Source organism: Candidatus Pelagibacter communis, assembly GCF_001180105.1.
In the GTDB taxonomy this organism is placed as follows: Bacteria; Pseudomonadota; Alphaproteobacteria; order Pelagibacterales; family Pelagibacteraceae; genus Pelagibacter; species Pelagibacter ubique_K.
In genome coordinates this window covers 1-48620 of the sequence record NZ_CVSO01000034.1, presented here as the reverse complement: position 1 = coordinate 48620, position 48620 = coordinate 1, and the positions used below count along the sequence as shown (strand labels likewise).

General features: G+C 28.9%; 50 protein-coding genes. 23 read left to right on the top strand and 27 right to left on the bottom strand.

Translation table 11 applies throughout. From position 1 onward, the window contains the following. Positions 1–28: 28 nt before the first annotated feature. The 8 genes from AMN84_RS02115 to metX form a co-directional block, all read right to left on the bottom strand. Positions 29–574: an aldehyde dehydrogenase family protein gene (locus tag AMN84_RS02115; protein ID WP_075482963.1), complete on the bottom strand. Its 546-nt coding sequence runs from the start codon at positions 572–574 to the stop codon at positions 29–31. Beyond that, a complete protein-coding gene (proB, locus tag AMN84_RS02110) occupies positions 571–1683 on the bottom strand; it encodes a glutamate 5-kinase (protein WP_075482961.1) in 1113 nt (370 codons plus the stop codon). The genes AMN84_RS02115 and proB overlap by 4 nt, the downstream gene beginning before the upstream one ends. Then, positions 1673–2656: an Obg family GTPase CgtA gene (cgtA, locus tag AMN84_RS02105; protein ID WP_075482960.1), complete on the bottom strand. Its 984-nt coding sequence runs from the start codon at positions 2654–2656 to the stop codon at positions 1673–1675. Before cgtA ends, proB begins: the two co-directional genes overlap by 11 nt. Positions 2657–2683: 27 nt before the next feature. Then, complete coding sequence (rpmA, locus tag AMN84_RS02100) at positions 2684–2938, bottom strand: 50S ribosomal protein L27 (protein WP_075482959.1); 255 nt, start codon at positions 2936–2938, stop codon at positions 2684–2686. After that, on the bottom strand, positions 2938–3342 hold the full coding sequence (gene rplU / locus AMN84_RS02095) for a 50S ribosomal protein L21 (RefSeq protein WP_075482958.1): 405 nt from the start codon (positions 3340–3342) through the stop codon (positions 2938–2940). Before rplU ends, rpmA begins: the two co-directional genes overlap by 1 nt. A 62-nt stretch (positions 3343–3404) precedes the next feature. After that, on the bottom strand, positions 3405–4124 hold the full coding sequence (gene gloB, locus AMN84_RS02090) for a hydroxyacylglutathione hydrolase (RefSeq protein ID WP_075482956.1): 720 nt from the start codon (positions 4122–4124) through the stop codon (positions 3405–3407). A gap of 1 nt (position 4125) precedes the next feature. After that, positions 4126–4680, bottom strand: coding sequence for a methionine biosynthesis protein MetW (gene metW, locus AMN84_RS02085; protein WP_075482955.1), 555 nt, complete (start codon positions 4678–4680; stop codon positions 4126–4128). Continuing rightward, the gene (metX, locus tag AMN84_RS02080) at positions 4680–5798 is read right to left on the bottom strand and encodes a homoserine O-acetyltransferase MetX (RefSeq protein WP_075482954.1); all 1119 of its coding nucleotides are present in this window, start codon (positions 5796–5798) and stop codon (positions 4680–4682) included. Before metX ends, metW begins: the two co-directional genes overlap by 1 nt. A 174-nt stretch (positions 5799–5972) precedes the next feature. On the opposite strand from metX, the gene hisC reads away from it, so the two are divergent. Further along, on the top strand, positions 5973–7052 hold the full coding sequence (hisC, locus tag AMN84_RS02075) for a histidinol-phosphate transaminase (RefSeq protein ID WP_075482953.1): 1080 nt from the start codon (positions 5973–5975) through the stop codon (positions 7050–7052). Next, positions 7049–7945, top strand: coding sequence for a prephenate dehydrogenase (locus AMN84_RS02070; RefSeq protein WP_075482952.1), 897 nt, complete (start codon positions 7049–7051; stop codon positions 7943–7945). Before hisC ends, AMN84_RS02070 begins: the two co-directional genes overlap by 4 nt. Before the next feature lie 2 nt (positions 7946–7947). On the opposite strand, the gene AMN84_RS02065 is transcribed toward AMN84_RS02070, so the two are convergent. Genes AMN84_RS02065 through AMN84_RS02050 form a run of 4 tightly spaced genes read right to left on the bottom strand, consistent with a single transcriptional unit; the run spans position 7948 to position 13093 of the window. Beyond that, on the bottom strand, positions 7948–9468 hold the full coding sequence (locus tag AMN84_RS02065) for a tetratricopeptide repeat-containing sulfotransferase family protein (protein WP_075482951.1): 1521 nt from the start codon (positions 9466–9468) through the stop codon (positions 7948–7950). Then, complete coding sequence (locus AMN84_RS02060; protein WP_075482949.1) at positions 9465–10181, bottom strand: NlpC/P60 family protein; 717 nt, start codon at positions 10179–10181, stop codon at positions 9465–9467. Before AMN84_RS02060 ends, AMN84_RS02065 begins: the two co-directional genes overlap by 4 nt. Next, complete coding sequence (locus tag AMN84_RS02055) at positions 10178–11647, bottom strand: AmpG family muropeptide MFS transporter (protein ID WP_425304107.1); 1470 nt, start codon at positions 11645–11647, stop codon at positions 10178–10180. The genes AMN84_RS02060 and AMN84_RS02055 overlap by 4 nt, the downstream gene beginning before the upstream one ends. Continuing rightward, positions 11648–13093: a TrkH family potassium uptake protein gene (locus AMN84_RS02050; protein ID WP_075482945.1), complete on the bottom strand. Its 1446-nt coding sequence runs from the start codon at positions 13091–13093 to the stop codon at positions 11648–11650. It abuts the gene before it with no gap. 87 nt (positions 13094–13180) lie between these two features. Between AMN84_RS02050 and AMN84_RS02045 the strand changes: the two genes are divergently transcribed. Genes AMN84_RS02045 through AMN84_RS02030 form a run of 4 tightly spaced genes read left to right on the top strand, consistent with a single transcriptional unit; the run spans position 13181 to position 16672 of the window. Next, the gene (locus AMN84_RS02045; protein WP_075482943.1) at positions 13181–14749 is read left to right on the top strand and encodes a lysine--tRNA ligase; all 1569 of its coding nucleotides are present in this window, start codon (positions 13181–13183) and stop codon (positions 14747–14749) included. Next, positions 14749–15786, top strand: a complete 1038-nt coding sequence (locus AMN84_RS02040) for a quinone-dependent dihydroorotate dehydrogenase (RefSeq protein ID WP_075482941.1) — start codon at positions 14749–14751, stop codon at positions 15784–15786. Before AMN84_RS02045 ends, AMN84_RS02040 begins: the two co-directional genes overlap by 1 nt. 50 nt (positions 15787–15836) lie before the next feature. Continuing rightward, on the top strand, positions 15837–16118 hold the full coding sequence (gene rpmB / locus AMN84_RS02035) for a 50S ribosomal protein L28 (RefSeq protein ID WP_075482939.1): 282 nt from the start codon (positions 15837–15839) through the stop codon (positions 16116–16118). Continuing rightward, on the top strand, positions 16118–16672 hold the full coding sequence (locus tag AMN84_RS02030) for a queuosine precursor transporter (RefSeq protein WP_075482937.1): 555 nt from the start codon (positions 16118–16120) through the stop codon (positions 16670–16672). The genes rpmB and AMN84_RS02030 overlap by 1 nt, the downstream gene beginning before the upstream one ends. On the opposite strand, the gene speB is transcribed toward AMN84_RS02030, so the two are convergent. From speB to AMN84_RS02015, 3 genes are read right to left on the bottom strand one after another with little or no spacing between them, the layout of a single operon-like run. Next, the gene (gene speB / locus AMN84_RS02025) at positions 16669–17544 is read right to left on the bottom strand and encodes an agmatinase (RefSeq protein ID WP_075482935.1); all 876 of its coding nucleotides are present in this window, start codon (positions 17542–17544) and stop codon (positions 16669–16671) included. The two genes, AMN84_RS02030 and speB, sit on opposite strands and share 4 nt — an antisense overlap. A 17-nt stretch (positions 17545–17561) precedes the next feature. Further along, positions 17562–18605, bottom strand: a complete 1044-nt coding sequence (locus AMN84_RS02020) for a 1,9-bis(guanidino)-5-aza-nonane synthase (RefSeq protein ID WP_075482933.1) — start codon at positions 18603–18605, stop codon at positions 17562–17564. After that, positions 18606–19784: a type III PLP-dependent enzyme gene (locus AMN84_RS02015; protein WP_075482931.1), complete on the bottom strand. Its 1179-nt coding sequence runs from the start codon at positions 19782–19784 to the stop codon at positions 18606–18608. Between the two features lie 173 nt (positions 19785–19957). Here AMN84_RS02015 and AMN84_RS02010 point away from each other — a divergent pair, with 173 nt between their 5' ends. After that, positions 19958–20518 (top strand): ActR/PrrA/RegA family redox response regulator transcription factor, encoded by a 561-nt coding sequence (locus AMN84_RS02010; protein WP_075482929.1) that lies wholly within the window; start codon positions 19958–19960, stop codon positions 20516–20518. Here the strand turns inward: AMN84_RS02010 and AMN84_RS02005 are convergent. Both AMN84_RS02005 and AMN84_RS02000 read right to left on the bottom strand, forming a co-directional pair. After that, positions 20511–21062 carry a biotin transporter BioY gene (locus AMN84_RS02005; RefSeq protein ID WP_075482927.1) on the bottom strand — a complete coding sequence of 184 codons (552 nt, stop codon included), beginning with the start codon at positions 21060–21062 and terminating at the stop codon, positions 20511–20513. The two genes, AMN84_RS02010 and AMN84_RS02005, sit on opposite strands and share 8 nt — an antisense overlap. 32 nt (positions 21063–21094) lie before the next feature. Continuing rightward, the gene (locus tag AMN84_RS02000; protein WP_075482925.1) at positions 21095–22012 is read right to left on the bottom strand and encodes an ABC transporter ATP-binding protein; all 918 of its coding nucleotides are present in this window, start codon (positions 22010–22012) and stop codon (positions 21095–21097) included. 50 nt (positions 22013–22062) lie between these two features. Here AMN84_RS02000 and polA point away from each other — a divergent pair, with 50 nt between their 5' ends. Genes polA through AMN84_RS01965 form a run of 7 tightly spaced genes read left to right on the top strand, consistent with a single transcriptional unit; the run spans position 22063 to position 30523 of the window. Then, positions 22063–24834 carry a DNA polymerase I gene (gene polA / locus AMN84_RS01995; RefSeq protein ID WP_075482923.1) on the top strand — a complete coding sequence of 924 codons (2772 nt, stop codon included), beginning with the start codon at positions 22063–22065 and terminating at the stop codon, positions 24832–24834. Positions 24835–24885: 51 nt separating this feature from the next. Beyond that, on the top strand, positions 24886–25584 hold the full coding sequence (locus AMN84_RS01990; RefSeq protein ID WP_075482921.1) for a response regulator transcription factor: 699 nt from the start codon (positions 24886–24888) through the stop codon (positions 25582–25584). Continuing rightward, the gene (locus AMN84_RS01985; protein WP_075482919.1) at positions 25584–27122 is read left to right on the top strand and encodes a sensor histidine kinase; all 1539 of its coding nucleotides are present in this window, start codon (positions 25584–25586) and stop codon (positions 27120–27122) included. The genes AMN84_RS01990 and AMN84_RS01985 overlap by 1 nt, the downstream gene beginning before the upstream one ends. Positions 27123–27164: 42 nt before the next feature. Continuing rightward, complete coding sequence (ahcY, locus tag AMN84_RS01980; RefSeq protein WP_075482917.1) at positions 27165–28451, top strand: adenosylhomocysteinase; 1287 nt, start codon at positions 27165–27167, stop codon at positions 28449–28451. Then, positions 28435–28890, top strand: coding sequence for a tRNA (adenosine(37)-N6)-threonylcarbamoyltransferase complex ATPase subunit type 1 TsaE (tsaE, locus tag AMN84_RS01975; RefSeq protein WP_082254955.1), 456 nt, complete (start codon positions 28435–28437; stop codon positions 28888–28890). Before ahcY ends, tsaE begins: the two co-directional genes overlap by 17 nt. Then, positions 28887–29816, top strand: coding sequence for an aminoglycoside phosphotransferase family protein (locus AMN84_RS01970; protein WP_075482915.1), 930 nt, complete (start codon positions 28887–28889; stop codon positions 29814–29816). The genes tsaE and AMN84_RS01970 overlap by 4 nt, the downstream gene beginning before the upstream one ends. An 11-nt stretch (positions 29817–29827) precedes the next feature. Then, positions 29828–30523 (top strand): sugar phosphate nucleotidyltransferase, encoded by a 696-nt coding sequence (locus tag AMN84_RS01965; protein WP_075482914.1) that lies wholly within the window; start codon positions 29828–29830, stop codon positions 30521–30523. Here the strand turns inward: AMN84_RS01965 and AMN84_RS01960 are convergent. Next, positions 30509–31228: a 2,3-bisphosphoglycerate-dependent phosphoglycerate mutase gene (locus tag AMN84_RS01960; protein ID WP_075482912.1), complete on the bottom strand. Its 720-nt coding sequence runs from the start codon at positions 31226–31228 to the stop codon at positions 30509–30511. The genes AMN84_RS01965 and AMN84_RS01960 overlap by 15 nt on opposite strands. Positions 31229–31634: 406 nt before the next feature. Here AMN84_RS01960 and AMN84_RS01950 point away from each other — a divergent pair, with 406 nt between their 5' ends. Both AMN84_RS01950 and AMN84_RS01945 read left to right on the top strand, forming a co-directional pair. Further along, entirely contained in the window at positions 31635–32159 is a 525-nt protein-coding gene (locus AMN84_RS01950; protein WP_082254954.1) for a thermonuclease family protein, read from the top strand. Positions 32160–32173: 14 nt separating this feature from the next. Beyond that, on the top strand, positions 32174–32773 hold the full coding sequence (locus tag AMN84_RS01945; RefSeq protein WP_075482908.1) for a transglycosylase SLT domain-containing protein: 600 nt from the start codon (positions 32174–32176) through the stop codon (positions 32771–32773). Here the strand turns inward: AMN84_RS01945 and AMN84_RS01940 are convergent. The 4 genes from AMN84_RS01940 to msrA are packed head-to-tail and all read right to left on the bottom strand — an operon-like array spanning position 32767 to position 37997. After that, positions 32767–35862 carry an efflux RND transporter permease subunit gene (locus AMN84_RS01940; RefSeq protein ID WP_075482906.1) on the bottom strand — a complete coding sequence of 1032 codons (3096 nt, stop codon included), beginning with the start codon at positions 35860–35862 and terminating at the stop codon, positions 32767–32769. The genes AMN84_RS01945 and AMN84_RS01940 overlap by 7 nt on opposite strands. A gap of 3 nt (positions 35863–35865) precedes the next feature. Beyond that, a complete protein-coding gene (locus AMN84_RS01935; protein WP_075482904.1) occupies positions 35866–36729 on the bottom strand; it encodes an efflux RND transporter periplasmic adaptor subunit in 864 nt (287 codons plus the stop codon). Next, positions 36726–37550: a rhodanese-like domain-containing protein gene (locus AMN84_RS01930; RefSeq protein ID WP_075482902.1), complete on the bottom strand. Its 825-nt coding sequence runs from the start codon at positions 37548–37550 to the stop codon at positions 36726–36728. Before AMN84_RS01930 ends, AMN84_RS01935 begins: the two co-directional genes overlap by 4 nt. Continuing rightward, positions 37551–37997: a peptide-methionine (S)-S-oxide reductase MsrA gene (gene msrA / locus AMN84_RS01925; protein ID WP_075482900.1), complete on the bottom strand. Its 447-nt coding sequence runs from the start codon at positions 37995–37997 to the stop codon at positions 37551–37553. It abuts the gene before it with no gap. A gap of 33 nt (positions 37998–38030) precedes the next feature. Between msrA and AMN84_RS01920 the strand changes: the two genes are divergently transcribed. Together AMN84_RS01920 and AMN84_RS01915 are read left to right on the top strand one after the other, a co-directional pair. Then, positions 38031–38912 (top strand): DMT family transporter, encoded by an 882-nt coding sequence (locus AMN84_RS01920; protein ID WP_075482898.1) that lies wholly within the window; start codon positions 38031–38033, stop codon positions 38910–38912. Continuing rightward, the gene (locus AMN84_RS01915) at positions 38905–39531 is read left to right on the top strand and encodes a DNA-3-methyladenine glycosylase family protein (RefSeq protein ID WP_075482896.1); all 627 of its coding nucleotides are present in this window, start codon (positions 38905–38907) and stop codon (positions 39529–39531) included. Before AMN84_RS01920 ends, AMN84_RS01915 begins: the two co-directional genes overlap by 8 nt. A 1-nt stretch (position 39532) precedes the next feature. Here AMN84_RS01915 and AMN84_RS01910 read toward each other — a convergent pair whose 3' ends face one another. After that, entirely contained in the window at positions 39533–40426 is an 894-nt protein-coding gene (locus AMN84_RS01910) for a glycosyltransferase family 17 protein (RefSeq protein ID WP_075482894.1), read from the bottom strand. Between the two features lie 59 nt (positions 40427–40485). Between AMN84_RS01910 and AMN84_RS01905 the strand changes: the two genes are divergently transcribed. After that, entirely contained in the window at positions 40486–41025 is a 540-nt protein-coding gene (locus AMN84_RS01905) for a phosphoribosyltransferase (protein ID WP_075482892.1), read from the top strand. 36 nt (positions 41026–41061) lie between these two features. Here the strand turns inward: AMN84_RS01905 and AMN84_RS01900 are convergent, their stop codons facing one another. After that, positions 41062–42372, bottom strand: a complete 1311-nt coding sequence (locus AMN84_RS01900) for an NCS2 family permease (protein ID WP_075482890.1) — start codon at positions 42370–42372, stop codon at positions 41062–41064. A 123-nt stretch (positions 42373–42495) separates the two neighbouring features. On the opposite strand from AMN84_RS01900, the gene AMN84_RS01895 reads away from it, so the two are divergent. Then, positions 42496–42801 (top strand): hypothetical protein, encoded by a 306-nt coding sequence (locus AMN84_RS01895; RefSeq protein WP_075482888.1) that lies wholly within the window; start codon positions 42496–42498, stop codon positions 42799–42801. Between the two features lie 34 nt (positions 42802–42835). On the opposite strand, the gene AMN84_RS01890 is transcribed toward AMN84_RS01895, so the two are convergent. Both AMN84_RS01890 and AMN84_RS01885 read right to left on the bottom strand, forming a co-directional pair. Beyond that, positions 42836–43282, bottom strand: a complete 447-nt coding sequence (locus AMN84_RS01890) for an Hsp20 family protein (RefSeq protein WP_075482886.1) — start codon at positions 43280–43282, stop codon at positions 42836–42838. 95 nt (positions 43283–43377) lie between these two features. Further along, positions 43378–45453, bottom strand: coding sequence for a S9 family peptidase (locus tag AMN84_RS01885; RefSeq protein WP_075482884.1), 2076 nt, complete (start codon positions 45451–45453; stop codon positions 43378–43380). A 13-nt stretch (positions 45454–45466) separates the two neighbouring features. Between AMN84_RS01885 and AMN84_RS01880 the strand changes: the two genes are divergently transcribed. Further along, positions 45467–45973 carry a DnaJ domain-containing protein gene (locus AMN84_RS01880; RefSeq protein ID WP_075482882.1) on the top strand — a complete coding sequence of 169 codons (507 nt, stop codon included), beginning with the start codon at positions 45467–45469 and terminating at the stop codon, positions 45971–45973. On the opposite strand, the gene AMN84_RS01875 is transcribed toward AMN84_RS01880, so the two are convergent. After that, positions 45959–46927 carry a glycosyltransferase family 9 protein gene (locus AMN84_RS01875; protein WP_075482880.1) on the bottom strand — a complete coding sequence of 323 codons (969 nt, stop codon included), beginning with the start codon at positions 46925–46927 and terminating at the stop codon, positions 45959–45961. The two genes, AMN84_RS01880 and AMN84_RS01875, sit on opposite strands and share 15 nt — an antisense overlap. Positions 46928–46975: 48 nt before the next feature. On the opposite strand from AMN84_RS01875, the gene AMN84_RS01870 reads away from it, so the two are divergent. Beyond that, complete coding sequence (locus AMN84_RS01870) at positions 46976–47863, top strand: dihydrodipicolinate synthase family protein (RefSeq protein ID WP_075482878.1); 888 nt, start codon at positions 46976–46978, stop codon at positions 47861–47863. Position 47864: 1 nt separating this feature from the next. Continuing rightward, positions 47865–48620: SAM-dependent methyltransferase (locus AMN84_RS01865; RefSeq protein WP_143755535.1), on the top strand; the 756-nt coding region annotated here is incomplete at its 3' end.

Genomic DNA, 48620 nt, shown 5'->3' with positions numbered 1-48620 from the left:
ATTTTAAAAGATTATGTTAGCTTATTAACTAAATATAATGACAAAATTTTAAAACAAAATTTACATCTACCTTATTTTTCTTAAGAGCTTTTCTGAATAAGTTTGAGATAATCTTATTAGAATTAAAAGCCTCTGAACCTCCTTTTAATATTACACTATTTCCAGATTTAAAACATAAGGAAGAGACGTCTGAAGTTACGTTTGGTCTACTTTCATAAATAACTCCAATTACCCCAATAGGAATAGTAACTTTTTTAACCTTCAATTTGTTAGGTCGACTCCATTTAGAAACTACTCTATTTACTGGGTCTTTGAGTTTAATTATTTCTAATACAGATTTCCTGATACCTCCAATTTTTTTATCATTAAGCTCTAATCTATTTATTAAATTAATATCAAGTTTTTTTTGTCTAGCTATCTTCAGGTCCTTTAAATTTTCTTTTAAAATTTTGTCATTATATTTAGTTAATAAGCTAACATAATCTTTTAAAATTTTATTTTTTTTTTCTTTATTAATAATTTTTAATCCTGCCTTAACTGCGTTTGTTCCAATTCTATTTAAATAATTTTTCATTTACTAAATCCCACCATATCATCTTTATGAACTACTTCAGACTTAGTTTTATACCCTAATATTTTATTAATCTTGTCAGAATGTTGCCCTTTAATCTTGCTTATCTCTTCAGATGAGAAAGAGCTTAAACCTCTACCTAATTCAAAATTTTTCTCATCTACAATTTTTATATGATCCCCTTTATCAAAGTTACCTTTTATATTTTTAATTCCAGCTGCAAGAAGACTTTTTCCTTTTTTAAGAGCTATAATAGCTCCATTGTCTATCATCAACTCACCTTTTGGTGAGACAGAGCTTGCTATCCACTTCTTCCTTGCATCTAATTTTGAAATTTCTGGCAAAAACCATGTGCACACTTTGGATAAATTAATATGTTTTAATGGGTTTAATATTAAACCACTTGAGATCACCATTTTACATCCTGCTAAACCACATATTTTTGCTGCTTCAATTTTAGTTAACATACCTCCTGATCCGTATTCACCAGTTGTTTTATTTGCGATTTTAAATACATTCTCATCAATTTTTTTCACCTCTTTAATTAATTTTGCATCTTTATGAACTTTAGGATTTTTATTATAAAGCCCCCCAACATCTGAAAGTAGAATAAGACAATCAGCGTTAGATATTTGGGCAACCCTTGAAGCAAGTCTGTCATTATCACCATATTTTATTTCTGATGTAGCGATACTATCATTTTCGTTTACCACCGGTATAAAACCAATATCAAAAAGATTGTCTAATGTTCTTCTTGCATTTATGGCTCTTCTTCTTACTTCAGTGTCCTCAAGAGTAATTAATATTTGAGATATATCCATTTTCTTTTTAGAGAAGTTTTTTTTCAATAGATTCATTAATTCTATTTGACCTATTGATGCGACGGCTTGGCTCTTATCAATTTTAAGATTTTTTTTATCAAGATTAAGTTTTTTACATCCTAAAGCTATCGCTCCTGAACTTACAATTATAATTCTTTTACCTGCTTTTTTGAAACCCTGGATATCCTTTACAAAACTATCTAGCCATTTACTTCTAATCTTTTTTTTCTCATCAATTATTAATGATGATCCAATTTTAATAACTATTGTGTTTAATTTATCAAAATACATATTCTAAAAGTTTCGATTTAATCTTCGAAATTTTTGATTTATCTAAGGTAGATAAATCATAAATTTTTTTCTTGATTCTGCCACTTAAAATTTTCTTTTTTGAATCTAAATTTTTTTTATCAATAAGATCAATTTTATTAAGCACAATTATCTCGTTTTTTTTTAAAAGAGATTTACTATATTTACCTAACTCAGCTCTTATTTGTTTATACGATCTGATTAAATCTTTTTCTGTTACATCAATTAAATGAAGTAAGGTTTTACACCTTTCAATATGTTTTAAAAATTTTGTTCCTAAACCCACACCTTTGTGAGCGCCTTCTATTAATCCAGGGATATCTGCTAAAGTAATTTCTTTATCGTCATATACTGCAACACCCAAATTAGGGTTAAGGGTTGTAAATTTATAATTTGCGATTTTTGGGTTTGCGCTTGTTATTGATGCTAATAAACTTGATTTACCTGCATTAGGTAATCCTATAATTCCTATGTCTGCAATAGTTTTTAATTGTAACCATATCCAAAAATTTTCCCCCTTAAGCCCTTTAGTAAATTTACGTGGCGCTCTATTTGTTGAAGATTTAAATCTCGTATTCCCGAAACCACCCTTTCCACCTATTGCGGCTGTATATTCATCTTTTTCTTTTTTAAAATCGAAAATTAAAGTTTTATTATCCTCTTCGAATACCTGTGTTCCTATCGGAACTTTTAAGTATAAATTATCTCCACCTTTTCCAGTTTGATTTTTTCCTTTTCCATCACCACCTCTCTCAGCTTTGAAATGTTGTTGATATCTATAATCTATCAAAGTATTTAAGTTTCTCTCAGAGACAAGTACTACTGATCCACCTTTTCCACCGTCGCCTCCATCAGGGCCACCAAATTCTATAAATTTTTCTCTCCTAAAACTTGGAGATCCAGATCCACCGTCGCCAGCTTTAATATATATCTTTACTTGATCTAAAAATTTCATAAAACAACAGGGTAAGTTGTTTGTATATTAATTGGGTTTAACTGAAACGTAAGTCCTATCAGACTTTGATTTTTTGAAAATTACTTTCCCTTTTATCACCGAAAAGATTGAATGATCTTTCCCCATACCAACATTTTGTCCAGGGAAAATTTTTGTTCCCCTTTGTCTAACAATAATATTTCCAGGCACTACAAACTGACCCCCATATTTTTTGACTCCTAGACGTCTGCCCGCACTATCTCTTCCGTTCCTTGACGATCCACCTGCTTTTTTTGTTGCCATTATTTAACTTTAGTTGTTGTTTTTTTCTCTTCTTTTTTTTTGCTTACTTTAGTAATTTTCTCTGCCTCAGACAAGATCTTTCCGTCTTTTGACATAATTCTGTTTACTCTAATTAATGAGAATTGTTGCCTGTGACCGTTTTTTCTTCTTGAATTTTTACGTCTACGTTTTTTAAATATTAAAACAGTTCTATTTTTAGAATTCTTTAATAGTTCAGCCTCAACTTTTGCACCAGAAACAACAGGGTTACCTAATTCAATATTTTTATCATCTCCGTAAGCCAAAATCTCCTTGAATTCTATTTTACTGTTTGGCTTACCATCTGAAAATTTTTCAATTTTCAAAATTTCTCCAGCCTTGACTTTGTACTGTTTTCCACCCGTTTGTATGACTGCAAATGACATAAAATATTTTCTAAATTATGCTGCAATATAGTTCTAAGGTATTTATAGTCAAGTTATATCGATTAAAAATTATCCTTTAAATCACGTAATTTTGAAAATTCTTCCTGATTTTTTGCCCTTAAAAAAATGTTACAATTCAATTCATCTTTTATTGTAGATGGCACAGAAGGAAAGCCACTATCCAACTTTTTTTTTATATTAAGAATCTTTTTATTAAGTTCAGAATTATTTTGATCAAACCTTTGACAAAAAATTGCATTATTTAATGTATATTCGTGTCCAAAGTATACGTTTGTTTCAGGAGGTAAAACTTTTAATCTTAATAATGAATTAAACATGTCTTCGTAGCTACCCTCAAAAATTTTTCCACACCCCAAAGAAAATAATGTATCTCCAGTAAAAACTGTTTTTTCGTTAAAAAAATGAAAGCATATATGTCCAGAAGTGTGCCCAGGTACATGAATTACTTTAAATTCAAATATATCATCCTTCCAAATCTGATTATCTTTTAAGGGAATATCAATCATAGGAATTCTATCTTTATCATCTTCAAAGGCCAGGATTTTTGCGTCAAACTTACTTTTGAGGATATTGTTTCCATTAATATGATCACCATGATGATGAGTATTTAGAATATATTTTAAATTTAAACTATTTTTATTGATATACTCTAATACTGGTTTTGCCTCACCAGGATCTACCACACAAGCATCTTGATTTTTTTCATTGATTAACAAATAAGAAAAATTGTCGGTAAGACATTTTATTATTTCAATTTTCATTTTATTTTTCTAGTATAAAAATTCCTAATTCAGAAAACAAATTTTGAAATTTTAAATTTTTTAAGTTAATCTTAATATTTCTTTGCTTGCAATAATTTTCAAAATCTTTAATTGTACACATGTGCAAGTTTGGAGTATTATACCATTCATTAGGTAAATTTTCTGTAACTGGCATTGTACCCTTTAAAAGTAAATGAAGTCTTACTTTCCAGTGTCCAAAATTTGGGATTGATACAATTGCTTTTTTGCCAATTCTTAGTAATTCATTCAATACATTTTCTGGATCTAAGAAAGCTTGTAAAGTTTGACTAAGAATTACAAAATCAAAAGAGTTATCTGGAAATTGCTTCAAATCTTTTTCTGCGTCACCCTCAATAACGGTTAAACCTTTTTCAACACATTTTTGAACATTGGATTTTGACAATTCAATTCCTCTTATATCTTTACTGATGTTTTCATTAATATATTTCATTAATTCACCATTCCCACATCCCACATCTAAAATCTTAGCGTTTGTTGTGACTAATTTTGCGATATTATAAAATTCTTTCTTCATTAAATTTTTTCATAAGATTTGTTTAAAAAATTCCTTACAGTATTTAGGAAGTCTGGAACATCAAGTAAAAATGAGTCATGACCCTTGTCAGATGTAATTTCAACAAATCCAACATTTTTACCAATTGCATTAAGTGCTATTACTATTTCCCTGTTTTCAGATGTTGGATAAAGCCAGTCTGATGTAAAAGATATGATAAAAAATTTTGTATCACTTTTCTCAAAAGCTTTTGATAAATTGCCTCCAAACTTCTCTGTTAAGTCAAAATAATCCATCGCTCTTGTAATATATAAATAGCTATTTGCATCAAACCTATCTACAAAAACTGAGCCTTGATATCTCAGATAACTTTCTATTTGAAAGTCAGCATCGAAACTAAATTTTAAATCATCCCTTTCTTGTAACTTTCTACCAAACTTTTCTTGAAGACCCGCTTTAGACAAATAAGTTATATGTGCTGCCATTCTTGCAACAGCAAGCCCCTTATCTGGCTGTTTATTTTGCTTCTCATAAAAGCCATCATGCCAGTTGCTATCCGCCATTATTGATTGTCTACCAAGTTCATTAAGAGCAATATTTTGAGCTGAATGACTTGCTGTACATGCTATTGGAATAGCGGTGTGAGCCTTATTTGGAAAATTAGATACAAACTGAAGGACTTGCATCCCCCCCATTGATCCACCAACAACACTGAATAATTTTTCAATTTTAAAATATTCTAAGAGGTTATACTGTGCATTAACCATATCGTTTATTGTGATTACAGGAAAATTAGTTCCATAAGGTTTTTTTGTTTCCGGATTTATATTACTTGGTCCGAAAGAACCCATGCAACCGCCTATAACGTTAGCTGCAATTACAAAGTATTTATCAGTATCAATAGCTTTACCAGGTCCAAGGGCATAGTTCCACCAACCGTCTTTCTTTGTAATTGGATTTGTTCCTGAAGCAAACTGATCTCCAGTAAGGGCATGAAAAACTAATATAGCATTATCTTTTTTATTATTTAATTTTCCATATGTTTCATAAGCCAATGGAAAATCACTAATTGTCTGACCACAATCTAGTTTTAACGGTTTTTTAACAAATAATGTTTTTATTTTATCTTTTTCACTCATAATTTTTTGTGAATTGTGAGAAAAAAAAACTTATTTAGCGGTTTTTTTATAGCGCTCGCAATTCAGTTAAATCAGCGCAAAATTCTTTTATAACATGTTACTATTTATGTCAATTATATCCCGCAGAGGGTTAATTTTATTTAAATAACCAGTATATTATTTATATATATCATTATGCAAAAATTAAACTTCAGAAAAATAAATGTGCAAAGTTATGTGCCAGGTAAGTCAAATATTTTAAGAAAAAAAAATATTATTAAACTATCTGCAAATGAATCTGCACTTGGCCAATCACCTAAATCCAGAAAGATAATTTCAAGCATTAAAAAGCTGGATAAATATCCAGATAGCAAAACAAGAACTTTAAGGAGGGAAATCTCACAAAAATTCAAATGCAATTTTGATCAAATTATTTGTGGGTCAGGATCCGACGAAGTCATACAATTATTGTGTCAATTATTTTTACAAAAAAAAGATGAAGTTATTGTTCCTCAGTACAGTTTTTTAATGTATAGGATTTACAGCAGCATAATTGGCTCAAAAGTAATTTTTTCGAAGGAAAATAAATTTAAAGTTTCAGTCAAGGGAATTTTGGATAAAGTTTCGAATAAAACAAAAATTGTTTTTTTAGCTAATCCTAATAATCCAACAGGGACTTATTTAACAAAAAAAGAGATTCTTGAATTAAGAAAAAAACTTAGACAAAATATTCTTTTAGTAATTGATGATGCTTACTATGAATATATGGTAAATATAGATTATAAATCTGGGTTAGAATTATTTAAGAATAAAAAAAATGTATTTATTTTAAGAACATTTTCAAAAATATATGGCTTAGCTTCATTAAGAATAGGATGGGGTTATGGCTCTAAAGAAATTGTAAAGGAACTTCTTAAAATCAAACCACCATTTAACATAAACAAAATTGCAGAAATGGCAGCTGTTGAAGCTTTAAAGGACAAGTCTTTTGTTTCAAAATCTGTCAAACATAATTTAAGATGGGCTATTAAAATTAAAAAAACTTTAGAAAATTATAAAATTAAAACCAATAAAGTTTCAGCAAATTTTCTTTTATTGGATTTTGATTATTGCAAATACTCTGCTATTAGATTAAAAAAATTACTTGAAAAAAAAGGAATACTTTTAAGAAGTTTAGAGGCATATAGGCTAAAAAATAAATTAAGGTTAACTATTGGAAATACCAGAGAAAATACTCTTCTTCTTAAAACTCTAGAAAAAATATTTAAAAAATGATTAATAAGTTATTAATTGTCGGCTGTGGTTTAATAGGTTCATCGATATTAAAAAAGGTTTGTAAAAAAAAAATTGCAAAAAAAATATTAGTTTTTGAAAAGTCAAAAAAAAATCAAAGAGCCTTAAAGAGATTTAAGCTCAAATTTGAATTAATTAGAAGTATGGATAAAAAAATATCTGAATGTGATTTAATTATAATCTGTGCTCCACTAAGCGAATATGAAAAAATTTTTCTAGCATTTAATAAATATTCAAAAAAAAATATTTTGATTACTGATGTTGGATCTGCAAAGAAAGACACAATTACAAAAGTGAACAGAATAAAAAGAAAAGATATTAACTGGATTTCAAGTCATCCAATAGCAGGTTCTGAGGTATCAGGACCATTAAACGGTAGTGAAAACCTATTTGTTAATAAATGGTCAGTAATAATAAAACAAAAAAACTCTAAAACCAAAGAAATGAAGAAAATACTGAAATTTTGGAAGTTGCTAGGCTCAAAAACCGTAACCATGGATGCAGATCAACATGACAAGATATTTGCGATAACAAGTCATTTGCCACATTTGATCGCTTATAATTTAATTTTGACAGCAACAAATTTTAGAATTTCAAACAAAAATAATATTCTTAGATTTAGTGCTGGAGGATTAAGAGATTTTTCTAGAATTGCTGCCTCGAATGAAATCATGTGGAGAGATATCTTTTTTAATAATAAAAAAAATATGCTTAAAGTTATTGATCTTTTTATAAAAAATTTAAAAATATTTAAACAAGACATTAAATCAAATAGAAAAAATTTAGAGGTTAAATTAAAAAATTTAAAAAAAGTAAGACAAAAGATTATTCTCTTGAAACAAGATACTTCAAAACCAGATTTTGGAAGAATATAAATTTAAAACTCTTTTATTAAATCTCCAATCATGCTCTTGTAATTTTTGATAGTGTTAGAAACTTTCTTGCTTATAGGTTTATTTGCTTGATCAAAACTTAATGTTCTTATTATACGTGAATTTTTATGGTGGCTCATGACATTTTCGTCCCATTCCAAATTACAAAAATTTAAAATTTTCTTAATTTGATCTTTTGGATTTTCCACCAATGTCTCGTAGTTAATATTGAAAATATTCTTAGGGAATTCCTTTTGCCAAAAAGCCATAGTGTTTAGATAAAGTTTATAAAATTTGGTGATATCTTTGAAATCATTTACAAACTGTGTTTTAATTGGAAAGTAATTTTTATAAATTGACCAACAGTTATCTATAGGGTCTCTGGTGCAGTTTATTATTTTGGCTTTTGGGAACAAACTTAAGATCAAACCTATATTAAAAAAATTTAATAGTTCTTTATCTGTAAAAACTGGATCAGAGTCATTCAATTCCGCTATTAAATCAAGATAATCATTTTTATAAATATCGATCAAAGAAGCATCAATTCTTTTTTCATTAATCATTTTGATAGCGATTTTTTGAATATATGGTATTTCACCGCCACCAAATACTTTTTTATGAGATGCAAGTATTTGTTCAATCAATGAAGAACCTGAACGTGGCATACCCACAATGAATATTAAATCTCTATGAACCCCAGAAGTTTTAATACTTTTTATTTTCTTATATAAATTTATGTAACTTTTAATTTTTTTTTCATCTTGTTTAAAATTATATTTTGTCTCTTTCTTCAACAATTCATTCCCTTTTTTTAAAAATTTAAAAGCATTTTTGTAATCCTGAATATCTTCATAAGCTTTATGAACACCATAATAAAGATGGATTTTTTCTAAATTATTTAAATCATCATCACTTATTTTTTTTAACATTTCATTTAAGTGAGGGTCGTTTTCTGTATACTTATGCACAAGAGAATATTGACGATCTGCATCTGTTAATTTTTTATTTAACTCTAATATTTTTTTACAATAAAGTTTTGAATTTTCTTTCTGGTTTGTAATTCTATAAATACCAACCAGGTTGAATAGCGCTGGAACTGCATCTTTTTGTATGTTTAAAACTTTTTTATAATACTCTATTGACTCCTCAATCTTATAAGTTTCCCTTTTTATATTTCCCAAATTATTCAAAATATGAAGATGTTGATTGTCTATTTCCAGACCTTTTTTAAAATATTTTTCTGCTTCTGAGTATTTATGTAGCATATAGAAACATGTACCAATATTATTTAAAAAATTTGGATGATTTGGATTCAAAACCAATGCTTCTCTCATAACATCGATTGATTTTTCAATTTCTCCATTTTTTTGGTAAGCAACACTCAATAAATTAAAAAATAATTGATGTTTTCTTTTTTTTATTATTTTATTGCATCCTTTAATAACTTCTGAGAAGTTGCCTTTAACGAATTTTTTGTAAAGTTTGTCGTATTCTTTTTTTAATATTTCATCAGATATTGTATTCATTTAATTCCAATAACTTCAAGTCTAGCAGTTTTTTTAATTAAATTTATTGTTTTTTTAATATCCATAATAATCACTTTTTTCTTAGGGCCGTATGCATGTATCAGTCTTCTCTTTGACAAACATATAGCAACATGTCCTTTCCAAAAAATGATGGCATTTTTTTTAATTGATTTAAGTTTTTTGAAATATTTAAACTGAGGCCCTGTATCCCTCGGACAATAAAGATTGTTAAATTTAAAAAATATTTGAACCAATCCAGAACAATCAATCCCATCGAATTTTTTACCTCCCCATTTATATTTAACGTTCTTAAAAATTTTTATTCTAGAAAAAATTTCTTCTTTGTAATTTATAGGCACAACATCAGATTTTTTTATCCAATAACTTTCAAAATTAAAAAAATCTTTATTTTTTGATTTTACTTGAAGTAAGGAGGCGAAACTTAATTTCATCCTAATGCGAGAATTATTATCTGGTTTTGAAAAAACATTTGCTTTTAAAGAGGACACTTTATGAGTAGGTTTATGAATTGATTTTCTAAATTTTCTCTTTTTTATAAAACCCACATATTTGTCATAGTTTGTTTTAATTTTGTAACAATCTTTATATTTTTTAATAATTGTAAATTTCTCTCCATAAAGAATTTGAGAAGAAAGTTTTGAATTTTTCTTTCTATTTTCATATATATTTATACAGGAATAATTATTAATCATTTATCTTTTATTGGTGCAATGATACCTATCCAATATATCAAGAATAATACTGGCATTCCCAACAAAGCGGTAAGTATGAAATAATTATTATATCCCATTACATCAACCCATGCACCAGAATATCCAGCTATAAGTTTTGGTAAAAATAACATAATTGAACTAAACAAAGCATATTGCGTAGCTGTAAACTTAATTGAGGTTAATCCAGATAAATAAATCACAAAAGCTGCACCAGCAAAGCCACTTGATACATTATCTGCTGTAATTACCATTATTAAATAATTAATATTTGCATCAACCGTCGCTAGCCAAGCAAATAGAAGGTTACTCAAAGATGCAATTAAGGCGCCTAAAAATAGAGCTGCCATTGTGCCTTTTTTTGAAGCAAAATACCCTCCTAATAATCCCCCAACGATAGTAGCAAAAACTCCAAAAAATTTTGAGTAAGTTGCAATATCTTTTATTGAGTAACCTTTCTCTAAATAAAATATGTTAGCCATTACTCCCATGACTACATCTGCAATTCTATATAGAGAAATGAGGGCTAGAATAACTAAAGCGAATCTTCCGTACTTTCTTATAAAATTTGTTATCGGGGCAATATAACTTTCGGCTACCATTTTTTTTTCAACTATTTTAAGTTTTGTCATCAATACCAATAAAATACCTGAAACCAAAAAACAAAAAAATAACTTTAAACAAGTTATTATAAAAACTAAAAGATTATTTTCTTTTACAGAAAAATTTATGTTTGAGTATAAATATATAAAAATTGCGATAGTGAATAATATAGACAAAAAGAAAATCAAATGGCTATTTGTTCTCTTGAAAATATTTTTTTTTACTTTTGGTTCATTTGATGTAAGATTTGCGAATATACCAACCGCCATAAATAAGGCCATTATACAATAAACTTTTTGCCATACGATTTGATCGTAGCTTTCAGATCCAAAATAAGATGCCAACCATAAACTTCCAGCTCCACTTACTAGCATCCCAACCCTGTATCCCGCTATATACATCGAAGATAAATATCCCTGTTTATTTTGGGAAACTGACTCAATCCTAAAGGCGTCAATTATAATATCTTGAGATGCGCTAAAAAAAGCCAAAAGAACAATAAAAAATGCTGTTGCATATATATTCTTTTGTGGATCTGTAAATGAAGTCATTATCAAAGATAAAATTATTAAAAGCTGAACTAATAAAAGCCAGCTTCGCCTATGTCCAAATTTTTTAAATATTGGTAAATTGAATTTATCTACTATCGGAGACCATAGATACTTAAAGGCATATGCGAAGCCTGCCCAACTAAATAGAGTTATTGTACTTCTTTCTATACCAGCTTTAGATAACCAAACTGATAAAGTCGAAAACACTAATAATATTGGTAAGCCAGAGGAAAAACCAAATAAAAGCATCTTTAACGACTTTTCTTCTAAGAAGTAATTAAAATTATTAGTCAATTAGTTCCTCCAAAATGATGGTAAGAAAATTACTAAAATTGCAAAAATTTCTAAACGACCTAAAATCATTGCAGCAGACAAAATCCATTTTGATGAAGCGGGTAAATTTGCATAATTGCTATTTGGCCCGATTTCACTCCCAAGGCCTGGTCCCACATTGGAAATTGATGACGCTGCACCAGATATTGCAGTAATAAAGTTTAAACCTGTCAAAGTTAAAAGGGCAGATATTAAAAAGAATAAGATTATATATAAAAAAATAAAAGATATAATTGAGGCAATTAACTTTTCCTGAACGACTTCATCGTTATACTTTAGGTTTAAGACTGCTCTAGGATAAATTATTTTTAAGAGTTGGTTTCTAAAAAAATAAAATAGCATATGAACTCGGAATACCTTAATACCACAAGTCGTTGAACCAGCACATCCACCAATAAACATTAATAATAAAAAAAATATTAGAGGAAAGTTTCCCCATTGATCAAACTCCTTAGTAACATACCCAGTACCTGTTAAAATTGAAATAACATTAAAAATAATTGATCTCAATTGGACTTCAAAAATATTTTTATTAGATATTGAGAGATAAATAAATAAAACTAAGACTGAAAAAAAGATTAGTTTAAAAAAAAGTTTAATCTGAGCATCTTTAAATATGAGTTTTTTATCACTAGATAAAAATTTAATATAAGCTATGAAAGGCAAGCTACCTAAAATGATAAATATTATTGAAACATATTCAATTTTAGCATTGTTAAAATATCCGATTGATTGATTGTAATTAGAGAATCCGCCAGTAGCAATTGTTGTCATAGAATGTGTTAGGCTATCAAAAATATTCATCCCACATATTTTATAAAAAAAAGCACAAATCAATGTCAAAGTTAGGTAAATTAAAGTTAATCTAAGTGAAATTTGTTTCGATTTAGGAAGAATTTTTTCTGCAGCATCCCCACTTGAAATTTTTAAAAGTTGCATTCCCCCAATGTTCATTATTGGCATCAAGGTGATAGCCATAACAATGATACCAATTCCACCCAACCATTGAAGCATGGCTCTCCAACTTAAAATACCCTTGGGTGTAGCAGATAAATTTTCAATTATAGTTGCTCCAGTTGTGGTAATACCAGACATACTTTCAAAAATAGAGTCGGTAATTGAAAGATTTAATTCTGAAAAAAAAAAGGGTATTGAACCAAAGATAGCTACTCCCATCCAAGATAAAGCAGTCAGTAAAAATGCTTGTTGAGTACTTATACTTCGATTGTGATCGATATTAGATAGGTAAAAAAGCACTCCAAAAGTAATAGTAATTATAGAAGAGATAATAAAAGTTGAATTAAGTTCATTATAAAAAAATTGAACACCAACTGGCACCAACATCGCAATACCCAATACAATCAATAGTACTCCTAATGTGAAAAAAACTGTTTTATAATTGGACATTTAATTTAAACATTATTTTATGGAAAATAAATTTCAACATTATATGAATTTAAATATAAGCTAATTATACAATAAATTCGTTTTTTGATGAAAGAAATTAACAAACAAGACATTGAAAAATCAAACTCATGGCCAATCGTTGAGGCAAAAAAAATCTTGAAAGAAAGAAAGCCTTTCATTGAAAAAAAAGGAAAGATAGTTCTTCAAACTGGCTATGGTCCATCTGGATTACCTCATATAGGAACGTTTGGTGAGGTGGCACGTACATCAATGGTAGTAAACGCATTAAATTTATTAACAGACTTGCCTAAAGAAATTATTACGTTTTCTGATGATATGGACGGTCTCAGAAAGGTACCAGATAATGTACCCAATAAAAAAATTTTAACTGACAATCTACACAAACCACTAACTGTTGTTCCAGATCCTTTTCAAAAGTTTAATAGTTTCGGAGAGCATAATAATGAAATGTTAAAAAAGTTTTTAGATCAATTTAATTTTAATTATAATTTTTTAAGCTCAACAAAGTTATATAAAAGCGGTTTCTTTAATGAGTCACTTAAAAAAATTTTAGAAAATTATGATGAGATAATGAACATTATTATTCCAACTCTTGGTAAAGAGAGACAAAAAACTTACAGTCCTTTTTTACCGATTTGTCCAAAAACTGGTCGGGTTTTGGAAATTCCAGTTTTGGAAATAGATAAATCAAAATCTTGTATTACCTTCGATAATAAAGGAGAGAAGATTAACGTTAGTATTCTTGATGGTAAATGTAAACTTCAATGGAAAGTAGATTGGGCAATGCGTTGGTATGCTTTAGATGTTGATTTTGAGATGTATGGAAAAGACCTAATTGAAAGTGCAATCCTATCAACAAAAATTGTGAAACTTTTAGGTAAAAAAAGTCCATCTGGTTTTGCTTATGAATTATTTTTAGATGAAAAGGGAGAAAAAATTTCAAAGTCAAAAGGTAATGGTGTTACAATTCAAGAATGGCTAAAATATGCTTCTCCAGAAAGTTTATCTCTGTTTATGTTCCAGAATCCAAAAAGAGCAAAAAAACTTTATAAAGAAATCGTGCCGAAAGCAGTCGATGAATATTTAGATTGTATCGAAAAAAGTAAAAATCAATCAAATAAGGAAATTTTACTAAATCCAGTATGGCATGTCCACAACGGGAATATTCCTGAAGAAAAAAAAATTATGAGCTATTCAATGTTATTAAATTTGGTTGAAACAAGTAATGCTAATTCAAAAGATGTTTTATGGAAATTTGTTGAAAAATATGCAAAAGACTTAAATAAAAAAGATTATCCAATATTTGATAGATTAATTGAATACGCAATAACATATTTTAACGATATTGCAAAAAGCAACAAAAATTACAAAATTCCAAATAATGAGGAGAAAAAAGCACTACTTAATCTAATTAAGATGTTAGAGAATTCTCCAGATAAACTGGAGCCAGAGGATATTCAAACAAATATTTATACTGTTGGAAAAGAAAATGGTTATAAAGAAAATTTAAGGAATTGGTTCAAATTAATATATGAAGTAGTGTTTGGAGTTGAGAATGGACCTAGGTTAGGTTTTTTTATAAGTTTCTTTGGTGTAAAAAACACTATTAAATTAATAAAAGAAAAAATTAATTAATGTTTTCAAAAATTAGACCCTTTATTTTTAAATTAGATCCTGAGTTAGCACATGATCTTGCAATTAAAGCACTAAAAACAAATTTAATTGTTCATGATAAAAAAAAGAAAGAATTAGCTTTTAGGACTCAATTATTTGGAAAAGAAATTCCAAATCCAATTGGAATAGCTGCTGGATTCGATAAAAATGCAGAAGTTTACAATCCCTTATTTAAACTTGGTTTTGGTTTTGTAGAAGTTGGAACTGTTACTCCTTTAAGTCAGTATGGTAATCCAAAACCTCGAGTTTTTAGACTAGAGGAAGATAATGCTCTAATAAATCGACTAGGCTTTAACAATAATGGGGCTGATGATGCAAGATCAAGAATAACTAAAAAAAAACCTTTAGGGATGCTTGGAGTAAATATAGGACCCAATTGGAACTCAGAAAATAAAATTGAAGATTATTTAAATTGTTTAAGGAAATTTCATGATATTGCTGATTATATAACAATAAATATTTCATCGCCAAATACGGAGAATTTAAGAGATTTTCATAACAATGAAGAATTAAAAAATTTGTTGGAAAATATTCATAACGAAAGAGAAAAATTGAAAAGTAATATTCCGATAGCCATTAAAATATCACCCGATATTAATCAAAAAAAAGTCGAGGAAATCTGTAGAACAATTTTGAATTATGATATTAAAGCCGTAATTATTTCTAACACGACAGATGGTAATCGCGATGGTTTGAAAAATCAAAAAAAATTTCAAAAAGGGGGACTTTCAGGAAAACCTTTGAATGAAATATCTAATAAATTAATAAATAATTTTTATAAAATATTAAATAATAAGATAGATATTATTGGTGTAGGAGGAGTGGACTCTGGTGAGACAGCTTATCAAAAGTTTATACACGGGGCTAAGTTTGTTCAGCTTTATACAGGTATGGTTTTTCAAGGCCCAAAAATTGTTAGCAAGATTTACGATGAGTTAAATAATATTCTTGAAACCAATAATGTAAAAAAATTAAGCGATATTGTCGGAAAAATTTAAAATATCGACTTGACTGGTAATTAAACTACATCTATACCACGTAAACTATCATGACAAAAAAATGTGAACTTACAGGTAAAAGACCTTTAAAGGGTCATAAAGTTAGCCACGCAAATAACAAAGTTAAGAGAAGATTTTTGCCTGGTATAAAAAAAGTAAATTTTAAAAGTGATATTTTAAATAAAAGTTTACGATTAAATGTCTCAAATTCTGCTATGAGATCTGTTGATAAAAAAGGAAGTTTTGATCAATTTATGAAGGAAGTTAAATCAAAATATTTATCAGATAGACTTAAAAAAGTTAAAAAAAGTATTCTCCAAAAATCCGCATAATGAGTAAAGTTTTTCTAACCCTTTCTTTTTTTATGGGTTTGGTAGTTTTAGCATCAAACTACCTGGTTCAATTTCCAATAAAATATTACAGTTTAGATCAATTGCTAACTTATGGGGCTTTTAGTTATCCTATAGCCTTTTTAATTACAGATTTAGCAAATAGATCATACGGCAAAATTGTAGCGAGAAAAATTGTATATTTTGGATTTGTAATTGGAATTAGTTTTACGTTATTTTTCTCAACTAATTTTGATGATTTAATATCAGTTAGAATTGCAATTGGATCAGGATCAGCATTTTTAGTTGCTCAACTTTTGGATGTTCAGGTATTTGATAAGTTAAGAAAAAAACGATGGTTCATTGCTCCATTAACCTCATCTCTTGTAGGATCCACAGTTGATACCTTCTTATTCTTTTCAATTTCTTTTTATGCAACTGGTGTTCCTTGGGTTACTTTATCTTTAGGTGATCTAGCAGTAAAAATATTTGTTGCACTAGCAATGTTAATACCTTTTAGATTATTATTAGGCACTCTTAAGCCAGTTCAAAGTTAATACAAAAATTTATAAGATAAAATTTTATAGACTAATTTAGCCGCAAGAAAATTATATGAATTAAAACCCTTAATAGGCGAAAGTTCATTTAAGTCTGCACCAACAATATTTGAATTTTTCGCAGCGATTTTAAGAATACTCAATGTTTCATCCCAAAACAAACCACCAGGCTCAGGTGTACCAGTTGCCGGCATAATGCCCGAGTCTAATCCATCAACATCAAAAGTAATGTATACATTTTTATTTTTTATTAATCTTTTAAATTTATTTAAATCCCATTTACTTTTATCTTTAGCCCAAAATATTTTTATTCTTTTTGAATTGTTTTTTAAAAATGGAATTTCTTCTTTAGATATATTTCTTATACCAAAAGAAATAACAGAAACGTTCGGATAATCTAAACATCTTCGAATTGCAGATGCATGTGAAAATTTTTCTCCATTATAACTATCTCGTAAATCTGCGTGAGCATCAAAGTGCAAAAGACAAATATTTTTGAACTTTTTAGCAAAAGGAGCTATACACCCAGGTGTTATTGAATGCTCTCCTCCCAAGGTCATAGGGAATAATTTTTTTTCCAATATGCCTTGATTAATTTTTGACATTACACTGAGAGCTTTTTTAACATTTTTTTCTATTTTAAAAGGTTTTAAAGTTTTTATTCCAATTTTCTTGAAAGGTTCACAATTTAATTCTTCATCATAAAGTTCAACTTGATGGGAAGCTTTAATAATTTCTTTTGGTCCATTTCTGGTACCTCCTCCATAGCTAACAGTTTTTTCTAGACCAAACGGAACAACAATTGCTTTTTCTTTAAAGGTAAATTTATTATCGATACCTAGAAAACCATTTTTGTTTGAAAGATATTTCACCTCGGGATCCTATTCTATCAAGAAAATATTTTTGAAAAATTTTTTCTTTCTCTCTTTTTCCATTCACCTTTATGATAAGCATCACTAGCAATCAAAGGCAGTACACTAGTTGCTTCAGCAAAAACCATCTGTTCTTTTGTTATATCTACTTTTCCCCAAGAACTAGCCTCTTTAAGAGTAGAACTACTACATGCCCCGTCCCTTGAGTCAGCAACAGTTATTTGAATAGCATATTTGTGCATATCCACTTCTTTACCTAATAATTCAGCACAAATAACTGTGTCTTGAATGAAATTTTTTGGGACACCACCGCCTATCATAAATAGACCAGAATTTTTTGATTTAATTTTAATTTCTGTCAATTCTCTAAATTCTCTAATTGAGTCTATAGTGATGTGTTTATTTGGATTTTTTTCTTGATGCATAACTAATCCAAATCCAGCGCTGGAGTCAGTAAAAGCAGGGCAAAAAATAGGAACGTTATTATCAAAAGCTGTTTCTATTAATGAACCTTTTTTTTTTGAATTATCTTTTAAATATCTTCCCATCTCATATATAAATTCTCTAGAGGTGTATGTTTTTGGGGGTAATTTATCAGCTATTTCACATATAATTTTATCGCACATTTGCAATTCATCCTCATCAATATAAGTATCGTAAATCCTATCAATATAATTTTTTCTAAGTTCACTATCATCTTGAAATTGTGAACCTTGATAGTGTTTAAAACCCAAACCCTCAAAAAAATCCATGTCAACAATAGATGCGCCAGTAGCAACGATTGCATCTACCATGTTAAATTTAACCATATCTTTATAGATATTCATGCATCCAGCAGCAGATGTTGATCCCGCAAGTGTCAAAAAAATTGTGCAATTTTTATCTTTTAACATTTCGTTAAAAATACTTGCAGCATTTCCTGTTTCTCTGGAGACAAAAGACATTTTTTGCATCGACGATATAATATCTCGAGAGTCAAAAGAAGTTATGTCAATGTGCTCTACAGGTTTGTTAAGGAAATTTTTTTTTGTATTGTGGCCTAAATTTTTCTTTTCTGACATTTATGCGACTAGAGACCCTTTATTTTTATCTCTATCGTACATAGTCATTATTGGTTCATCCTCAACTTCATAAATCTCGTTAGAATAAAAGCCGTTAAATTGAGTTCTAAAAGTTAATCCATACGCACCTAGTTGACCAAGTTCTATGTAATCATTCTCCTTTACATTATTAGGTAAAATAAAAGGTCCTTTCATATAATCAAGACTATCACAAGTTGGTCCATAAAAATCAAAAGCAGTCATTTTTTTTGAAATCATTCGTCCATTTGTAATTATTTTTGATGGATAAACTATATTAGGAACTCCACCATCAAATAAAGTTCCGTAAGTTCCATCATTTATATAAAGCTTTTGTTTTTTCCTTAAATTCACTTTTACGATCGTTGACCCTGACTCTGCGACCAACGCTCTTCCTGGCTCACAAATAATTTCGGGCATTTTATTTAACTTCAATTTTTCAAGAGCTGTTTTAATCTCATTAAAATAACTATCCAGTGAAGGTGGAATTAGATCTGGGTAGATAGTTGGAAATCCTCCTCCAATATTTATTACATCTGGAATAATTTTTGTTTTTTTAATTATATTTCCAATTTCAGAAATACCCTTTGCATATGAAATAGGATGCATACATTGCGAACCAACATGAAAACTTAAACCAATTTTTTTTGCATATTGTTTAGTTAATCTTAATAACCCAATCGCTTCAGAACTTAATGCACCAAATTTTTTTGATAAATCAATCTCAGCATGTTCATTGGAAACAGCCACTCTTACATATAATTCGAGATCTTTAGCTTGTTCTGTAGATTCAATAATTTTGATTAATTCTTCTTTTGTATCTAATGAAAAACTTTTAACATTGTATTTAAAATACGCATCTTTAATACTTTCTCTACTTTTTACAGTATGCATATAAGAACACTCTAAATCATTGTTAATCTTTTTAATCATCTCTATCTCTTTTATTGAAGCAACATCAAAATTCTTTATTCCTGACTCTATAAGAGTTTTGACTACAAAAGGATGTGGATTAGTTTTAACGGCATATAAGATTTTGCCTGGGAAATTTTGTAAAAAAACTTTAGTAGCTTTTTTTATCGAGTTCTTCCTGATGCAGTAAACTGGATCAGAAGGTTTGATTACATTAATTAATTCATCAACCGTTTTAAATTTTTTCATTTTTTTAGCTCCGTAAAAAAAAATTTAACAAAAAAAATCTGCATAACAGCTATGCAAATTTCATTAAATTGAGCATTTAAGGGATTCTTCACCTAGTGTAAAGAAAATAATTGATAAAAATCAATGTTTCCCAAGCTATTGAAATTTCAAAAATAAACTCCATATAGATCTTTATGAACGTCCAAAACATAAAAAATATAAGCCAATTTGAAGACAAATCTCTTCTTATTGTAGACGACGACAATCCTTTCAGAGAGCGTCTAGCTAGAGCTATGGAAAAGAAGGGATTTAAAGTTTCACAAGCTGAAGGTGTAAAAAAAGGAATAGATGCCGTTAAGACAAATAAACCAGCATTTGCTGTCGTAGATTTAAGGCTTGGTGATGGTAACGGATTGGAAGTTGTAAAAGAAATTCAAAATTCTAATGCAGATAGTAGAATTGTGATGTTAACAGGCTATGGAAATATTCCAACAGCTGTTGCCGCAATAAAACAAGGTGCAATCGATTATCTTGCTAAACCAGCTGATGCTGATGACGTTGAAAAAGCACTTCTTGCAGATCCAAATAGAAAAGCTGACCCACCAGATAACCCTATGTCGGCAGATAGAGTTAAGTGGGAACATATACACAGAGTTTTTGAATTATGTAACAGAAATGTTTCAGAGACAGCTAGAAGACTAAAAATGCATCGTAGAACTCTTCAGAGAATTTTATCAAAAAGATCGCCTAGGTAAATTTTTTAAAAAAATCAATTTTCGTAGAGATTATAACTAAAAGAAATATCTTAAATAATTCCGCTAGTAAAAAAGGTTTTGCTCCTAGATCGAAAATTGGTTTATCCCAACCAATTAAAATTCCTAACCAAATAAGTCCCAATACATAAATTGGCAAAACTGAGAAAAAAATCTTAATAAAATTTAAAAGATAGTTTTTATTAAAATTAAATTTTCCAGCCACATAAACCGCTATTATAAAACCTAAAAGATATCCCATCGTTGGACCTGTAAAATAAATCATACCGACCCCTTTTTCTGGAGAATTAGAAAAAACTGGTATTCCAACAATGCCTTCAATTAAATAAAGCACAACTGTAGCTAAACCCAATTTATAACCAAAACACATTCCTAAAAATATTACGACGAATGTCTGCATTGTCATTGGAACTGGGTAAAATGGTATTTTTACTTTTGCTGAAATCGTTAACAAAATTGTTCCTAAAAAAACAATAATAGCGTTTTTAATTACTTTGTTATTTTGAATCAGCTTAACGGTTTCCATAATTTAATAATATATTAATTTAAGTTTTTAATCTAGTTATTTGTTAAATTCACAAAAACGTCCTCTAAATCTGGGTCTTCAGATTTAATATCTTTTATAACTATACCTTGATTTTCTAATAACTTGATTATTTTTTGTATATTAAATTCTTGTTTATTATATTCTATCTTAAATTCTGAATCTGTATTGGTTAAAATATTAAAATTTTTATTGTTCATACCATCCAAAACTATTCTCTTATTTATTTCAAATTTAAGGGTTTTTGTTTGAATCTTATTTAACATATTTTCTGTTGTGTCTAATGCTATAAGATTACCTTTATGAATTATACCTACTCTGTCGCACAATTCTTCAGCCTCTTGTAGATAGTGTGTAGTCAGAATAATTGTTACTCCAAGTTTTCTAAGGGACCTAATATTATCCCATAAATTTTTTCTCAGATCTACATCAACACCTGCGGTTGGTTCATCTAGTATAATTATAGGTGGTTTATGAACTAAAGCTTTTGCTATCAATAGTCTTCTTTTCATACCACCTGATAAATTTCTTGTATAACTATTTGATTTATCTCTTAAAGCGACCAGATCAAGTACGGTGTCTGTTATCCTATCTTTTTTTTTTACTCCAAATAAACCAGCTTGAAGATCCAATAGTTTTTTTGGAGTAAAGAAAGGGTCAACGTTTATTTCTTGAGGAACAATTCCTAGCGAAACTCTAACTTGGCGTGGATTTTTATCTAAGTCAAATCCCCAGACGGTTACCTCACCTGAGGTTTTATCTGTAACACCTGCAAGAATATTTATAAAAGTACTTTTTCCTGCTCCGTTTGGACCAAGAAGGCCTAAAATTTCTCCTTCTTTCACCTCCAAGTTTAAATCTTTAAGTGCATGGATATTCTTTCGATAAATTTTATTTAATTTTTTAACAGAAAGTACGTTTTTTTTACTCATTTAGATTTATAGGCTTATAACATTAAGGTAAATTAATAATAATTAAATAAATGGCTGAATTAAATAAAAAAAAACATTTTTATCTTATTGATGGCTCTGGGTATATTTTTCGGGCATATTATGCTCTTCCTCCTTTATCCAGAAAGTCAGACGGTTTACCAACAGGTGCTGTTGCAGGATTTTGCAATATGCTTTTTAAGTTGTTAGAGGATGCAAAATCAAAAGAAAATAAAGAGAAACCAACTCACTTCGTGGTTATTTTTGACTCTGCTAGAAAAAATTTTAGAAATGATATTTATCAGGATTATAAAGCTAACAGATCAGACGCACCAGATGATTTAATACCTCAGTTTGAATATATTCGAAAATCTGTAGAGGCTTTTAATATTCCTGCTGTTGAAATGATTAACTATGAAGCTGATGATTTAATTGCAACTTATTCAAAACAAATTACTAAGCTCGGTTCTGATGTAACCATTGTTTCATCAGATAAAGATTTAATGCAGCTTCATGACAAAAAAGTAAGAATTTACGATCCCATGAAAAATAAATTTATCAAGAAAGAGGATGTGATTGCTAAATTTGGAGTTACTTCGGATAAGGTTATTGATGTTCAATCTTTAGCTGGTGACTCTAGTGATAACGTGCCAGGTGTTCCTGGTATTGGAGTAAAAACAGCGGCAGAATTAATAAATAAATTCGGAAGTTTAGAGGAACTTCTCAAAAATGCTGAAACAATAAAGCAAAATAAAAGACGAGAAACGATTATTGAAAACAAAGATAAAGCTTTAATAAGTAAAAAATTAGTGACATTAAAAAATGATGTGCCTGTCAAAAATAAATTGGATGATTTTTTATTAAAGGAAATTGATAAAAAAAAACTTTTCAATTTTTTGAGAGATATGGAGTTTAATAGATTGCTGAGTTCAGCTATCTCAACATACGGTGAAATTGATTTTGAAAACGAAAATAAAAGCCAAACTAAGAAGACAAAAGATAATCTATATAAATCAAACTATAATTTGATAAAGAACGAGGACGAATTAAAAAAATTAATACACAAAATAGAGGAAGTCGGAGAACTTGCTATTGATACAGAAACAAATTCACTAAACCCGCATCTTGCTAAACTAGTTGGTATATCTATATCATTTAAAATAGGTGAAGCATATTACATTCCTTTAAATCATTCTAATGGAAAAAATTTGGAAGAAAAAAATATACTTAAAATTTTAAAGCCGCTATTAGAAGATAAAACAATTAAAAAAATTGGTCAAAATATAAAATTTGATTACATAATTTTTTATCATAGAGGTATAGACATGAAATTTTTGGAAGACACAATGCTGATGTCCTATGTTTTAGATGCTGGAAAAAACAAACATAACATGGATGAATTATCAAAAATACATTTAGACCATCAAACAATATCCTATAAAGACTTAGTTGGAACTGGAAAAAAACAAATAACATTTGATGATGTAGATATTGATCAAGCAAAAGATTATGCGGCCGAAGATGCTGATGTTACCTATAGGTTATACAAGAAATTTTTGAAAGATATCAAAGGAGAAAAATTAGTAAATATTTACGAGTCTTTTGAAAAACCAATGATTGAAATTTTGGCTAAGATGGAAATTAGCGGAATAAAGTTGGATAAAGATTTCTTATTAAAGCTATCAAAAAAATTTGAAAAAAAAATAACTGAATTAGAAAAAGACATTTTCAAAATATCTAAAAAAAAATTTAAAATTGGTTCCACAAAACAGCTTGGTGAAATAATGTATAACGATTTAAAAATTTCAGCGTTGAAAAAAACAAAAAAAGGAAGCTTTGCCACAAGTGCCAATGTTTTAGAAGATCTGGCATTTAAAGGACACGAACTACCTAAGTTAGTTTTAGAGTGGAGACAAATTTCAAAGCTTAAAAATACATATTCAGACTCTCTCCCAGAATTTATCAATCCTGTTTCAAAGAGGATTCACACATCTTTTTTGTTGGCAGCTACAACAACTGGAAGGTTAGCATCAAGTGATCCAAATTTACAAAATATTCCAATAAAGTCTGAAGATGGAAAAGAGATAAGAAAAGCCTTTATTTCGGAAAAAGAAACTTCACTTTTATCTGCTGATTATAATCAAATTGAAATGAGAATACTTTCTGATTTAGCAGATGTGAAGGAGTTGAAAAAAGCGTTTAATAATAATGAAGATATTCATTCTTTAACAGCGAGCCAAATTTTTAACGTAGAAATTAATAAAGTCACTAAAGAGATGAGAAGAAAAGCAAAGGCAATTAATTTTGGTATTATCTATGGAATTTCACAATATGGATTAGCAAAACAAATTTCTGTTTCAACAGCTGATGCTGAAATTTTTCTAAAGTCATATTTTAAAAAATTCCCTGAGATAAAAGACTACATGTCGTCAACAATAAAACATTGTAGAAGGAGCGGATTTGTAACCAATATTTTTGGTAGAAAAACACACATTATTGGTATTAACGATAAGAATTTTAATATTAGAAACTTTCAAGAAAGGGCAGCAATTAATGCACCAATACAAGGTTCAGCATCCGAATTAATGCGAATAGCTATGATACGAATTTTTAATAAACTTAAAGACGACTCAAAATTTAAAACAAAGTTATTACTACAAATTCACGATGAGCTAATATTTGAAATACCAAACAACGAATTAGATAGAATCAAAAAACTAATTAAAACAGAAATGACCAGTGTTAAATCAAGCGAGCATCACACTTTCTCAATACCCATTCTAGTAGATGTAAATATTGGGGATAATTGGGGTATGTTGCATTAAATATTAGTGTATTGTCTAAATTGGGACAATTTAGTATTTTTATATTAGGCTATGACACAAACAATTGCACTAATAGATGATGATAGAAATATACTTACCAGCTTAAGTATTGCCTTAGAAAAAGAAGGTTTTAAAGTTCAAACCTATTTAGATGGAGAGAGTGCACTTATAGGATTAACAAGAACACCTCCAGATTTAGCAATTATTGATATTAAAATGCCTAAAATGGATGGGGAGGAGTTACTAAAAAAATTAAGAAAAAAAAGTTCATTACCAGTAATTTTTTTAACCTCAAAAGACGAGGAAGTAGATGAACTTTTGGGTTTAAAGTTAGGAGCAGATGACTTTGTTAAAAAATCTGGTGGTTTTTCAATAAAAGTTTTAGTTGAGAGAATTAGGGTTCAACTAAGAAAAAAAAATATTAGTGTAGATGATAGTAAAAACATTATTACTCATGGCAAACTCAAATTAGACCCCTCACAACTTGAGTGTGAATGGGACGGAAAACAGTTGCCAGATAAATTGACAACAACGGAATTTTTAATTGTCCAAGAACTTGCTAAAAGGCCGGGGATAATTAAAGAAAGAGCACAATTGATGGATATTGCTTATAGGGAAGATACTGATATCGAGGATAGAACTATTGATAGTCACGTTAAAAGAATTAGAAAAAAATTTAAAAAAATTGACTCGAGTTTTTCCGCAATAGAAACCAGATATGGAAGTGGTTATAGGTGGAATGTTAATTAATGTTTTCTTCACTAATCAAAAATCTCTCTATTCTTAAAAAATTTTTATTTATAAATCTTTTGATTTTTATATTTATTGGTACGTTAACAATAATCTACCTTAATTATGTTCAACCAAACCTTATTAAAAAAAAAACGTCCCTCCAAATTGAGGTTATAAATAATACAATTAATAATCTGAATAGACTTAATGTTGAATTTGAAAAAAATGAGGTAAAAAAATTTTTATTGTCGACAAGATTTTTATTTCAAAATCTTGATAGAGTTGTTTTTTTTAATGATTCATTTGAAATTTTGGCGGATACAGATACACTTGATCTTGATCCAAGATCCTTTTCGTCAAGAATTGAAATAGTTGAATTTGATTTACTAAATAACCAAGATAAAGAAAAAACTACCGAAGAATTAATTGATACAAAAAAAAATGATGAATTTGAAAAAAGACTTCAGGAATATTCAGTTTCCGATGACTATGGTAAGCCTGTTACTTTTACAAATGAAACTTATAATAAATTTAAATTATCAACAATTAAGAATGTTTTAATCGATGATGAAAATGTCGGATATATTTTCATAACCCAAAATGCTAATGATGTTAAAACAGCTATAAATGAAAGAAAAACTTTTGTAATTCGTACAGCAATATTAATCGCAATCGTAATTTTTATTTTTTCATTAGTTTTAAATAGATATTTTTTAAAACCAATCAAAAATCTTGTTAATTATACTGAAAATATTAAAGAGAAGAGCAAAAAGAAAATAGATATTAAGAGTTTAATAAAACGAAATGATGAATTGGGTACTTTATCATTATCTCTTGATGAAATGACAAATGAATTACAAAAACGAGTTAATACAGCTGAAAACTTCTCCACAGATTTAGTTCATGAAATTAGAAATCCTTTAGCTTCACTTAAGAGTGCATCTGAAATATTAGAGGTCACAAATAATAACGTTGAGAAGGAAAAATTGACAAAGATTTTGACACACGATGTAGAAAGAATTGAAAGATTAATAACAGATTATTCTCAAATGCTTAAAGATGAAGTTGCAATTACTAAGGAAAGTATGAAAATTTTAGACTTAAAAAAAATTGCAGATTCAGTCGTTGATGATTTTAACGCAATATACAATACAAAACGTGGAATTAACATTGATTTACAGTTTAAAAATTCTGGCGAAAAGTTTAATATCAAAGGTATTGAAAATAGGATCGAACAAGTTTTAGCAAACCTCCTTGAAAATTCTATTTCGTTTAGCAAAGATAATCAGAATATTGTAGTTAAACTTTCGCAGAAAAAAGATGGAAAAATTTCTCTTAGCGTAATTGATGAAGGAATTGGTTTTAAAGAAAAAAATACGGATAAAATTTTTAAAAGATTTTATAGCAATAGACCAGATAAATTTGGTGAACATTCTGGATTAGGATTGAATATTGTTAAAAATCTAGTCGATCTCCATGGGGGTCAAGTGATCGCATCAAATAATGTTAATAAAAAGGGAGCAAAAGTAGAAATTATTTTCCCAAAATTAAATTGATATATTGAATAAATTATCCTTTAATGTAAAAGATTTGCGAAAATGAGTGATTATAAAGTAAAAGATATTAAGCTAGCTGAGTTCGGTAGAAAAGAAATTTCTCTCGCTGAAACAGAAATGCCAGGACTTATGGCATTAAGAAAAGAATACATAGGAAAGTTTCCTTTAAAAGGAGCTAGAATTTTAGGTTGTCTGCATATGACAATTCAAACTGCTGTTCTTATTGAGACATTAGTAGCTCTTGGTGCAGAGTGTAGATGGTCATCATGCAATATTTTTTCAACGCAAGATCATGCCGCTGCAGCGATAGCAAAAGCTGGAATACCTGTGTTTGCTTGGAAAGGTGAAACAGAGGAAGAGTATTGGTGGTGTGTAAAGCAAACAATCGAAGGTAAAAAAGATTGGAAGCCAAATATGATTTTAGATGATGGTGGTGACTTAACAGCTCTAATGCATAAAGATTATAAACATTTAATGAAAGATATAAAAGGTTTATCAGAAGAGACGACAACAGGTGTTTTAGCATTAAAAAAAATGGAGAGCGAAGGGACATTATTAGTGCCAGCAATAAATGTTAATGACTCAGTGACAAAATCAAAATTTGATAATTTATATGGATGTAGGGAAAGTTTGGTTGACGGAATTAAAAGAGCTACAGATGTGATGATGTCAGGTAAAGTGGCAATTGTTGCAGGATTTGGTGATGTGGGTAAAGGTAGTGCAGCATCATTGAGGCAATCAGGAGCAAGAGTTATGATTACTGAGACTGACCCAATATGTGCGTTACAGGCAGCGATGGAAGGTTATGAAGTAGTTTTAATGGATGAAATGATTAAAGAAGCTGACATAGTGGTAACCGCTACAGGCAACAAAGATATTATAACAGCAGATCATATGAGAGATATGAAGGATAGGGCGATATTATGTAATATCGGACACTTTGATAATGAAATTCAAGTCGAAGCATTAAAAAATTACAAGTGGGATGAGATTAAACCACAAGTGCACGAAATTGAATTACCAAGCAAAAAAAGAATTATTCTATTAGCTGAAGGCAGACTTGTGAATCTTGGATGTGCAACAGGTCACCCAAGTTTTGTAATGAGTGCATCTTTTACAAATCAAGTCACTGCTCAAATAGAACTTTGGAATAATTCTTCTAAATATGAAAAAAAGGTTTACGTTTTACCAAAACATCTTGATGAAAAAGTAGCTATGTTACACTTAGAGAAAGTGGGTGCAAAGTTAACAAAATTGTCAAAAGATCAGGCAGATTACATTAGCGTAAAACCAGAAGGACCATATAAGCCAGATGCTTACCGCTACTAATCGTAGCAATATAAAAATCTCTAAAGAAATTGAATTAAAAAGATTTTCTGAGAAAACATCAAAATTTATTAAAAAATTCAAAACAATTTTTTTATACGGAGAACTTGGAGTCGGTAAAACTACATTTGTAAAATATTTAATTAACAACTTACAAAAAAATGAAAAAACCAAAATAACAGAAATACCAAGCCCAACATTTAATATAGTTTATGAGTACCGTATCAAAAAAAAAAGAATACAACATTTTGATTTGTATAGATTAAAAAAAAAGGAAGAATGTTTAAATATAGGTCTTTTTGAAGATGACGATGTGATTACAATAATTGAATGGCCAGAAAAAGTTCATTTTAAACCAAAAAAAAGGATAGAAATTTATTTCAAATATTTTGATAATTATAATTCAAGGCTATTAAAAATTAAATTTTTTGGAAAAAAATGAAGCTTAATAATAAAAAAGTAACTAAATTGGAAGGGGATGCTTCAGAAAGAAAATTTTATAGATCAAAAAATTCTATAATAATTTTTTCCAAAAAAAATAAAAAAAAAAATTTACTAATCTATGATGTAATAAATAAAATACTAAATTCAGGGGGTATTAATGCTCCTAAAATGTTAAAAAACAATTACAAACAAAACTTTATAGAGGTCAATGATTTGGGGGATACAACATTATTTAAACTTCTTAATAATAGAAAAAACAAAAAAAATATTTTTATGAAAGTATTAGATTTATTATTTAAAGTTCAAAAAATAAAAAAATTTTATAATAAAGATTTTACAGGTAGGAAATATAAGATGACAAGGTATTCAAAAGATAAACTCTTAAAAGAAGCTTATTTATTTAACGAGTGGTATCTGCCCAGAAAATTAAGCAAGAAAAAATTGAATAAATTTAAAAAAAAATTTAAGAATATTTTTTTTAGGTTATCAAAGGCAATTAAATTACCTGATAATGTATTTGTCCATAGAGATTTCCATGTTTCAAATATAATGCTTAAACAAAAAAAATTTCATTTAATAGATAGTCAAGATGCAGTCATTGGAAACCCAACTTATGATCTTGCTTCATTAATTGATGATGTAAGACTTAAAACATCAAATAGTTTTAAAAAAAAAATGTTTAATCATTTTACAAAAAAATTCTTAAATAGAGATCTTAAAAAATTCGAAAATGACTTTTTAATTTTATCTGTATTAAGAAATTTTAAGATTCTTGGAATTTTTTCAAGACTTGCAAAAAGAGATGGTAAAAAAAGATATCTTAAATACATTCCTTATACATGGAGTCTTATTAAATTAAGAACTAAAAATGGAAAAGTATTTGATGAGTTAAGATTAATTTTAAATAATAATAAATTTATATAAGATTTGATTGTATGAAAAAAATCGAGGTTGCGGTGATACTAGGTGCTGGTTTTGGAAAAAGATTATCCCCAATTACAAAAGAAATTCCAAAACCTCTTGTGGAAATTGGAAATGAAACTATCCTTGAAAAAACTATTAAACTTGTAAAAAAATTAAATCTCAAGAAAGTTCTGATAAACACCCATTATAAACGAGATCAGCTTAAAAATTTTATTGAAAAAAAAAACTTTGATGTTGATATAGAATTATTCGAGGAAGTCCCTGAAATTCTCAATACTGGCGGAGGAATTTTAAATATGACCATGCAAAACAATAATGAATATTTTTTAACCTTAAATCCAGATACTTTATGGAACGAAAATTATATTGATGAAATCTTAGAAATGGAAAATCAGTTTTTTAACTCAAATTCAAAAAATATTTTATTAGTGGTAAATAAGGATAAAAGCTTCGATCAAAATTTGATAGGAGACTTTAATCTTGAAGCGGACAAGCTTAACAAAACAAAGCCCTTAAATTTTATTTTCACAGGATGTCAGATATTAGAAAAGAAAATATTTAAAAAATTTAATAATAAATCTTTCCCAATGTCGGAGGTGTGGAATGATTTATTATCAAGAAATGAATTGATGGGTTTTGAAAGTAAAGTGAACTTTAAACATGTTACTAATTATGATATTTATAATAAACTTCTAAAAAGCAACTAAATTTTTAGCTCTTTCTTGGTCAAGATATGTTACTGATGAAATTTGAAGATTGTCCTCAAAAATTATTAAAAGAGGATTTGCGGTTGGTATTTCCATTTTAGAAATTTCCCTCTCATTGATTTTAAAAAGATACTTACATAGAGCCCTTAGAGAATTTCCATGGGCTGAGATGCATACTCCCTTACCATTTTGAAGATCTTTAAAGATTAAATCATTATAACAATCCACTACTCGTTTATGGGTATCTTTTAAAGACTCAGTATCTGGAATATCAGACACAGGAATATCCTTATAAGTTTCTATATTGAGCGGATGGTAAGGGCTTTTCCTATCTAAAGCCCCAGGTTTGACATCCCATGATCTTCTAAATTGATGGATTTTCTCTTCTCCATATTTTTTTTTCATATCTTCTTTATTTAAACCTGTTAGCTCTCCATAATGTCTTTCATTTAATTGCCATTTTTTTGTAATCAAGTTTTCATCTTCATTTAATTCTTTCATTACAATTTTAAGAGTATCATTTGCCCTTTTTTGGTAGGAGCTATAAAAAGAATCAAGTTTAATTTTTTTCTCTTTTATTAATTCACCAGCTTTTTTAGCCTCAGCTCTACCTTTATCTGTTAATGCGACATCGACCCAACCAGTAAATCTTTTTTGCTGGTTCCACTCACTTTGTCCATGTCTTATAAGAATAAGATGCTTCATTGAAATATTTGATATATTAATTAATAAATAAAATAAATAGAATTAATGAAAATTTTTACAAATAATCTTCAATTAATTTTCAAATTATCTAATATATGTTTAATAATTTTATACCTATATCCAGGTAGCATATTAGGTTTCGTTTTATACAATGATTTTAGTAACCAACCTCAAATCTCAAGAGATTTATTTCAAATATCCTCAAATCACATTTACGCTTTTTCTCTGATTTCAATTCTTGGTCTTTTCGCCTTTAAAACAAAAAAAAGATTATTTGTATATTTGGTTTGTTTATCCATAGTCCTTGAACTTTTCCATTTGGTCATACCAAATCGCAGCTTTCAAACAGGTGATCTAAATGGTAACTTACTGGGTGTAATAATACCTTTTTTGATTTACAAATTTTATGAAATCCTATTTAAAACCAATAAAGAATAAAATTATATATTTAATTTTATTAATAATTTTTTTTTCCAAAACCAATTCTTATTCAGAGGAAATATCAGGATATGCAAAAGTAATTGATGGTGATACAATTAGAATAAAAGGAACTAAAATTAGACTTTACGGTATAGATGCACCTGAAAATAATCAATTATGTTCTAAGCCTTGGTTGAGTTTAAGCGTAGTCACATTTTTTAAAGATTACGAGTGCGGTCTTAAAGCAACCAATTTATTGGATAATTTTATTAAAAATGAAATAATAGTATGTAAAAAAAAATCTTTGGATAGATACAATAGAGTAGTAGCTATTTGTTTTAAGAAAAAACGTGACATTAATTCTTGGTTAGTAAGAAATGGTTTAGCTGTTGCTTATAGAAAATACTCAAAAAAATATATCATTAGTGAAAATGATGCAAAAAAAGAAAAAAAAGGTTTGTGGGCTGGAAAATTTGTGATGCCTTGGGAATGGAGAAAAAAACATAAATAAATTATAAAGAAAGAGTGATTCGCTTAAAATTTTTTTTGTATTCATCAATTTTTCTAATCTTAATAAGCTGTTCATCTATCCCTAAAAATACCTCTAGTAGTTGCTCAATATTTTCTGAAAGATATTTTTGGTACAAACACGCAAAAAAAACAGAAAAAAAATGGGGAACACCAATATACATGCAGCTTGCTTTTATCAGATTTGAGTCTGGATTTGATTGGTTGGCAAAGCCCAAAAGGCAAAAAATTTTCAAGATTATTCCTTTTAAAAGACCATCAAGTTCATTTGGATATTCTCAGGCCGTAAAAGGGACATGGAAACAATATAAGGAAGAACAGAATAAACCATTAGCAGTTAGAGCAAGATTTAAGGATAGTGTTGATTTTATTGGCTGGTATACAAATAAATCATCAAAACTTTTAAAGATTCCTAAAAATGATGCATTCAAACAATATATTGCATATCACGAAGGATGGGGAAATTATAAGAATTATAAAAAAAATGAAAAGGTAATTTCTTATGCCAAAAAAGTAAAAAAGTATTCAGATCAATACAAGACTCAGCTTGTAAAATGTAAAAAAAAGCTTAACAGGAAAAAATTTATTATTTATTGATTAAGTTCTTTTTCTAACTCTTTTTCAATATGATTGATACTTTTTGTATTCTTTCCTAATAATAAATAAATTATTGGAACTACATAAAGTGTAAAAAAGGTCGAAAATATCATTCCAGCAAATATAGTAATACCAACAGATAATCTACTCGCCTCACCTGGGCCACTACTTATTACCAATGGTAGAACTCCAATAATGGTAGATATAGAAGTCATTAAGATTGGTCTTAATCTTAGTGCTGACGACTCTAAAATCGCAGTTAATTGATTTTTCCCCTCATCTCTTAACTGATTTGCAAATTCAACAATCAATATTCCGTTTTTTGTTGCTAATCCAATTAGTATTATTAAAGCTACCTGACTGTAAACATTAATTGAGCTGCCGACGAGCAGTAGACCTATAATTCCACCAAATATTGCTAGCGGGACTGTCAGCATTATTGTGAAAGGATGGACAAAACTTTCAAACTGAGCCGCCATCACAAGATATGCTGTAACTAAAGCTAAAAAGAATATTACATAAATCTGAAAACTTATTTCTTTTAATTGCTCACTTTCCCCTTTGAAATCAATTCTGGCATTAGGTGTATTTTCTTGAACAACTTTTTCTAAAAAAGATAAGGCATTTTGAAGGGTATAATCTCCTACGATATTTGCAGAAATGGTAACTGCTTTTTGTCTATTATATCTTGAAAGAAATGGAGCAGTTCCTCTTTCATTAATTGTCACTAAATTTGATAAAGCAATTAATTGACCAGAGTTTTTTGATCTAACATAAACTTTATTTAAACTTGAAGGTTCATTTCTATTTTTAATATCTCCCTGCAGGATTATTGAATACTCTTTACCATCCTTTGTAAATTTTGTAACACTTCTGGATCCAAAGATAGTTTCAATTGTTCGACCAATTTCCGAAGTAGATACGCCAAGATCTGATGCTTTCTTTTGATCTATCTTTACATTTATAATTGGTTTATTTAATTCAAAATCGTCTTCGATATTAGCTAAATTGTTATTTTTTCTGGCCTCTTTTTTTATAGTCTCTTTCCATTGGATTAATTCTTCATAGGTATTACCTAATATTACAAATTGAACTGGTTTCTCTACACCACCGGTTCTTATTCCCTGGGGCATAACAGGAAATGATAAAACACCAGGAACTTTTGAAATTTCTCTAAAAGACTCCATCATTATTCTGTTACCTTTTCTGTCTCTTTTTTTCCAATCCTCCAACAATACAATTATAAAAGCCGAGTTGACTTGTTTGCTACTTTTTCCGAAACCAGGCACCCTTAAAATTAGTCTTCTATACTCACCTTGCCCCACTTTTGGTAATAACAATTTTTCAATATCCTGAGTTTTTGAGGAGGTAAACTCAAACCCTGAGCTTTGAGGTGCTTTTACTATTACAAAGAAAGCACCTCTATCTTCTTTTGGTATGAGTTGTTTTGGAATATAAATAAATAAACCAATACACAATATTAAAATTGATATTAAAAAAGCTATTATACTTTTTTTCTTTAATATCCAATATTTTAAAGTGTAAATATAAAATTCCTTAAAATCATTTAATCTTTTTTCAAATTTAAGAGTTAATTTATTTCTTTTTGATTTTGTGTCTAAAACTTTGCTAGCAATCATCGGGCTTAAGGATAATGCAACAAAACTTGATATGATAACTGCGAAACTTAAAGTAACAGCTGTTTCAGCATACAACACTCCAGCTAACCCCTCTATAAAAATTAAAGGTATGAATACAGCAACAAGAACTAAAGTGGTTGCTATAATTGCAAAAGATACTTGTCTCGATCCTTTATATGCAGCAACCAATGAACTTTCACCTTTCTCAACTCTTCGGTATATATTTTCCAACATTACAATTGCATCGTCCACCACGATTCCTATTGCAAGAACTAATGCCATAAGAGTGAAAAGGTTTATTGAAAAATCAAAAAAATAAATTGCTAAAAAAGTTGATATTAAAGAGACTGGCAAAGCTACAATTGGTACTACTAAAGCTCTGATGTTACCCAAAAAAAGGTAAATAATGAGCGTGACTAAAACTAGTGCTACAAATAATGTTTTGTACACCTCTTTAATTGCGTTTGAGACATAATTCGATCTATCAAAAGAAACCTCTAATGTAGATCCATCAGGTATAGAACTTTGTATTTCTTTAATCTTCTTTTTTACTTTTGTAGCCACCGCGATTGTGTTTGCATCTGAGTTTTGATAAATACCAATACCTACAACTTTTTTTCCATTTCCTTTAAAAAGTGTTCTTGTAGAGACTGGACCAAATTCAATCCTAGAAACATCTTCCAAAGTTGTTACAGAACCGTCAATTGCCCTCTTCAAAGGTAGTTTTTTATAAGAGTCTAAATTTTCATAAGCATTTTCAAGTTTAATTGAAAGATCTACATCTTTTGACTCTATTCGACCTGCAGGAAATTCTAAGTTTTCTGAATTTAAAACTTGTTCAACATCTTGAGTTGTTAAATTTCTAGCTGCTAGTGAAAGAGGATCTAACCAAACTCTCACAGAGAGCTCTCTTTCACCACCTAATCTCACACGTCCTACTCCTTCTACAGTTGAGAAATAATCTACCAAATATCGATCAGCAAAATCAGTGAGTTCTAAATCACTCATAAAATCTGAGCTAAAACTCAACCACATAGTAGTTCTAAAGCCCGCAGACTGTTTGAAAATTTCTGGAGCGCTAGCCTCTTTTGGTAAATTATCCACTACTCTTGATATTGCACTTCTCACATCGTTGGCAACATCGTCAATATCAAGATTATCTTTGAAGGTCATATCAATTCTTGACCTTTCATCTTCACTCATAGAGTCAATTGAAACGAGACCAGGGGTGCCTCCAATAAAATCCTCAATCTTTTGTGTTATCTGAGTGTCAATAACCTGAGCTGAAGCTCCTTTGTAATCAGTTTGAACTGATACTACTGGTCGGTCAATGTCTGGTAATTCATTAGTTGGTATTTCAAAAAAAACTAAAATACCGAACATAACCATGACTATACTCATCACCATTGAGACGACTGGGCGTTTGATTGATAAGTCTGTTAAGAACATCTTTTAATTAATGATTTTAATTTTGATTTTATCTCTTACTTTTGAAATACCCTCTTTAACTATTTTATCACCCTCGGATAAACCATTGAGAATAGAAACTTTTCCATAATTTCTTTTTCCAATTTTGACTTCAATTTTTTCAACAGTATTGTCTTCCAAAACTTTATAAGCAAAAGCTGTATCACCCTGAATTAATAAAGAGTTTTCTGGAACTCCTATTTCTTGAGTTTTGTTATAAATAATTTGTATATCTAAAAGCATTCCTGGGACCAATTCTAAATTCTTGTTGTCCACTGTGATACTTGCAAGGACTGATCTTGTGCTAGGATCAACACGAGAACTAACAGAGTCTATCCTACCATAAAAAATTTTATCAAAAGCATCTGATTTAACCTCGGCAATAAGGCCTGGTTTTAAAATTTTAAGATAAATCTCAGGAACTTTAATATTTAAAATTATTGATGAGGTGTCATCTAAAGTGAGAATAAAAGATTCTGTTCCCAAGACACCTTGAGCAATTTCTCTTTTGCCCAAAACACCTTTAAAAGGAGCGATGATAACTTCATTTTTTGTTCTTAATAAAACTTCACCCTCATTAAACACTTTTCCAATAAGGATTTTTTCATCAAGTATTTCACTTTTTTTTACTCTAAAATTTTTATTTTTTTTTGATAGCGCAGTTCCAAATGTTTCAATGCTATCAAAAAAAACAGATGATTGAACAACTTCAACAATTACTCCTGGTGGTGGATATTTCGAAAATTTTTTTTGAAAGTGTATTCCAACAAAATGCCTTGCTATAATCACTGAAGCAATGACAATTGCCAATATTATTAAAAATATAGTAATTTTTTTTGAAGTTTTCATGCTGGATATTTACCATATTCGCTCCAAGAACCATCATAAATTTTTGGAATATAATCATTATTTACCATTTTATAAGCATAAGCAAGGACTGAGGCAGTAACACCAGATCCACAAGTAAAAACTAGATCTATTTTATTTTCTACATTTTCATATTGTTCAAAAAGTTTTTTTAATTCCTCTAGACTTTTAAACTCTCCAGTTTTTTGATTAATACATTGATTAAAAGGTATGCAAAAAGAGTTTTTTATGTGTCCACTTCTTAAACCTTTTCTCGGCTCAGGTACTTTTCCTTCGAATCTTTCACGGCTTCTTGCATCAATTATGTTAAATTTTTTATTTAGAATATTTTTTTTAATTTGATCAAGGCTTACCACTAAATTTTCTTTTTCACTTGCAACATAATTACTTTCAGTAATTTCCGTCTTATCTTTGGTTGTTGGTTTATTCTCAAAAATCCATTTTTTTAATCCACCATTTAAAATATGTATTTTTTTTTCATCATGACCAAAATATAAAAGACTAAACCAACATCTACATGAACTTTTTAAATCAGAGTTGTCATATATGAGAATATCATCATTATTATTTATTCCAAAAGAGGACATTATTTTTTCCCAAGCGTCTTGTTTTGGAAGCATATGTGGAAGGTCTGTATCTTTTTCAGAGTTTTCATCTAAATCAAAAAAAATAGAATTTGGGATATGAGCATTTAGATATTCCTTAGCAGGATTTCTTTTTTGAGCAGGCATATGCCAAGAGGCGTCTATTATCTTAAGACTATTCAAATTATCGAGAACCCAATCTGTTGTAACTAAGCTCATCTAAAATTTCTTATCTAAATATTTTTGATGGTATTCTTCAGCTACACAATAATTTTTCAATAATGATAATTTGGTTACAATTTTTCCTGAAAAATTCGTATTTTTTAATTTTATGACCTTCTCAGCAATTTTTTTTTGTTTTGTGTTTAAGTAAAAAATTTCACTTCTGTATTGAGTGCCAAAGTCCGGACCTTGAGAATTCAAAGTAGTTGGATCATGTATTTTAAAAAAAAAATTTAAAATTTCCTCATAGGAAATAATTTTTGGATCAAAATTTATTTTTACTACTTCAGCATGATTTGTTTCACCAGAACAAACTTCTTGATAAGTTGTTTTCTCAGTTTTGCCACCACAGTAACCTACTTCAGTTTTATAAACTCCATCAAGACTACTAAACTTTTTTTCAGGCCCCCAAAAACATCCACAAGCTAAAACTGCTATTTCCATTGATTATTTTAATTATATAACTAAGTTAAACTTATGCTTTCTAAAAATCAATTAGGCTTTTTGTACATGTTTTTGTCTGTTTGTGCATTTTCCGTTATGGATTTATTAGTGAAGTGGTCAGATGAATATCCATTAGGCCAAGTTTTATTTTTTAGAGGTTTTTTTGGTATAGTTATATATTTTTTTATTATACCTAAGGAAAAACTAAAGAATTTTTATACCACTGAAAGACCATTATTGCATTTTAATAGGTGTTTATTTGGTCTCATCGCTTTATTATCAATCTTTACTGCATTAAGAAATCTTCCGTTAGCAACAGTGGTCAGTATTTCGTTCGCTGCTCCTATATTTACTACTATTTTCTCAATTTTTTTTTTAGGAGAAAAAGTTGGATATTATAGATGGTTAGCAGTGTTTGTTGGTTTTGTAGGAATTATAATCATTACAGAACCTGGTTATAGTTCTTTAAATATATATTATATTTTTCCAGTAATCTTTGTTTTGGGAATGTCTTATGTTGCAATAAGTATAAGGCAGTTATCTACAACTGAACCTGTTTGGTTAATTTCACTTTTTTTTTCAATTGCAATAACTCTTGCAAGCTTTTTTTCAATTCCTTGGGGTTGGAAAATGCCTAACTTTTTAGATCTATCTCTTTTGATATTAGTGGGAGTTTTTGGTGGATTAGCTAATCTATGGCTCAGTCAATCATATAAATTTTCCGAAGTTTCATTAGTTACTCCACTAAAGTATCTTACCTTAGTTTTTGCGATTATTTTTGGTTATCTTATATGGGATGAAGTCCCATCAATAAAAACTTTAGTTGGTGCTTTTTTAGTTATTATTTCATCTATAATTATTTTTAGAAGAGAAATAATTTTGAATAAACAAATTTCAGCAGCACGTCATGAGTAAAAAACCTTATTACTGGAATAGTGCTATAAAATACCTTTCTAAAAAAGACCCAGTGATGAAAAAACTGATAACCCAGTACAAAGATAAAACATTAACAACCAGAGAGGATATTTTCTATTCACTGTGTAAAAGTATCATTGGTCAACAAATCAGTGTACAAGCTGCTAGTTCTGTATTTAAAAAATTTGAGAAAGCTTGTAATGGAAAAATTAATGCTAAAAAAATTAACAAGCTAAAGTCAAGAGAACTTAAAAAATGTGGTTTAAGCAGACAAAAAGTAAGAGGAATTAAAGAATTAGCTATTAAATTTGAAAACAGATCCTTTAATCCTGAAAAAATTAAACTTATGAATGATGAGGAGGCAATAATTTATTTATCATCACTAAGACAAATAGGAAGATGGTCTGCTGAGATGATCTTATTATTTACATTGAATAGACCAGATATTTGGCCAATACAAGACATTGGACTATTAAGATCTATCTCAAACAATTACAAAAAAAGATATTTTCCTCCAAAAAAATTTGTTGAAAAACTTAAAAAAAAATTTTCTCCATATTGCTCTGTAGCAACTTGGTATTTATGGAGATCAATTGATGATGAACCTATTCAGTATTAGTTTAATCTAACCATTCTTTAAATTTGCTCTCATTGTCTAGGATATAATGTGGGAGTTTTTCTTTAGGGTATAGGCTTAGCTTTCTCGTATTTTCAGAAAATTTTTTGTCTCTTTTATCCGCAAACATATCATAAATGGTCTCGTTGTTCCTTACCAGTTTTGATATTTTCTTTAAATCAATATTTTCAACTTCAAAATCTCTATGATGTAAATAGGATTTTAATTTATTCTCTATATCAACTGGACTTTTTAAATTCGAAAAATGCCAACCTCCATCTTTAATAAAAATTTTGTTAATATATTTAGTTTCTGAGAAAAAAGTGTCCAGCCGCCAAAAACCAAAATCTTTATTTTTAACGTTTCTAATCCATTGAGGGAACTTAAAGTTCTTTTTTTTGCAAGCTTTGGTACCATACCATTTAAAACCTTCAAGAAACCTATTTAATTTGTAGTAAAAAATATTTTGTTCAAAAATAACAATTTTATTTTTTACTTTAGCGACGTTAAGATCTTTAATATTTGGTATTTCATCAACATCAGATATCATTATCAAGTCATCTTCATTCGCTTTATCTAGTCCTTTAGAAATAAGATTTCTTTGAAAACTTTCTCTTTTATGCGCATTAAAAATAATTTTATGAGACTTTGTCGCCTCATCATCATTTATTTTTACTACTTCCAAGTTCTTTGGTTCCTCATCTTGGACAATATAAACTATCTTATCTTTGAATTTTGGAAAATTGTTTATATTAAATTTTAGATCTCTTTTTTTACCGTTATGATAGAATTTACTTTCTACAATAATGAAACAATCTACAGAATTTTTTAATGAGTTTAATCTTATGTCTAATACAACCTCTTCGTCATAAAACATAAAACAGTCAAAGATTCGCATAAAATGATTTCTAACTCATATATCTTGATATATAAATCTAAAAATTGAATATTTTTTATATGACTAAAAAACTAATTATTGACTGGAATGAATATAATAGATCTATAGATGAGTTAGCTGTTCAAATTAGCGAAAGTGGTTTTAAACCCTCTTTTATAATTTGTATCGCTCGGGGAGGCTTGAGAGTAGGGGATATACTTAGCAGAATTTTTAAAGTCAAATGTGGTTATCTAGGAGTTGAAAGTTATTCATCATCAGGCGAAGGAAAGGTATCTGATGTTCAAAATGAACTTACGTTTGCAAGAGACTTGTCTACAACTAGTAAAATCTACGGGGAAAATATTCTAGTTACTGACGATCTTATTGATACTGGCGTAACACTTAAAAAGACATTGGACTGGCTAAAAAAATATAAAGATTTCGTAAATAAAAAAATTAATTTCAAATCTGCAGTTCTTTATAAGAAAGAAAAATCTGAATTCAAGTCAGATTTTATTGTTCACAATCTTAAAGATAACCCCTGGATTGTGTTTCCCTACGAGTTAAGAGAACTTATTTCAATAGATCAACTAAAAAAAGAAATAAAAAAAAAGGGCTAGAATTTTTTATCTAACCCTTTTTTTATTTAGTTTAGATTAAGCAACCACAAAACTTAAAACACTTAAAAGAGCAATTATCCATATTGCTGGGGAAGTAGTTGCAAATTTTCCTGTGAAAATTTTTATTAAAGCGTAAGCTACAAAAGCAAGTGCAATTCCATTGCTTATACTATAAGTCAAAGGCATGGTAATCATCGCAACTATAGCAGGAGCTGACTCAGCAATATCATCCCAAGAAATATCGGTGATATTTCTTACGAATAAGACAGCGACATATAGTAGTGCAGCCCCATCGATTTCTTTTGGCAAACTTGTTGCTAGCGGGGAAAAAAATAAACACAATAAGAACAAAACACCAATTACTAATGATGTCATTCCTGTTCTTCCACCAGCTTTTACTCCAGCTCCAGACTCAACATAACTGGTAACAGTCGTGGTCCCCATTAAAGCACCAGCTACTGTTCCAACGCTATCAGACAACATTGCTTTATTGATGTCCTGCACTTTACCTTTACTATCTACTTTACCAGCAACATTTGCTACCGAAGTTAGAGTTCCAGCTGTGTCAAAGAAATCTATAAATAACAAAGTAAAGACTACGGTAGACATACTGGCTGTTAATGCTGCTTTAAGATCAAAGTCAAACAAGTAAGTCATTGGAGGCGGTGTATCAACTATGCCATTAAACTTTGCAAGTCCTGTTGCCCATGCAATTATACTAAAAGCTATAATTCCAATTATTATATTTCCTTTAACTTTTAGTTTTTCTAAAACAACCATAGCAACAAAAGCTAAACATCCTAATAATACTAATGGATTCTTAATGTCACCTAAAGTAACTAATGTAACTGGATGATCTCCAACTACTCCCATAATTTCAAGACCTATTATAGCTAAGAATAAACCTATCCCTGCACCAATTCCTAATTTTAAACTTCTTGGTATAGAATTTATTAACCATGCTCTTAACGGTGTGAGCGAAATTATTAAAAAAAGTACTCCTGCAACTAAGACTGCACCAAGAGCTGCTTGTGGAGAATAACCCATTCCACCTACAACTCCAAAAGCAACGAATGCGTTTATTCCCATTCCAGGAGCAAGACCAATTGGCCAAGTTTTTCCGTAAAAAGCCATTATGAAACAAGCAACTGCTGTTGCTAAAATTGTTGCAGTGAAAACTGCTCCAAAATCAAAAAAACCTTTTTCAGGACCAGCAAATTCTCCTGACAATATAAAAGGATTTAAAAACATTATATAAGCCATTGTTAGGAAAGTTGTTATTCCTGCAATAACCTCAGTTTTAAAACTAGTTTTATGTTTTTTATATTCAAAATATTTATCTAACATGTAACCTCCATATTGGATAATTATCAGATTCTTTTTTTAATTACTTGTATTACTTGTTTTTTATTAACAAATTTCAACTTCAAGTTTATTTTTTTAATTAAGCAGTTATAATAATTAATCTAAATGATAAAAAAAATAGCAATAATAATTTTAATAATACCATTGGTTCAAGGATGCCAGACAGTGCAGAACAAAACCAATAATATCGTTGAAAAAGAAGAAAAATACCTAGAAAAATTTATTCATAAAAAAATCGGAAAAGTTATCCAAGAATTTGGAGAACCTACTCAATATTTGCCACCAGACCCAGATAGCGGTGGAGGAAAATTGATTTATAACACAAAAAAATTAGGAATTAAATGTGTAAGAACTTTCGAAGTTGATGAGTCTGAAAGAGTTGTAGGATTTTCATCAAAAGGATGTTTTTAACTTGTGGGGAAAATCCCCACAAGCAAGGTAAAACTTATTTAATTTCTATAAGTTTTCTTTTCTTGTAATCAGGTATTACTCTTTCGCAAGCGATAGTTAGCAAACCATCTTTTAACTCGGCCCCATTTACTTTTACATCATCTGCTATTGTAAATGATCTTGCGAATTGTCTTTGAGATATTCCTTTATGTAAAATCTCTCCATCCTGATCTTTGTTTTCTGATTTATCTGTCTGTTTTGTTCTAACAGTCAGCATATTGTCTTCAAATTCCACCTCTACATCTTTTTTAGTAAAACCGGCCAAAGCAACTTCAATAGAATATTTATCTTTACCTGTTTTTCTAATATTGTAAGGCGGGTAATTTGACTGCATACTCATTCCTCCATTACCTAGCATGTTTTCAAATTGATCAAACATGTCGTCAAAACCTATTGAAAATGGTCTTAAGGAATTGAATATTGATAGATCCTTACTTGTCATATTATCCTCCTTTGTTAGCAAGAATTATAAAGGTCCCATTAGGCAACCTTTAATAACTATATGGTAACTATTTTTATTTTTTCAAGGTGATAAATTTAAATTTTATTCGCAATCTTACATATGAAGGCATAGTCAAAAGCTATCTCTTCAATAATCCCATCTCTACCAGACTTACCGCCGTGACCTGCATTCATTTCAGTTTTTAAAAGTAAAAGATTATTATCTGTTTTGTTATCTCTTAACTTTGCAGTAAATTTTAGAGGTTCATCAAATAAAACTCTATTGTCACTAAGGCTTGTAGTAATTAAAATATTTGGATAATCCATTTTTTTAATATTATTATATGGTGCGTATGAATATATATACTCAAAATGTTCTTTGTTGTCTTTTGCATTTCCAAACTCATCAAATTCTCCAATCGTCAAAGGCAATGAGTGATCAAGGTTAGTTGTTAAACTATCAACAAATGGAACAGCCATAATCATACCTAAAAATAAATCTGGTTTTTCATTTACTACTGCACCCATCAGCAATCCACCAGCTGATCCTCCCATACCAATAATTTTTTTCTTTGAAGTATATTTTTTATCAATTAAAAATTTTGCGCACGAAATATAGTCTTGAAAAGTATTCTTCTTGTTTAATAATTTTCCTTCTTTCCACCACCTCATGCCTCTTTCCATTCCTCCTCTAATATGAGCGGTTGCCCAAATAATATCCCTATTGATTAAGCTTAATCTGGTAGAAGAGAACGACGGCCACATTGAATTTCCATAAGAACCATATCCATATAAAAGTAAATTTGAATTTCCATCCAGTTTTGTAGTTTTTTTTCTTGTAATTGTGATTGGAATTATTCTTCCATCATGTCCTTCGCACTCGAGTCTTTCAACAATATAATCATTAGAATTATGACCTGATGGAATTATTTGTTCTTTGACAAGTTTTTTTTCTTTAGTTTTTAGGTTGTAAATAAAAGTTCTAGATGGTGTTTTAGGAGTAGAATAAGAAATGTATATATCGTCGGTGTCACGACTCCTCTGCATAAGAGAAACAGATGAGTCATAAACTGTTTCGTCAGTAAATATTATTTCTTCTTCTTTATTTGTTTTAAGATTTTTGACGTAAATTTTATCAAGTGCATTCCTAAGCTCAGATCTGATTTGCCAGTTATTAAGGAATGTTAAATTTCCAATCATGGTTTCTGATTGGCTTGGAATATAAGTTTCCCAGATTTTAGACTCGATATTATTTGAAATTAAAATTTTAAAATCTTCAGCATCCTCATTTGTGTGCATGTAAAAATTTCCACCCCATGAATTTACACTGTAAATTATCCCTTTTTTTCTTTGTTGAATAATTTTAGGATCAGGTTTTTTTTCATCTATACCAAAGTAATATTTTTCTGATGTGTTGTGATCTGAGCTATTTATAAAATAGTACTTTTCGTCAGAACTTATACCAATACCAACTGTGAAAGCTTTTGTTTTTTCCTCAAATATGAGTAGATCTTCATTAATAGATGATCCAATTTGATGTCTAAAAATTGATCTTGGTCTGTGATTTTCATCCAATTTAGAATAAAATATATATTGATCATCTAGACTAAAATTAATTGAACCAGAAGTATTTTCAATTTTTTCAGTAACTAACTTGCCAGTTTTAATATCTCTGACATAAATTGTGAAATATTCTGAACCTTTTAAATCCAAAGAGTATGCAAGAAATTTGTCATTATAGCTTACTTCAAGATCACCTACTCCAAAATACTCGGTCTTTAATTTACTCTTTTCTTTATCACCATTCCAAATTTCCTCAATTTCATCAGTTCCAATTTTCTTTCGGCATTTAATTGAGTAGTTTCCCTTTTTAGTCGTTTTAGTCCAATATTCGTAACTTTTGTCTTTGAATGGAAGAGACTCATCATCTAACTTTATTCTTCCTTTGATTTCATTAAACAATGTTTTTTGAAATTCTTTAGTATCTTTTAAGTGAAACTCAGTATACTTATTTTCCTCTTCTAAATACTTTCTCACTTCAGGTAAAAGCTTTGAACTGTCTTTCAAAACTTCCAATATGTTTTTTTGGTGGACCCAGCTATAATCATCTGTCCAGGTGACGTTATGACAGGATTTTGTTTCTGATTTTTTTGAAAGTTGTGGTATTTTCATAATAACTATTTACATGAATTTTTTTTTTATAACACTTGTTATTTTTGTCGTAATATATTTGATATTGAATTGGTTTGCTAAAACCTCGAGTAGAAAAATTTCAAAATTTATAAGATCATTTGTAATTATTTTATCAATAGTCCTTGCTATTGCGATGGTGGTTGCTGGAAGATATATATTTTCACTGCCTTTTTTACTTATGGTGCTTCCTATACTAAAAACGAAAGCTGGTTTTACTCTTTTTCAATTGTTTAGGTTTTGGGGCCTATTAAACGTTCTAAAAAATTCTGGAAGATTTAATTTTAATAATTTTAATAAAAACCTCAATACTAGTGAGATTACTCTGGATGAGGCTTATAAAATTCTTAATCTTGATCCTAAAAAAAAATATTCAAAAGATGAAATTTTAAGTTCTTATAAAAAAATAATGAAGAAAATTCACCCAGACATTAGCCCTGAATTGACAAGGTTAGCCTCAATTGTCAATGAGGCCAAGGACGTTGTTCTAAGAAACATTTGACAAAATTTTGTCTAGTTTTTTTTGAATCTCTGATGGGCTTATTTTATCTTTCCCTAAAGTATCATGGCTAACTGTGTTCACTCCTTCAGGAAGTATAGGGTGCATCAGAGAACTGTAGCTTCCGTAAACTAAAGGTGTATCAGCCATAAGTACAATTGTAGGAATATTTAAAGCAGCAGACAAATGGCTGAAACTCGAGTCATTACATATTGCAATATTACAATTTTTAATAATAGGAATTATTTTACTGATATTTAAATTATTCAATGGTATGCAAAATTCTTTTAAGTCTGATTTTGTAATTTGATCTAAAATTTCTGTTTCCTCCTTTGTATTCCCTGTTGCAATAAAAAATTTACATTTTCTTTTTTTTAACGTGTTTTTCATTATTTCTATAAATATTTTTGAGGGAATTCTTTTTGTTTCACCTGACCCACCTGTGCCAAGAACAATATTAATTTCATCATTATTAATTGAGTAATCTTTCTTTGCTTGTGCAACATTGTCTGGCTTAGGATTTATAGCAGGGTTTTCTTTGACATCAATTTTTAAAGTATCTCTTAAAAATTTTTTAGCAGTTTCAATGATATGCTGATTCTTTTTTCTAAGAAGTTTGTAACTATTGATATCTTTTATTCCACCCATTTTTGCTGCCATATAAAATCTAAGCGAAGAATTAAAAATAAAAACTTTATCAAATTTTTTATCTTTAAAATCATTTATAAGATTAAAGAATCCTTTAAAACCGGCATGTCTACTTTCAACTTCACTTCTTTCAAGATAAATAATTTCTTTAATATACTTTTCTTCACTTAAATATTCCGACGCTTTAGTGTTTTTTTTAACCATTAAAGAAATTTGTTCTCCGTAATAATTCGAAATTGCTTTAACGAAAGGTAGAAACATAATCATATCCCCAATTCCCATTCGATTTTGAATAACAAGTATTTTCATAGATTCTTTGTATCTTTACTAAAAAAAAAATATTAGTTAAATTTAATTATGGGAGAAATAAAAGGCATTTATGCGGCGGCTGTCTCTATATTAAATAATGATTTATCATTAGATGTAAACAAAACAGCAAAACACTGTGAAAACATTATAAAGGATGGTTGTCATGGAGTTGTTTTGTTTGGTAGCACGGGTCAATCACAGTTAATACCTCTTAATGAAAAAATTGAGATGATTAATTTTGTCTCAAAAAACGACAGAGTTAAAGATAAGTTGATTATTGGAACTGGACTAAATTCACTAGTTGAAAATATAAATTTTTTAAAATTATCATTAAATATTGGTCTTAATAAATTTTTGATTATGCCTCCAGCTTACTATAATTATGGAGATAAAGAGGTAATAGAATACTATACAAAATTGATTAAATCTGTTCCTGATGCTAAAATAATTCTTTATAACTTTGAAAAACTTTGCGGATATAAATTTTCTGTTGAGTGTGTTGAAAATTTAGCAGCTAGATTTCCTAAAAATATAATCGGTGTAAAAGACAGTTCATACAACCTGATGGGAAACCTTAATATCAAAAATTTTTCTATTTTACCTGGATCTGAATTGAAACTACTAAGTGGGCTTAAGAAAGATTGTTCTGGAATAATAACAGCCACATGCAATGTTACAGCCAAACTTGCAAGAAAAGTTTTTGATGACTTTGAGCAAAATAAAGAGCAAACTGTAAATGATAAACTGTGTGAAGTTAGAAAAACTTTCGATCAATTTAATTTAATATCAGGTTTACATTCATTTCTAAGTATAACTGATAAGCAGTTTTTAAATATATTACCTACATGTTCACTACTTAATAAACAGGATGAGAAAATACTCATAGATAAACTTAAAGATTTAGACTTTTTAGGAAAGGATTTTAAAGCTGCATAAGATGAAACTAGTTAATTTTTTGAATGATCTATTTAAAGAGGACGGATTTAGATTAATTGATGCAAATAAAAGAGAATATTTAATTGGAAAACCTGAAAAAAAAAATCCTTTAATATTAGAATTAATAGACTCATCTATGCATTATAAACTTTTGCTACTCCCCGAATTATATTTAGGGGAAGGTTATATGGATGGAAAGATTAAAATACACAATGGCACTATTACAGAATTCTTAGAAATGACTTTAAAAAATCTTGGAAAACATCATCCAAATAATTTTAGCAAGGTGATAAATAAGATATTAGGCACATACAGATATTTGACAAACTTTAATTTTGCAAAACAATCAAAAAAAAACGTAGCTCATCATTACGATATATCAGAAAAACTTTACGATTTATTTTTAGATGAAAAAAGACAATATTCTTGTGCTTATTTTAAAAATGATAACGACTCTTTGGAAGAAGCTCAAAATAATAAAATTAATCATATAATAAAAAAATTGAATATTAAGGATAATCAAACAGTTCTTGATATTGGTTCAGGATGGGGTGGTATGGCAATTGAAATTGCCAAAAAAACAAAAGCGAGAGTCCTTGGTATAACTTTATCGGAAAACCAACTCAATTATAGCAGACAAAAAGCGAAGGAAATGAATCTTGAAAACCAAGTGGAGTTCAAACTAATTGATTACAGAGAATCTATGAAAATACTTGTTATTCAAAATCGAATGGGAATTGGGGATATGATTATGTTT

Bases quoted from the DNA above. Each gene is read 5' to 3' on its own strand.
- AMN84_RS01875 (WP_075482880.1), bottom strand. From the start codon at position 46,927: ATGAAAATACTTGTTATTCAAAATCGAATGGGAATTGGGGATATGATT.
- AMN84_RS02010 (WP_075482929.1), top strand. From the start codon at position 19,958: ATGAACGTCCAAAACATAAAAAATATAAGCCAATTTGAAGACAAATCT.
- AMN84_RS01885 (WP_075482884.1), bottom strand. From the start codon at position 45,453: ATGAAAATACCACAACTTTCAAAAAAATCAGAAACAAAATCCTGTCAT.
- AMN84_RS02000 (WP_075482925.1), bottom strand. From the start codon at position 22,012: ATGAGTAAAAAAAACGTACTTTCTGTTAAAAAATTAAATAAAATTTAT.
- AMN84_RS01970 (WP_075482915.1), top strand. From the start codon at position 28,887: ATGAAGCTTAATAATAAAAAAGTAACTAAATTGGAAGGGGATGCTTCA.
- AMN84_RS01915 (WP_075482896.1), top strand. From the start codon at position 38,905: ATGAGTAAAAAACCTTATTACTGGAATAGTGCTATAAAATACCTTTCT.
- AMN84_RS01985 (WP_075482919.1), top strand. From the start codon at position 25,584: ATGTTTTCTTCACTAATCAAAAATCTCTCTATTCTTAAAAAATTTTTA.
- AMN84_RS01920 (WP_075482898.1), top strand. From the start codon at position 38,031: ATGCTTTCTAAAAATCAATTAGGCTTTTTGTACATGTTTTTGTCTGTT.
- polA (WP_075482923.1), top strand. From the start codon at position 22,063: ATGGCTGAATTAAATAAAAAAAAACATTTTTATCTTATTGATGGCTCT.
- msrA (WP_075482900.1), bottom strand. From the start codon at position 37,997: ATGGAAATAGCAGTTTTAGCTTGTGGATGTTTTTGGGGGCCTGAAAAA.
- AMN84_RS02030 (WP_075482937.1), top strand. From the start codon at position 16,118: ATGAGTAAAGTTTTTCTAACCCTTTCTTTTTTTATGGGTTTGGTAGTT.
- rpmB (WP_075482939.1), top strand. From the start codon at position 15,837: ATGACAAAAAAATGTGAACTTACAGGTAAAAGACCTTTAAAGGGTCAT.
- tsaE (WP_082254955.1), top strand. From the start codon at position 28,435: ATGCTTACCGCTACTAATCGTAGCAATATAAAAATCTCTAAAGAAATT.
- AMN84_RS01965 (WP_075482914.1), top strand. From the start codon at position 29,828: ATGAAAAAAATCGAGGTTGCGGTGATACTAGGTGCTGGTTTTGGAAAA.
- rpmA (WP_075482959.1), bottom strand. From the start codon at position 2,938: ATGGCAACAAAAAAAGCAGGTGGATCGTCAAGGAACGGAAGAGATAGT.
- cgtA (WP_075482960.1), bottom strand. From the start codon at position 2,656: ATGAAATTTTTAGATCAAGTAAAGATATATATTAAAGCTGGCGACGGT.
- AMN84_RS02040 (WP_075482941.1), top strand. From the start codon at position 14,749: ATGTTTTCAAAAATTAGACCCTTTATTTTTAAATTAGATCCTGAGTTA.
- hisC (WP_075482953.1), top strand. From the start codon at position 5,973: ATGCAAAAATTAAACTTCAGAAAAATAAATGTGCAAAGTTATGTGCCA.
- proB (WP_075482961.1), bottom strand. From the start codon at position 1,683: ATGTATTTTGATAAATTAAACACAATAGTTATTAAAATTGGATCATCA.
- AMN84_RS01905 (WP_075482892.1), top strand. From the start codon at position 40,486: ATGACTAAAAAACTAATTATTGACTGGAATGAATATAATAGATCTATA.
- AMN84_RS02070 (WP_075482952.1), top strand. From the start codon at position 7,049: ATGATTAATAAGTTATTAATTGTCGGCTGTGGTTTAATAGGTTCATCG.
- metX (WP_075482954.1), bottom strand. From the start codon at position 5,798: ATGAGTGAAAAAGATAAAATAAAAACATTATTTGTTAAAAAACCGTTA.
- AMN84_RS01895 (WP_075482888.1), top strand. From the start codon at position 42,496: ATGATAAAAAAAATAGCAATAATAATTTTAATAATACCATTGGTTCAA.
- AMN84_RS01940 (WP_075482906.1), bottom strand. From the start codon at position 35,862: ATGTTCTTAACAGACTTATCAATCAAACGCCCAGTCGTCTCAATGGTG.
- AMN84_RS01950 (WP_082254954.1), top strand. From the start codon at position 31,635: ATGAAATCCTATTTAAAACCAATAAAGAATAAAATTATATATTTAATT.
- AMN84_RS02050 (WP_075482945.1), bottom strand. From the start codon at position 13,093: ATGTCCAATTATAAAACAGTTTTTTTCACATTAGGAGTACTATTGATT.
- AMN84_RS02020 (WP_075482933.1), bottom strand. From the start codon at position 18,605: ATGTCAGAAAAGAAAAATTTAGGCCACAATACAAAAAAAAATTTCCTT.
- AMN84_RS01880 (WP_075482882.1), top strand. From the start codon at position 45,467: ATGAATTTTTTTTTTATAACACTTGTTATTTTTGTCGTAATATATTTG.
- AMN84_RS02005 (WP_075482927.1), bottom strand. From the start codon at position 21,062: ATGGAAACCGTTAAGCTGATTCAAAATAACAAAGTAATTAAAAACGCT.
- AMN84_RS01890 (WP_075482886.1), bottom strand. From the start codon at position 43,282: ATGACAAGTAAGGATCTATCAATATTCAATTCCTTAAGACCATTTTCA.
- ahcY (WP_075482917.1), top strand. From the start codon at position 27,165: ATGAGTGATTATAAAGTAAAAGATATTAAGCTAGCTGAGTTCGGTAGA.
- rplU (WP_075482958.1), bottom strand. From the start codon at position 3,342: ATGTCATTTGCAGTCATACAAACGGGTGGAAAACAGTACAAAGTCAAG.
- AMN84_RS01930 (WP_075482902.1), bottom strand. From the start codon at position 37,550: ATGAGCTTAGTTACAACAGATTGGGTTCTCGATAATTTGAATAGTCTT.
- AMN84_RS01960 (WP_075482912.1), bottom strand. From the start codon at position 31,228: ATGAAGCATCTTATTCTTATAAGACATGGACAAAGTGAGTGGAACCAG.
- metW (WP_075482955.1), bottom strand. From the start codon at position 4,680: ATGAAGAAAGAATTTTATAATATCGCAAAATTAGTCACAACAAACGCT.
- AMN84_RS01900 (WP_075482890.1), bottom strand. From the start codon at position 42,372: ATGTTAGATAAATATTTTGAATATAAAAAACATAAAACTAGTTTTAAA.
- AMN84_RS02060 (WP_075482949.1), bottom strand. From the start codon at position 10,181: ATGATTAATAATTATTCCTGTATAAATATATATGAAAATAGAAAGAAA.
- gloB (WP_075482956.1), bottom strand. From the start codon at position 4,124: ATGAAAATTGAAATAATAAAATGTCTTACCGACAATTTTTCTTATTTG.
- AMN84_RS02065 (WP_075482951.1), bottom strand. From the start codon at position 9,468: ATGAATACAATATCTGATGAAATATTAAAAAAAGAATACGACAAACTT.
- AMN84_RS02045 (WP_075482943.1), top strand. From the start codon at position 13,181: ATGAAAGAAATTAACAAACAAGACATTGAAAAATCAAACTCATGGCCA.
- AMN84_RS02015 (WP_075482931.1), bottom strand. From the start codon at position 19,784: ATGAAAAAATTTAAAACGGTTGATGAATTAATTAATGTAATCAAACCT.
- AMN84_RS01910 (WP_075482894.1), bottom strand. From the start codon at position 40,426: ATGCGAATCTTTGACTGTTTTATGTTTTATGACGAAGAGGTTGTATTA.
- AMN84_RS01990 (WP_075482921.1), top strand. From the start codon at position 24,886: ATGACACAAACAATTGCACTAATAGATGATGATAGAAATATACTTACC.
- AMN84_RS01935 (WP_075482904.1), bottom strand. From the start codon at position 36,729: ATGAAAACTTCAAAAAAAATTACTATATTTTTAATAATATTGGCAATT.
- AMN84_RS01870 (WP_075482878.1), top strand. From the start codon at position 46,976: ATGGGAGAAATAAAAGGCATTTATGCGGCGGCTGTCTCTATATTAAAT.
- AMN84_RS02115 (WP_075482963.1), bottom strand. From the start codon at position 574: ATGAAAAATTATTTAAATAGAATTGGAACAAACGCAGTTAAGGCAGGA.